We start from the raw sequence: 55254 nt of genomic DNA on the forward strand, positions 1-55254 counted from the left end.
GCGTGTCGAGGTCGTCCTTGTCCCACTCGATCATGTAGCGGTCGGGCATCGCCGTGTTCATGATCGGCACCACCTCGTCGAGCCGATCGCGGGTCATGACAAAGCCGCCGACATGCTGGGAGAGATGTCGCGGGAAGCTCATCAGTTCGGTGGCGTAGTCGAGCACCTTCACGGTCGTCGGGTCCTTCGTATCGAGACCGGCGGCCTGCGCTTCGCGCTCCGACAGATCGGCGACCGACCAGCCCCAGACCGCGCCGGCAAGCGCCGACTGCACGTCTTCCGAGAACCCGAAAGCCTTGGCGGTCTCGCGGCCGGCGGAACGCGCCCGGTAGCTGATGACGGCGGCCGTCAGCCCCGCATGTTCCTTGCCGTAAGTGCGGTAGATGTGCTGGATCACCTCTTCCCGCTTCTCGTGCTCGAAATCGACGTCGATATCCGGCGGCTCGTCCCGTTCGGTCGAGAGGAAGCGATCGAAAAGCAGGGTGGTCGAAAGCGGATCGACTTCGGTGATCCGCAGGCAATAGCAGACGGTGGAATTGGCCGCCGAGCCGCGACCCTGGCACAGGATATGAGCACTGCGCGCAAACTGCATGATATTGCGCACCGTCAGGAAGTAGGGCTCGTAACGCTTGCTGGCGATCAGTTCGAGCTCGTACTCGATCTGCGTCGACACCTTCTTGGGGATCTCACCGGGATACCGCTCGCGTGCGCCTTCCATGGTCAACCGCCGCAGGGTCTGCGTCGGCGTCTCGCCCGGAATGCTCTCATCCGGATATTGATATTCGAGATCCGACAGCGAGAACTTCAGGCGTCCAAAGAAATGCCCGGTATTGGCAATCGCTTCCGGATAGTCGCGAAAAATGCGCGCCATTTCGGCGGGCGTCTTCAAATGCCGCTCGGCATTAGCGTGCAGCCGATAGCCTGCCGAGGCGATCGTCACATGCTCGCGGATGGCGGTGACGACATCGGCAAGCGGCCGTCGATCGGCGGCATGGAACAGCGGACTGTTGGTGGCGACGAGCTTGACGGAGGCATGGCGGGCAATGGTCGCGAGCCCGGCAAAGGCAAGCTGGTCGAAGCCGTCATAACGCGGCACCAGCGCCAGATAGAGCCGGTCGTCGAAATGCGGTTTCAGCCGCTTGAGGAAATCGGCAAGCAGGGTTGCCTCCGGCGCACCGATGACAGGACCCGGCAGCACCGCAAACAGCAGATCCTCGCCCCATTCGATGAGATCGGCCTCGTAGAGCGTACAGGTGCCCTTCTTGGCCCGCAGGTTTCCGGCACTCAGCATCCGGCAGAGATTGCCCCAGCCGCGGCGGTTTAGGGGATAGGCGAGCACGTCGGGCAGGTCTTCGGCAAAGGAGAGCCGCGCACCGGGCTGAAAGGCTGATTTTTCCACCTTGGCCTGCGCATGGGCGCGCACCACGCCGGCGACCGTGTTGCGATCGGCAATGCCGAGGCCGCCAATACCGAGGCGGCTCGCCGCAACCACCATCTCGCCCGGATGGGAGGCACCTTCGAGGAAGGAGAAATTCGACCAGGCGCCGATCTCGAAATAGGGGGCAACGTCGCTCATGCGAAGACTCCATGCATGAACCAGCGCGGCGGAGCGCTCGCGCCATAATGACCCTCGCGAAACAGCCAGAACCGCCGGCCGCTATCGTCCTCCACTCGGAAGTAATCGCGCTCCAGCGCCGGCTCGCCGTCGAGCCACCATTCGCCGGCGATCCGCTCCGGCCCCTCGGCGCGCGCGATACGGTGCAGCGTGCGCCGCCAGCGAAAGCTTCTCGGCGGCCCCTCCGGCACCTCGGCAACCGCCTCCACCGGCTCGGGACTTGGAAAGAGCCGCTGCGGCCGGGCGGCGGCGGCAAGCAGGGGCGCCGGAATGTTGCCAGCCGATTCCTCAACCTTGCCGATCAGCGCCAGGTCCGTGAGCGGCCGGAAGCTTGCCGCCCGCTCCGGCACGTGGCTTTCCGAGAGCGCCGGCACCATGAGGCTTTCTGCGCCGAACCGCGCCATGACCCGATCGGCGAAGGCGGCAAGCGGACGCACGCGATCCGGCGTGCCGGAGAAATCCTCCTGCATCACCTCGTATTTTTCGCTCTTCGGCACCGAAAGCCGGAGGATTTCAAAGCCGAAGCCGGCATCGAGATCGTCGTGTACCGCCTGCAGGCGCTCGCGGAAAAGACCGGCGACGCGCCGCGGATCGTTGAGCGGCGAGGAGGTACCGGCGGCGATGCGGAAGACCGCACCGTCGACACGAAAGAGCAGAAGCTCGAACAGGCGTCCGCCCTCGCCGCGCTTCTCCAGCTCCGGTTTCAGCCGCAGTGCCAGTTCTTCCGTCAGGCCCAAAATATCGTCTTCACCCTGGACCGGCTCGCCGAGCCGCCGCTCTGCCGAAAGGGCAGCGACCGGCAACCGTGGCGACAGCGGCTCGTCCTCGCGCCCGAGCGCCTGGTCGAGACGCAGAAGCAGGGTTGCGCCGAACCGGCGAGCAAGCGGCGCACGCGGCGCCTCGATGAGGTCGCCGATCTGCTTGAGCCCGACCCGGCCCAGCGTTTCGATCGTTTCCCGCGGCAGCCGGAGTGCTGCCATCGGCAACGGCGCCAGCGCCCGCGCCGCCTCGTCCTCGGCAAGGATAGCGTCGGAGCCGAAACGCGCCACCGCCCAGGAGAGCCCGGCGGACGAGGAGATCGCCGCCCGGGCCTCGACGCCCAGATGGAAAAGGCGAGCGAGCAGATCGTCGAGCAGCGCCTTTTCCCCGCCGAGAAGATGGGCGCAGCCGGTGATGTCGAGAAAGAGGCCGCTGTCGCCATCGAGCGCGACGAGCGGGGTGTAGCGGCTGCACCAGTCCGCCAGCCCTGCAAGCAGAGCCCGGTCGGCGGCGGGATCGGCCGGCAGCACGTCGATCTCGGGACACATGGCCCGCGCTTCGGCGACACCCTGGCCGATATGAAACCCACGCCTTTCAGCAAAACCATCGAGCGCAACGAGACGCATTGCGCTCTTCACCTTGTCGGCGAAGACGACGGGCGGGTGTTCAGGACGCCCGCGGGAAAGCCACGAGTTCCCCCAGCGCTTGCGCGCGACCCGATCGGCCGGAAGATGCGGAAAGGCGAGCGACAGAATGCGCTGGTTGTGGATCTGCCGCAGCAGCGGCTGGTAGGGGCTCGACGGGGTAAAGGCGGCGGTCATGGGGGTTCCACTCCAGGAAGAAGCCGAGCGGCGCAGGAGCCCTGCTCTTCTCGGCAATGACGTGAAAGACGGGATGGCCGATGCTGCCGCGAAGCATCGATCCATCCGGTAGCGGTCGCTCGCGCGCCGGCGCCGGCTCGACGAGAAAGCGAAAGAATGCGCTGCTCGCCTCCTCGTGTCCGGACTGGCGCAGAAGCAGAAGGGGGACGTGGCCGGCGCGCGAGCGCACATGCAGGCGCCGGCTCTCGCTGAGTGCCAGGGCAGCCGAGTTGCCGCGAATTTCGAGAATGACGGCGCAGAAGCTCGGCACGGAAAGTGCGGCCTCGGCGATCCAGAGCGCATCCTTTATCGTGCGCGGCAGGCTGAAGACGAGGCCGCGGACATCGAGGCCAAAGGCCTTCAGACCCAGCCCATAAGGCATGCCCGCCTCGTTGGAAGCCATCGACTGGCTGATCCAGAGAACGGGAGCCGCCGGCTCTCCCTTCTCAAGCCGCGCCCGTTGGCAGAGCACGCCGAGTGCTGCGGCAAAACCGGCGGCCGCACCCGCATCGCGCGTCTCTGCATTGCGGATTTCCGTCATGCCTTCGAGCGGCAGGCCGCCTTCGAGAAGATCGTCCAGATCGGGAACGCCAAGCGCCAGCGCCTTGCGGCCAGGCTCGTCTTCTTCCCGTTGACGGAAGCCGCCGGGATCGGCCGCCTTGGCGGCTCGCACGACGCCCGGAAGCCGACGGTTTTCGATCCTGGCTATGGTTTCTCGGAGCGAAAGTACCGTCTCCCGCTGCACGGCTGTGTCGGCCATGACGGTCAACTCCCATCAGTATGTTCATGTTATGTTCTATTAGATTCCAGAGCTTCCTAAATGAGTCAACAGCCAATTCTAAGAATTTATTCCTGTCCCTGTGGTCAAGGAATTCAACACTCGAAAAACAAAGGCAAAATCGCTATATGGAGGGCAACAAGGAGTGCCTATGGCCCGCATTGACCAGACCGATGATTGGCGGGAACGCCACGCACCGACGCTTACCACTTTCGAGCAACTTGCGCTGGAGGCCTATGGCCACCTGCCGCAGGAATTCCGCCAGCTGACGACCGACCTTGTCATCGAGGTCGCCGACTTCCCGAGCGACGACGTTTTCGAGGACATGGCGCTGGAAACGCCTTTCGACCTGCTCGGCCTCTTCGAAGGCAGTGGCATCAGCGAACGCTTCACCATGGAAACCGGCCAGTTTCCGAACCGCATCACCCTCTATCGCCGCCCGATCATCGACTACTGGGCGGAGAACGAGGAGACGCTCGGCGACATCATCACCCACGTGCTGATCCACGAGATCGGCCACCATTTCGGCCTCTCCGACGACGACATGGAACGGATCGAGGCCAGCGTCGAGCACGTCGGCGGCTGACGCTTCATTTGCCGATCATCGCGCGGTGAGGGCTGCCCCATCCGCCTGCCGGCACCTTATCCCCGCAGGCGGGGCGACGGAAACGCGCGGCACCCGCTCGCCTGCATACCCAATTCCAGAAACGGGCTTCACGTGCCGACTATTCGCGATGACCAAGCGTCCGTCGCGTCCCCTCTCCCTGCCCGCGGGGAGAGGGTTACTCCTCGGGTGAAACCCGAGGAGAGGGCTAAACTGCCTACTGTTCCGACAGCTTGATATCCGGGGTGTAATCCTTGCCCTCGACCTCCTTGACCACCGCCTGACCGCACTGCATGTGCTGCGTATCGGCATTGAAGGCATACGTGGGCGAGCCGTGCAGGCTCCAGCCCTGGTTCAGCGCCGCCGTCACCTTGTGGCAGAAGGTGGCGTCGTCGGGACCGGTCAGGAAGCGGTAGAGTTTCAAGATCTTGTCTTTCGTTGTTCGATGAGGTCCGCCTTGGCGGCAAGCGTTACGGCCTGGTAGAGGTGCAGCCGCTCGACCATGCGTCCGTTGAGATTGATGACGCCCTTGCCGGCATTTTCCGAGAGCGCAAAGGCGGCGATGATCGCGCGGGCCTCGTCGACGGCGATCTGCTCGACGCCGAAGCGCTCGTTCGCCGGGTCGATCTGCGCCGGATGGATCAGCATCTTGCCGTCATAGCCCATGTCGCGGCCCTGCCGGCATTCTTCGTCAAAGGTGGCAGCGTCGCGAAAATCGTTGAACACGGCATCGATGACATCGAGCCCGCCACCACGCGCGGCAAGCAGGATCTGCATCAGCCAGGGGATGAGATAGGGCCGGCCCGGACGATCCGGAACGCCGGTCTCCTTGCGCAGGTCGTTGAGGCCGACGACGAAACAATCGAGCCTGCCGCTGAAGGTGCGGCCGGCCTCGGCGATAAGAGGCGCGTTGATCACTCCGCGCGGCGTCTCGATCATCGCCCAGAGGCGCAACGTCTCCGGCGCATCGTTCTCGTCGAGCCAGTCGGCCGCCGCCTGGATATCCGCTGGGCTTTCGACCTTCGGCAACAGGACGGCGTCGGGATTGGCCACAAGCGCAGCAGCAAGATCGCCCTGGCCATAGTCCGAGCCGATCGCATTGATGCGGATGACGATCTCGCAATCCGGCCGGCTTGTCGTCAGATACTGCACCAGCGCCGCACGCGCTTCCACCTTGCGCTCGGGCGCTACCGCATCCTCGAGATCGAAGATCGCAGCATCCGTCGCAAGTTCCGCGACCTTGGCAAGCGCGCGGGCATTGTCGGCCGGCACGCAAAGCACCGAGCGGCGCAGGCGTACCGGGTGATGTTCGCTCGATTTGTTCATGCTTCAGTTGTGCCCGCCTTTGCCGCGTTCCGCAAGACGAGGCGAACCGCCGCACCCCTTTCGAGGGCCTGCCTCTTGCAAGTCCGAAGGCGAACCCCCACATCGCCATCAGAAAGGTGACGATTATGCAAAGCATTCGCTCTGTTCTCTTTACGGCCGCAGCCCTGACCATCACGTTCGCGGCCTTTGTGCTTACCGCCTCGCTGGCGCTGGCCCTTGCCGGCATCGCCGCCGTCGTCGTGGTCGGCAGCGCCATTGCCACCCGGCTGAACTTCAGGCCAGCCCGCGCCACCGTGCGCCCGGCTGCCGCAGGCCCCGCCCAGGGCCAGCGCGAGATGCGCATCTGGAACGACGGTCGCGGCACGATCATCGACCTCTAATTCCCGGCGGTCGGAAGCGATCCCCAGCGATCTTGGTACCCTGCAATCGGGCCGATCAACGATCGGCTCGAGTCCTGTCGGCGTCCCTTGAAAACTGTCATCCAGCCGGCTGCGATTTTTTTTCGACCCCATGTCGGATCGACCATTCCATGTCCGTCCTTGAAGCAGGCCAGCACGGTCCTGGCTCTTTAAACAGGATGGAGAACGATATGGATACCCAGACGCAGCAGCCGGCACCGGTCCTCAACGGCCTTCTGCCCTATCTTCAGGTCGATGGCGCCGCCAAGGCCTCCGAATTCTACCAGCGCGCCTTTGGCGGCAAGGAAGTGGGCCGGCATCCGCTCGACGAGCAGGGCCGGACGATGCACATCCACCTCTATGTCAACGGTAGCTCGCTGATGCTCGCCGACGCCTATCCGGAATACGGCCATCCCTTGGAAAAGCCGCAAGCCTTCACCCTGACGCTCACCGTCGACGACATCGATGCCTGGTGGGACCGTGCGGTTGCCGCCGGTGCCGAAGTGGTGATGCCGATCGAGGTGATGTTCTGGGGCGACCGCTACGGCCAGCTCCGCGATCCCTTCGGCGTTCTCTGGGCCATGAACAGCCCGGTCAAGGCAGGCTAAGTCCCTGCAGACAATCGAAATCCGGACGAAGCTCTCGCCGGGCGGGCATTTTCACCCACCCGGCGAAGCCTATTTGAACAGATTTTCCTTCATTTCGGCGCAAAACTCATCTAAACGCTAGCGCAACATTCTTCTGAAATCGAAGGCCTGAAGTTATGGAAAAATTCGTCAAGCTCACCGGTGTCGCCGCCCCCCTCCCCGTCGTCAACATCGACACGGACATGATCATTCCGAAGGATTACCTGAAGACGATCAAGCGCACCGGCCTTGGCAAGGGCCTCTTCGCCGAAGCCCGCTACAACGAAGACGGCTCGGTCAACCCGGATTTCGTGCTCAACAAGCCGGCCTACCAGAACGCCAGCATCCTGGTTGCCGGCGACAATTTCGGCTGCGGCTCCTCTCGCGAGCATGCTCCGTGGGCGCTGCTCGACTTCGGCATCCGCTGCGTGATCTCCACGTCCTTTGCCGACATCTTCTACAACAACTGTTTCAAGAACGGCATTCTGCCGATCGTCGTCAGCCAGGCTGACCTCGACAAGCTGATGGACGACGCCTCGCGCGGCTCCAACGCCATCCTCTCGATCGACCTGGAATCCCAGGAAATCACCGGCCCGGACGGCGGCTCGGTCAAGTTCGAGGTCGATGCCTTCAAGCGTCACTGCCTGCTGAACGGCCTCGACGACATCGGCCTGACGCTGGAAAAGGCAACCGCCATCGACAGCTTCGAAAAGACGGTGGGCGCTTCGCGTCCCTGGGCTTAAAGCGAGAAGCATGGCGCGCAAGCTCATCTCCTCGGGTTCGCCCTTCGAAAAGACGGCAGGCTATTCGCGTGCCGTCGCGATGGGCGACTGGTGCTTCGTCTCCGGCACGACCGGCTATGACTACGCCACCATGACCATGCCCGAGACGGTGGAGGAGCAGGCGCGCAATTGCCTGAAGACGATCGAGGGCGCGCTGAAGGAAGCGGGCTTCTCGATGAAGGATGTGGTGCGCAACCACTACTACGTCACCGATGCCAGCTTCGCCGACCGGGTGTTCCCGATCTTCGGCGAAGTCTTCGGCGAGATCCGCCCGACCGCAACGATGATCGTCTGCGACCTGATCCGCCCGGAAATGCTGATCGAGATCGAGGCCACCGCCCTTCGCGGCTGACCCCTTGATCACGCCTGCCCTCAAAACGATTCCGATTTAAGCCATTATGCGATAGTCCATAGGGCATGACTTCGCCTGACTTACGCTGAACCGGAAGACGCCCATGCAATTTCAAGGCACCGCCGACTATATCGCCGACAAGGACCTGATGATCGCCGTCAACGCCGCGATCCGGCTGGAACGGCCCCTGCTGGTCAAAGGCGAGCCCGGCACCGGCAAGACCGAGCTTGCCCGCCAGATCGCCGCCGCCCTTGGCCTCGAACTGATCGAATGGAGCGTCAAGTCAACGACCAAGGCGCAGCAGGGCCTTTACGAATATGACGCCGTGTCGCGGCTTCGCGACAGCCAGCTCGGCGACGAGCGCGTCAACGAGGTCCGGAACTATATCCGCAAGGGCAAGCTCTGGCAGGCCTTCGAGGCGGATCGCCGCGTGGTGCTTCTGATCGACGAGATCGACAAGGCCGACATCGAGTTTCCGAACGACCTCTTGCAGGAGCTCGACCGCATGGAGTTCCATGTCTACGAGACCGGCGAGATGATCGCCGCCCGCCAGCGGCCGATCGTCATCATCACGTCCAACAACGAGAAGGAACTGCCGGACGCGTTTCTGCGCCGCTGCTTCTTCCACTATATCCGCTTCCCCGACGCAGACACGCTCGCCCGCATCGTCGAGGTGCACTATCCCGGCATCCGCAAGACGCTGCTGTCGGCGGCGCTTGCCGCCTTCTACGACATCCGCCAGGTGCCGGGGCTGAAGAAGAAGCCGTCGACATCGGAAGCGCTCGACTGGATCCGCCTGCTCGTCGCCGACGAGGTCGATCCGGCCGATCTCAGGGCCGACGCCAAGACCATGCTGCCGAAGCTGCATGGTGCACTGCTGAAGAACGAGCAGGACGTGCACCTCTTCGAGCGCCTCGCCTTCATGGCCCGCCGCGACGTATGAACCCGGATGCGCACAAGGTCCTGATCTACGCCACCTGGCAGGACCGCCTGCTGGTCTTCGACGAGCCGGATTTCCCCGACATCGCGCTGCAGGTACCCGGCGGCACGATGGAGCCGGGCGAAAGCCCGCAGACATCGGCCTTGCGAGAGTTCGTCGAGGAAACCGGGCTGACGCCGACGGAGGCGCTCACCCATCTCGTCACGCAGGACTACCACTACCCGAAGGACGACAGGACAATATATCATCGGCGACACTATTTTCACGTCGCGCTTACCGGAGAGCAACGGCAGAGCTGGATACATCAGGAAATGACGCCTTTTGGCGGCGGCGAGCCGATCCGCTTCCGCTTCTTCTGGCTCGGCCTCGATGAGGCTGAGCGCCGGCTCGGTTATGGCATGCGGGATGCTCTAAGCCTGCTGCGAACTGTTGGGTGGTAAACGCCAACTGGGAGCAGCAAGGCGCCTCCTCCCGGTCAAAACGGCGAGAAGGTCGCGGCAGCGGGACGAGGGGCCACGACACCCCGAATCGTTTTTCTTGACCCCCGCGGCCCACTCGCGCTATCAAATTCCCCGTGGTGATTTGGCCGGCCGGCTTGCAGCCACGTTAAACAAGTCGCTAAAGGGCCGAGGAAAGTTGGATTTCCGAGGACCGGTCGCGATCAATCGCCGCCGGTTTTTTTGTATTGATCGAGTGGAAGCCCATGCCCATCAAGATTCCCGATACGCTGCCCGCCTTCGAAACCCTCGTGCATGAGGGCGTGCGGGTGATGACCGAGACCGTGGCGATCCGTCAGGATATCCGCCCGCTCCAGATCGGGCTCCTGAACCTCATGCCGAACAAGATCAAGACGGAGATCCAGATGGCGCGCCTGATCGGCGCCTCGCCGCTGCAGGTGGAATTGTCACTGGTGCGCATCGGCGCTCACCGGGCCAAGAACACCTCGGAAGATCACCTGCTCTCCTTCTACGAGACCTGGGAAGAGGTGCAGGGCCGCAAGTTCGACGGCTTCATCATCACCGGCGCGCCGGTCGAGACGCTGGAATACGAGGACGTCACCTATTGGGACGAACTGAAGCGCATCCTCGACTGGACCGAGACCAACGTGCATTCGACGCTCAACGTCTGCTGGGGCGCGATGGCGGCGATCTATCACTTCCACGACGTGCCGAAGTATGCGCTGAAGGAAAAGGCCTTCGGCGTCTACCGCCACCAGAACCTCAATCGCTCCTCCGTCTACCTCAACGGCTTCTCCGACGATTTCGCCGTCCCGGTCTCGCGCTGGACCGAGGTTCGCCGCGCCGACATCGACAAGGTGCCGAGCCTCGAAATCCTGATGGAATCGAAGGAGATGGGCGTCTGCCTGGTGCACGAGAAGAAGGGCAACCGGCTCTACATGTTCAACCACGTGGAGTATGATTCGACCTCGCTGTCGGACGAATACTTCCGCGACGTGGATGCGGGCGTGCCGATCAAGATGCCGCACGACTACTTCCCGCACAACGATTCGACCCTGCCGCCGCAGAACCGCTGGCGCAGTCATGCGCATCTCTTCTTCGGCAACTGGATCAACGAGATGTACCAGACGACGCCGTATGATGTCGCGGAGATCGGCGCCGGGAAAAGCTGAGGTCAGATGTTCATTCCCTTCTTCCTCGAACTCAAGGCGGCGAAGGTCCCGGTCACGCTCCGGGAATTCCTGTCCTTGATCGAGGGGATGGAGGCGGGCATCGCCACCTTCGACGTCGAGGCCTTCTACTATCTGGCGCGCACGGCACTGGTGAAGGACGAGCGCCATATCGACCGCTTCGACCGGGTGTTCCAGCATTGCTTTTCCGGTCTTGAAGCCGTCAACCCGATGGAGGCGGGCGAAGAGGCCGTCATCCCCGAGGACTGGCTGCGCAAGCTCGCAGAGAAGCATCTGAGCGAGGAAGAAAAACGCCTGATCGAGGCGCTTGGCGGCTTCGACAAGCTGATGGAGACCTTGCGCCAGCGGCTGCAGGAACAAAAGGGCCGGCACCAGGGCGGCTCGAAATGGATCGGCACCGCCGGCACCTCGCCCTTCGGCGCCTATGGCTACAATCCCGAGGGGGTGAGGATCGGCCAGGACCAGTCGCGCCACCGCCGCGCCGTCAAGGTCTGGGACCGGCGCGAGTTCAAGGACTACGACGATACGGTCGAACTCGGCACGCGCAACATCAAGGTGGCGCTGAAGCGCCTGAGGCGCTGGGTGCGCCAGGGTGCTGCCGACGAGCTTGATCTCGGTGGCACGATCCGCGCCACCGCCGAACACGGCTATCTCGACGTGGTGACAAGGCCCGAGCGTCGCAATGCCGTGAAGCTCCTGATGTTCTTCGACATCGGCGGCTCGATGGACGATCATATCCGCATCGTCGAAGAGCTGTTTTCAGCGGCCCGCAGCGAGTTCCGCCACATGGAGCATTTCTACTTCCACAACTGCGTCTACGAGGGCCTGTGGAAGGACAATCGCCGCCGGCGCGTCGATATCACCCGGACGACCGAAGTGCTACGCACCTATGGCGGCGACTACTGCGCGATCTTCGTCGGCGACGCCTCGATGAGCCCGTATGAGATCAGCCACCCTGGCGGCTCGGTCGAGCACTGGAACGACGAGGCAGGCGCCCTCTGGCTCTCGCGTCTGACGGCGCATTTTCCGCGCTCGATCTGGATCAACCCCGTGCCCGAACAGCACTGGAGTTACACCCAATCGATCGGCATGGTGAAGAGCCTGTTCGAGGGGCGGATGTTTCCATTGACGCTCGCCGGCCTGCAGGATGCGACCAAGCAGCTGTCGCGTTGAACGCGCCACGAAAATCTTGAGCGCCGTGTGCCTTTGAACAGCCGCCACGGTCGCCGTAGCGCTTTGAATGGCTTGCATGTTTTCGTACCCGCACCAGAGACGATTTAACGGCACATGCAGTGAGAATTCCAGTTGCCGCGCTCTTTGAAATGACGCAGGTTGCTGCGATCGCGAAGAGGGGAGTAAGCGGTGAACATGCATCAGAACACGGAAATCTTCGGCCACCTGCCATCCGGCGAGCTGGTCCATCGTGTGGTGCTTTCCGGTGGCGGCCTCACCGCGCATGTGCTCACCTGGGGTTCGGTGATCCAGGACCTGCGCTTGGAAGGCCACGAGCCGCCGCTGGTGCTCGGCTTCACCGATCTCGAAAGCTATCTCGCCCATTCGCCCTATCTCGGCGCCACGCCCGGCCGTTGCGCCAATCGCATCGGCAACGGCCGCTTCACGCTCGATGGCGAGGCCTACCAGCTCGAATTGAACGAGAAGGGCGTCACGCATCTGCACGGTGGCAGTGACAATATCGGCAAGCGCAACTGGACGATCGTTCGGCACACGCCCGACAGCGTCACGCTCGCCATTACCGACCCGGATGGTCGCGCCGGCTATCCCGGCAATTGCAAGGTTACCTGCACCTACCAGCTAAAGCCCGGCGGGATCTTAAGCGTCGTCTACGAAAGCGAAACCGACCGAGCGACGCTCGCGAATGTCTGCCAGCACAGCTATTTCAATCTCGACGGCAGCGCCGACGCCCTCGGCCACGACATCATGATCGCCGCCGACCACTATCTGCCAACCACCGAACGCCAGGTGCCGACGGGTGAGATCCTTGCCGTCGAAGGCACCGCCTTCGATCTCAGGGAGATGACGCGGCTCAGCCGCCAGACCGAAGGCGAGCGCGTCGCCTACGATCATAATTTCTGCCTTTCGAACGAACGCATGGCGAAACATTCGGTGGCGCTTGCCCGCAGCATCGATTCGGGCGTCACGATGGAAGTGCTGACGACCGAGCCCGGCGTGCAGCTCTATACCGGCGCCAAGCTGAACATTCCCGTCCCCGGTCTCGAGGGACGCCGCTATGGCCCGTTTGCCGGCTTCTGCCTGGAAACCCAGGTCTGGCCGGACGCGATCAACCATCCCGGCTTCCCGAACGCGGTGCTGCGTCCCGGCGAGACCCGCCGGCAGGAAACGGACTACGTGTTCATGAAGAGCTGAGCGCGAAAGCGCCAGCCGGCTTCACCAACAAAGGCAAAACGCAAAGGAGCCGTCTCGGCGGTCCGAACCACATGGTACGGACTCGCACTAACGGCGCATGCAATGCCTGATGGCAAATGCCGTTTCATTCCAGAAATGGCTGTGAAATGAAGTGGTTGGGAGAAATTGGAGCGGGTGAGGCGATTCGAACGCCCGACCCCAACCTTGGCAAGGTTGTGCTCTACCCCTGAGCTACACCCGCTCATCATCCAAGGTCCGGGGGTAGTCGGTGGACCGTGGCGTCGGCGCTGTCTTGCGGCGACGGGCGGTATATGGCCTAAGCGATTTTGGAATGCAACAGGGAAATGACGAGAAATCGAATATTTTTTGGGAGACCCCTCGCAAAGCCCGGAAATGCCGCGTTTTCGGCTGGCCTCGCCGCCTGTGAGATTGCGTCCTGACGGGCTTCTCCCCTAAAGCTGAGACGAAACGAGTGCCCAAGGGATGAGAATCATGCGTGAATCACAGCCGAAAACCGCCGAAGACCTCTTCAATTTTCTCGATGGACTTGGAATCGAGCATAAGACGAAGACCCACGCACCGGTTTTCACCGTGGCTGAATCGGTGGCGCTTCGCGACGAGATGCCCGGCGGTCACACGAAGAACCTCTTCGTGAAGGACAAAAAGGACAATTATTTCCTGCTGACCGTCGAGGAGCACGCGACGGTGGACCTGAAGACGGTGCACCAGGTGATCGGCGCGGCCAGCAAGGTGTCCTTCGGCAAGCCGGAGAAGCTGATGGAATATCTCGGCGTCATTCCGGGTGCGGTGACCGCCTTCGGCGCGATCAACGACACCGGGGGCAACGTCAAGGTCATCCTCGACGAAGCGCTGATGACGTTCGATATCGTCAACTGCCATCCGCTTTCCAACGACGCCACGACCGCGATCGCTTCAAAGGATCTTCTGCGCTTCATGGAAGCGACCGGACACGAACCGCTTGTCTTGAAAGTCACGGCCTGACATACGATCTTTGGCGCGAATGCAGTAAGCTGGCGGACGAGCCGGCGAGGAGAGAAGAATGACGGGCAGCGACAATCCCTATGCAGGGTCTTTCGGCACTCAGATGACGGCCTCGGCCTCCTTCGGCCAGCCGGCGCCGGCGGCCGCGTCGGGCGGCGACCTGATCAAGGAAACCACCACTGCCAACTTCACCAAGGACGTGCTCGAAGCCTCCAGGCAGCAGCCGGTTCTCGTCGATTTCTGGGCGCCCTGGTGCGGTCCCTGCAAGCAGCTGACCCCCGTCATCGAAAAGGTGGTCACGGAAGCCGCAGGCCGCGTCAAGCTCGTCAAGATGAACATCGACGATCATCCCTCGATCGCCGGCCAGCTCGGCATCCAGTCGATCCCCGCCGTCATCGCCTTCGTCGGCGGCCGCCCGGTCGACGGCTTCATGGGTGCGGTACCGGAAAGCCAGATCAAGCAGTTCATTGAAAAGATCGCCGGCCCCGCCGTCGACGACAGCAAGGCCGAGATCGAAGCGGTTCTCGCCGACGCAAAGGCGCTGATCGATGCTGGCGACGCCGAGAACGCCGCCGGCCTCTATGGCGCCGTGCTGCAGGCCGATCCCGAAAACGTCATTGCGATTGCCGGCATGGTCGATTGCATGATCGCGCTCGGCCAGCTCGCCGAAGCCCGCGAGGCGCTGTCCAGCCTGCCGGAAGATCTTGCCAAGGACGCCGGCATTGCCGCCCTCGGCAAGAAGCTCGACCAGATCGAGGAAGCCCGCAAGCTCGGCGATCCGAACGAATTCGAACGGCGCCTCGCCGCAAACCCCGATGATCACGAGGCGCGCGTGCTGCTCGCCAAGATCCGCAACGTCGAGGGCGACCGGATGGCTGCGGCCGACCATCTGCTCACGATCATGAAGCGCGACCGGGCTTACGACGACGACGGCGCGCGGCGCGAGCTGCTTTCCTTCTTCGAGGTCTGGGGCCCGAAGGATCCGGCAACCATCGCTGCCCGGCGCAAGCTCTCGTCGATCCTGTTCTCCTGAACCGGCAGACATGTTTTTTGAAAGGGGCGCGTCGGCGCCCCTTTTCGTAAGCGGATTCGATCACGATCCATCTTCACCTGTGAAGATCGACAGGCTCGTCCCTTGAGATTTTCAAGCAGCGCACCATCTTTTGATCTGGTTGACCGCGCTTCCTTGGCGGGGCAAAGCGAATACCGGCAGGGTCTATCGGAAATGCACGTCGGAAATGCACGCTATCTCGGTCCGAAGGACTTGCCGGAGATCATTCCGGTGTTTCCGTTGACCGGTGCCTTGCTGCTTCCCGGCGCCCAGCTTCCCCTCAACATATTCGAGCCGCGCTACCTCGCCATGCTCGACGACGCGCTTTCCGGCAACCGGCTGATCGGCATCGTGCAACCGTCCTTCTGCGAAGGTCGCAACGACACCGCCACAGGCCCGATGCAGGCGCTCTGCGAGGTCGGCTGCATCGGCCGCATCACCTCCTTTGCCGAGACCGGCGACGGCCGCTACATCACCTCGCTGACGGGCGTGTGCCGCTACCGGCTGTTTTCGGAAGTCGGCGCCACCCGCGGCTACCGCCGCTTCCGCATCGGCCCCTTTGCCGCCGACCTCGAAAATCGCGACGACGAGACCCTCGTCGACCGGGCAGCACTGCTGGCCGCCTTCAAGGCCTATCTCGAAGCCAACAAGCTGAAGGCCGATTGGGAAAGCGTCGAGCGCGCGAGCAACCGCACGCTGGTCAATTCCATGGCGATGATGTCGCCCTATGGTCCGGCGGAGAAACAGGCGCTGCTCGAAGCGCCCGATCTCAAGACCCGTGCCGAAACCCTGATCGCCATCACCGAGATCGTGCTCGCGCGCGACTTCGGCGATATGGACAGCATTTTGCAGTGAGCGACGGACAATGGATATCAACGCCAGCAAGGTCGATCCGAAACTGCTCGAACTGCTCGTCTGCCCGCTGACCAAGGGGCGCCTCAGCTATCACGCCGAAGCGGGCGAGCTGATCTCGGAAAAGGCCCGCCTCGCCTATCCGATCCGCGACGGCGTGCCGATCATGCTGATCTCGGAAGCCCGCAAGATCGAGGATTGAGGGCCGAGTCGGCCCCTCGAACGTCGCGTTTCAGCTGCCCCTCATCCGGCCGGCCACTCCCCCCTTGCAGGGAGAGGGCCAGTACTCAGGTTAAACCCGAGGAGAGGGTCAAACTCCAAACCACACAAGCCTAGATCGGCTGGCCAGACAGCAGCCGCGGATCCGCGTCTCCGGCAATACCGGCCGCCTGGCGGATAAAGAAGCTTTTCAGCGAAGGCATGCGATCGACGAGGCCGAGGCCGAAATCGCGGGCGATCCTGACCGGGGTGATGTCGTTGGAAAACAGCCGGTTGAGCACGTCGGTCGTCACACCCATGCGGAACGTGTCGAAACGCCGCCAGCTCTGGTAGCGCTCAAGCACCGCGAGTGAGCCGATGTCGAGCCCGAGACGGTCCGCCTCGACGATGGTCTCGGCCAACGCTGCCACGTCCTTGAAGCCGAGATTGAGCCCCTGCCCCGAGATCGGGTGGATGCCATGGGCCGCGTCGCCGGCAAGCGCGAAGCGCGGCTTGACGAAATCACGGGCAAGCGTCAGCCCGAGCGGAAATGCCCGCCTGCCGCCGACCACCTTCAGGTGCCCGAGCTTGTGGCCGAAGCGCCGCTCCAGTTCTTCCTCGAACAGGAAATCGTCGCCCTTGACCAGGCGTTCGGCGTCCTCGGTGCGCTCGGTCCAGACCAGCGACGAACGGTTGTTCTTGAGCGGCAGGGTGGCAAACGGCCCGGCCGGCAGGAAGTGCTCCTCCGCCGTGCCCTCGTGCGGCCGCTCGTGCTCGACGGTCGTGACGATGCCGGACTGGCCATAGTCGAACTCGACGGTCTTGATGCCTGCGGCATCGCGCAGCTTCGAGCGCACGCCGTCGCAGGCGACCAGAAGACGGGCCTGCAGCTCTTCACCACCGGCAAGCGTCACGGCCACCGCATGGTCGCCGCTCTTGAAGCTCTCGACCATGGTCGACTGGCGATTGACGACGACGAGCGCCTCGCAGGCGCGGCGCAGTGCACCGACCATCGCCGTGTTCGGCACCATATGGGCGAAGGGACGTCCCTCGCCGCCGTCGCCGTCGAAGGTCAGGAACACGGGGCGCACCGGATCGGCCGCCTTCGAATCGGTGATCACCATGCGGCGGATCGGCTCGGCCTCCGGCGCGATCTCATCCCAGACGCCGAGCACGTCGAGCATGCGCTCGGCCGCGGACGCAACGGCGGAAGCGCGCTGGTCCTTTTTCCAGGCATCTTCCGGCGCGCCGTCGATCACCATCACGTCGAGATGCGGCGCCGCCTTCTTCAAGGACACCGCGAGCGAAAGGCCGACATAGCCGCCACCGGCAATCAAGACATCGAGCATCGGCTTTCTCCGTCGCACTTGAGCATCGTTTTATGTCTATATAGATCAATGCCATCGACGTTCCTACCATCGGAGAAAGCCGAAATGTCGCGCCCCACCGAGACCGCCACCCCCATGGATGCGCTGCTGGCCATTCTCGATCTCGAAAAACTCGAGGAAAATCTGTTTCGGGGATTGAGCCCGCAGGTCGGCTGGCAGCGGGTCTTCGGCGGCCAGGTGATCGGCCAGGCACTGGTCGCCGCCCAGCGCACCGTGGATGCGGACCGCTTCGTCCACTCGCTGCACGCCTATTTCATGCGGCCAGGCGACCCGTCGGTGCCGATCATCTATGAAGTCGACCGCATCCGCGACGGTACGAGCTTCGCCACCCGCCGGGTCGTCGCCATCCAGCATGGCAAGGCGATCTTCTCGATGTCCGCCTCTTTCCAGTACGACGAGGACGGTTTCGACCACCAGATCGACATGCCTGATCTCGCCATGCCCGAGACGCTGCCGGGCGAGCAGGAACTGAAGGAAAAGTTCCTCGTTCATGCGCCCGAAGCGATCCGGCGTTACTGGGAACGGCCGCGGCCGATCGAGATCCGCCCGGCTTCGTTTCACCACTATTTCACCCGCGACGACGGCAAACCGATCCAGGATGTCTGGGTCAAGGCGGTGGGCACCGTTCCGGACGAGCGCCATATCCAGGCGGCGATCCTTGCCTATCTCTCCGACATGACGTTGCTCGACACCTCGCTTTATGCCCACGGCACTTCGGTCTTCGACCGCAACCTGCAGGTCGCAAGCCTCGACCATGCCATGTGGTTCCACCGCCCCTGCAAGATGGACGACTGGCTGCTCTATACCCAGGACAGTCCGAGTGCACATGGTGCCCGCGGGATGACCAGAGGCAGCCTTTTTACGCGTTCCGGCGTACTGATCGCCTCCGTCGCCCAGGAAGGGCTGATCCGGAAAAAGGCATCTGAATAGGAAATAAGCAGAAGTTTCATTCTGCCTATTTTTTAATCTTCTAAAGTGCCGATTTTTTGATGCGCCGCAGCATTCGTGCTGCGGCTTTCTTTTTTTCTATTTCTTTTCATCCACTTAAGACAGCCATCCGAATCTGGCACGCCCCTTGAATGTCATGGTTCGGTTGCACGGCGCTTGGGGCGCTCCGCAGCAAGGAGAGACGGCCTCCGCCGGAGGCGAACAAGGATGAAACCAGATGAAAATTGTGATGGCCATTATCAAGCCGTTCAAGCTCGATGAGGTTCGCGAAGCCCTCACTGCTGTCGGCATCCAGGGCCTGACCGTGACCGAAGTCAAAGGCTACGGCCGCCAGAAGGGACATACCGAAATCTACCGCGGCACCGAATATGCCGTGAGCTTCCTGCCGAAACTGAAGGTCGAGATCGCCGTCCCTTCGGAGCTCGTCGACAAGGCCGTTGAAGCGATCGCCGCAGCCGCCAAGACCGGCCAGATCGGCGACGGCAAGATCTTCGTCTACGCCATTGACCATGCCGTGCGCATCCGCACCGGCGAAACCGATTCAGAAGCGTTGTAAATCACGCCGTTCAGGGAGCACTTCTCGATGTCATCCAGCAAACTTACCACCTCTCTTGGACGCCTCGGCGCACTCGGCGCCGCCTTGCTTGCGCCGGCCATCGCCTTCGCACAGGAAGCAGCTCCGGCTGCAGCCGCCGCAGCGCCGGTCCCGGACAAGGCCGATACCGCCTTCATGTTCTTCTCGACGCTTCTCGTCTTCTTCATGCTGATCCCCGGCCTCGCACTCTTCTACGGCGGCCTCGTGCGCGCCAAGAACATGCTGTCGGTGCTGATGCAGTGCACCGTGATCGGCGCGGCGATGATGATCGTCTGGGTCGTCTACGGCTACTCCTTCGCCTTCGGCGGCTCGACCAGCCCCTATTTCGGCGGTTTCGCCAAGATGTTCCTTGCCGGCGTCACCGGTGAGAGCACGGCGGCAACCTTCTCCGAAGGCGTCGTCATTCCGGAATACATCTTCATGCTGTTCCAGATGACCTTCGCGGCGCTGACGCCGGCGCTCATCGTCGGCGCGTTTGCCGAACGCATCAAGTTCTCGGCCGCAGTGCTCTTCTCCATCCTCTGGGCCACCTTCGTCTACTTCCCGATCGCCCACATGGTCTGGGACAGCAACGGCCTGCTCTTCGGCATGGGTGCCCTCGACTTTGCCGGCGGCACCGTCGTTCACATCAATGCCGGCGTTGCGGGCCTGATCGGCGCGATCATGGTCGGCAAGCGCACCGGCTACGGCCGTGACATGATGGCACCGCACTCGATGACGCTGACGCTGGTCGGTGCTGCCATGCTCTGGTTCGGCTGGTTCGGCTTCAACGCCGGCTCCAACCTCGAAGCCTCGGGCGGCGCGGTTCTCGCAACCGTCAACACCTTCCTTGCAACCGCAGCCGCAGTCCTCTCCTGGTCGGTTGTCGAAACCATCACCCGCGGCAAGGCCTCGATGCTGGGTGCAGCCTCGGGCATGATCGCCGGCCTCGTCGCCATCACGCCGGCCGCCGGCATTGCCGGCCCGATGGGCGCGATCGTCATGGGCGTGCTCGTCTCGCCGCTTTGCTACTTCTTCGTCTCGGTCGTGAAGAACAAGTTCCACTATGACGACACCGCAGACGTCTTCGGCGTCCACGGCGTCGGCGGCTTCTTCGGTGCGCTTGCGACCGGCATCTTCGCCTCCTCGTCGCTCGGCGGCATCGGTTATGCCGACGGCGTCACCATGGGCGGCCAGTTCATGACCCAGCTGACCGCGGTTGCCATCACCATCGTCTGGTGCGGCGTCGTCTCGGTCATCCTCTACAAGCTGGTGGACTCGATCGTCGGCCTGCGCGTCTCCGTCGAAGCCGAACGCGAGGGCCTCGACCTCTCGTCGCACGGCGAAGCCGCCTACCACAGCTAAGCGGATCGCGGCGCCGGCAGTCCGGCGCCGTCTACAGTCCCGTCGCGATCCGCCCCACGCGGATCGCTCTTGGCCCGGATCGGAAGCTCCGGGCCTTTTTCGTGCCGATCGGTCCGGCTGCGACTGCTATTTTAGCGCCAACTACGCATGGTTAATGTCGCATTAACCGTACACCGCTTAGGTTGATTCCATGGCGCGCAATGCGCCGTGAAGATCGAGACGGGCAGCAGGCAACATGAGCAGAAGCAATCCGGCAGCGCTTGACAGCCGTTCCAACCGGTTCGTGCTAACCACCTTCGTTTGGCGACAGATCGCGTCGCTGGCGGGCTTTGCGCTGTTCGGCGCATTGGCGCTGGCCGTCGCAGCGCTCTCAACGTGGAATGTCGCCGATCCAAGCTTCTCCTACGCCACGTCACAAGCGCCGACCAACGTGCTTGGTTACACCGGCGCTGCCTTTGCCGACATCTTCATGCAGTTCTTCGGGCTGGCCAGCGTCGTCGCCCTCCTGCCGGCCGTCGCCTGGGCTCTGGTGCTGATCGGCGGCAAACGTTTCGACAAAGTCTTCAAGCGCATCGGTCTCTGGTTCGTCGGTTCCGTTCTTGCCGGTGCAGCACTCAGCTGCGTTCCCGCCCCCATCACCTGGCCGCTGCCCAACGGCCTCGGCGGCGTCTTCGGCGACATGATCCTGCGTTTCCCGGCGCTCTTTACCGGCGCCTTCCCGACCGGCACGCTTGCGACCATTCTTGCCTGTATCTTCGCCGTTCCCGCCGCCTGGTGCCTGGTCTATAGCGCCGGCCTGATCGGCGTCAGCGACGAGGAGGAGGAAGAGGAAATCGCCGAGCCGACGCCGAGCAAGGCGCGCACCGTGCGCGACGAGCTGGACGAGGACGACAGCGAAGGCCCCTTCACCCTGCTGATGGGCTCCTTTGCCCATATGCGCTACACCATGCACGCGCGCATGCGCCGCATCTTCGGCATGAGCGGCACCCGCGCCACGCCCAAGCGCCAGTACGACGAGCCCTATGATTTCAACAACGACGAGTTCGGCACGCTGAACGAGCCCGCCCGGCCGAAGCCGATGGCCGCCGGCGACCGCATCGAGCCCTCGCTCGACCGCTCCGAGCGCCGCATCCTCACCCCGCCGCCGATCATGGCCGACGACGAGGATGACGACATGCCCTTCGACATCGACGAGCGCCGCCCCGCCGGCATTCTGCCCGACGACGAAGACTACGATCCGGCTGCCGACTGGGCACCGAAGGCGGCACCGCCGAAGCAGGGCCTGCCCAAGGGCGGCTCGCGCGTCGTCACGCCTGGTCCCCGCCCGAAGACCGGCCAGCGGATCGAACGCGAAGCCCAGCGCTCCTTCGTCGAAGACAACGACGGCGACTTCACGCTGCCGCCGATGCATTTCCTAGCCGAGCCGAAGAATGTCAGCCGCGACGCCTCGCTCTCGCCCGATGCGCTCGAGCAGAACGCCCGCATGCTCGAAGGCGTGCTTGAAGACTTCGGCGTCAAGGGCGAGATCATCCACGTTCGCCCCGGCCCGGTCGTTACACTCTACGAACTGGAACCAGCGCCCGGCATCAAGTCCTCCCGCGTCATCGGCCTTGCCGACGACATCGCCCGCTCGATGAGCGCGATCGCGGCCCGCGTCGCCGTCGTTCCCGGCCGCAATGCCATCGGCATCGAACTGCCGAACCAGCGGCGCGAAACCGTCTATCTGCGCGAACTCATCGGCTCGCGCGACTTCGAGACCTCCAAGGCCCGTCTTGCCATGGCGCTCGGCAAGACGATCGGCGGCGAGCCCGTCGTTGCCGATCTCGCCAAGATGCCGCATCTGCTCGTCGCCGGTACCACCGGCTCCGGCAAATCGGTCGCGATCAACACCATGATCCTGTCGCTGCTCTATCGGCTGAGCCCCGATCAGTGCCGCCTGATCATGATCGACCCGAAGATGCTCGAACTCTCCGTCTATGACGGTATCCCGCACCTGCTTTCGCCGGTCGTGACCGACCCCAAGAAGGCGGTCGTCGCACTGAAGTGGACGGTGCGCGAGATGGAAGAGCGCTACAAGAAGATGTCGAAGATCGGCGTGCGCAACATCGACGGCTTCAACAGCCGCGTCGAACAGGCGCTTGCCAAGGGCGAACAGATCACCCGCACGGTGCAGACAGGCTTCGACCGCCAGACCGGCGAAGCCATGTATGAGACGGAAGAATTCGATCTGGCGCCGATGCCCTACATCGTCGTCATCATCGACGAAATGGCCGACCTGATGATGGTCGCCGGCAAGGACATCGAAGGCGCCGTGCAGCGGCTCGCGCAGATGGCCCGCGCCGCCGGCATCCACGTCATCATGGCGACGCAGCGCCCCTCGGTCGACGTCATCACCGGGACGATCAAGGCGAACTTCCCGACGCGCATCTCGTTCCAGGTGACCTCGAAGATCGACAGCCGCACCATCCTTGGCGAGCAGGGCGCCGAACAGCTGCTCGGCATGGGCGACATGCTCTACATGGCCGGTGGCGGCCGCATCCAGCGCGTCCACGGCCCCTTCGTCTCCGACACCGAGGTCGAAGAGGTTGTCGCTTATCTGAAGACGCAAGGCGTGCCGCAATATCTCGATGCCATCACCGAGGATGACGACGAGGATGGCGAGGGCGGCGGCCCGGCCGGCACCTCCAATCTCGCCGATTCCGACGATCCCTACGACCAGGCGGTCGCCGTCGTTCTGCGCGACGGCAAGGCCTCCACGTCCTACGTGCAGCGTCGCCTCGGCATCGGTTACAATCGTGCCGCATCGCTGATCGAGCGCATGGAGCAGGAAGGCATCATCGGCCCGGCGAACCACGCCGGCAAGCGCGAGATCCTCGTTCCGACCGAAGAGTAAGCCAGCGGCCGGCAAGGCGATTCCAGCAGATTCGCGTCAAGCGAAGGCATTGAAAGAAAAGACGCCCGGCGGATGCGGGCAGAGGCCCCGCATAAAGGGCCAAACCGGTAACAGTCATGTGAGAGCGCGAGCGAAAAAGCTCGAAAATGGCGCCTTGAAGGCGCCGCACTTGCGCTCCAGATGATTCGTAAATGAAGGAGACCGAGATGACAGAGACTAAGATTGGCGAGCGCAACCACCCGGTGATGTCGCGCCGCCTCTTCGTGTGCGGGCTTGCAGCACTTGGCGGCATCGGCGGCACCGGTCTCAACCTCGGCCAGGCCTTCGCGCAGGCCCCGAGCGCAGCCCAGAAGATCGCCGACCATTTCTCGTCGGTGAAGACCATGGCTGGCGAATTCGTGCAGTTCGGCCCGCGCGGCGAGCAAACCGGCGGCAAGTTCTATATCCGCCGTCCCGGCCGCATCCGCTTCAACTATGAGGCTCCCTCGCCGATGCGCGTCATCGCCGACGGCAAGTCCGTCGTCATCGGCAACATGAAGCTCAAGACCTGGGACATCTATCCGCTGTCGAAGACACCGCTCAATCTGCTGCTGAGCGAGCGGATCGACCTGACGGGCAAGATGGTGCGTGGCGTCAAGGAAGAGTCCGACCTCATCACCATCGTGCTCGGCGACCGCTCGATCTTCGGCGATTCGACCATCACCATGATGTTCGACCCGAAGACCTACGACCTGCGCCAGTGGACAATCACCGACGCCCAGAAGAAGGACACCTCGGTGATGATCTTCAACGTCCAGACCGGCATGGCGTTGGACGACAAGGTCTTCCAGATCCCCTATGACGAGGTCCGCAACAAGAAGGGCGGCTGAGCAAGCTCAATCGCTGGATTTGTCGAGATGAGGCCGCCCTCCAGTGGTGCGGCCTTTTTTCATGCCTTGCCTCCCCTCCATTCCTTGTCCCGGCGCGCCGGACCTGCTTAAAGCTCGGGTCAAACATCCATCCCGAGCCGGCCTTCCCTTCGCAAGCGTCCGGCCCCAGCCGATCAGGGAATGACGCATGGCCCTTTCCGTCGCCACTTGGAACATCAACTCCGTTCGCCTGCGCATGCCGCTGGTCGAGCATCTCTTGAAGACCTGGCAGCCCGATATCCTCTGCCTGCAGGAAACCAAGTGCCCGAACGACCAGTTTCCCTCCAAGCCCTTGAAGGCGCTCGGCTACAATCATATCGAGATGCATGGCCAGAAGGGCTATCACGGCGTGGCGACGATCTCGCGCCTGCCGCTGCATGAGCTTAGCGACCGGCGCGACTATTGCGGCGTCGGCGACGCCCGCCACCTCTCGGTCGTCTTCGAGGCCGGCGGCAAGAAGATCCGGCTGCATAATTTCTACGTGCCGGCCGGCGGCGACGAGCCGGATCGCAGCATCAACCCGAAATTCGGTCACAAGCTCGATTTCGTCGAGGAGATGAAGTTGCTGCACGCGGAAGCCGAAGCCGGCATTTCCTCGATCCTCGTCGGTGACCTCAATATCGCGCCGCTGGAACACGACGTCTGGTCGCACAAGCAGCTCCTGAAGATCGTCAGCCATACGCCGATCGAGACCGAAGGTCTGACCACGGTCATGAACGGCGGCGGCTGGGTCGACCTGATGCGCCAGCACGCGCCATCCCCAACCAAGCTCTACACCTGGTGGAGCTACCGGGCGAAGGACTGGGAGGCCGCCGACCGTGGCCGCCGGCTCGACCATATCTGGTCGTCTGCCGACCTCGCGCCGGTGCTCAAGAACGTCGACATCCTGCGGGAAGCGCGCGGCTGGGAGCGCCCCTCCGACCACGTGCCGGTCATCGCGCACTTCGACATCTAGGACATCATTTTCCGGGCGGCGGCACGCGCCTCCGGCGCCCACCGCTTCATCAAGAAAAACATGACTAAAAGAATCATATTTTTCTTGATGCGCATTTCCAAACGGACTATCCCTCTTGTCGGGCAGCGGGGACACCGCCTCCGGCAGCCACTTGGCTGCCATTTTCACGAGATCACGATGATTGCGGGTCGGTTCGGCCCACAATCATGGCCGTGATCGATTCTCAAAAGTGAGAGCGGGATGTCGTCCCGCTCGGATAGTCGGGTGCTTTGCTCTGGCTTTTGCCGGAAGGTTTTCGTGCGCCCGCAAGAGGGCCAGACATGTCGAAGACCTTGCAGATCACCTTCCTGCGCGCCTCGCGCCGCACGCTCTCCGCAACCACAGTTCTGGCCGCAGGCGTCGTCGCCGTGATCCTTTCGCCGACAGCGACCCATGCGCAATCGGCCGAAAGCCAGAAGACCACCCGCCTGGAAAAGATCGAAGCGACGGCCGGCAAGGCGGCCGTGACGATCGCCGAGGACAATGACACGATCGTGCCGACACGCAACGTCTCGGCGCTGAAGACCGACACGCCGCTGATCGAAACGCCCCGCTCGGTCTCGGTCGTCACGCGCAAGGAACTCGAAGAGCGCGGCGTGCAGGACATGATCCAGGCAACGCGCTATGCCGCCGGCGTCACCACCGGCGCCTTCGGCTTCGATCCGCGCTTCGACCAGATCTATATCCGTGGTTTCGAGACGACGACGACCGGCGATTTCCGTGACGGCCTGCGCCAGCCCTACATGAACTACGGCACCTTCCCGACGGAGGTTTATGGCCTCGAGCGGATCGAGATCCTGAAAGGTCCGGTCTCGGTCATGTATGGTGCTGCCGGCGTCAGCGGTATCGTCAACCGCATCTCGAAGATGCCCGAAGAGGAGACCCACCGCGAGGTCGAGCTGCAATACGGCACGATCGGCCGCGCCCAGGCCGCCTTCGATGTCGGTGGGCCGGTAACGGCCGAGGGCGACGTCCTCTACCGCATCGTCGGGCTTCTGCGAAACGGCGAGACCAATTACGACGTTGCCGACGACCGTTACTTGCTGCAGCCCTCCTTCACCTGGAAGCCGGACGAAGGCACGTCGCTGACCGTCTACGGCCTCGGGCAGAAGGGCGAAAGCGACGCCAGCCCGCGCGTGCTCGAGCATGACGGCCGGTTGCTGCGCTATAGCGACCCGGACTACGACTACCAGAAGGTCGGCCAGGTCCAGGCGGGTTACAAGTTCGAGCACGAATTCGACAACGGCCTGACCTTTCGCCAGCACGGCCGCGTCAGCGATCTGGATTTGAAGGCCCGTTACCTGCAGTTCGGGACAGAGGTGGCGCCCGGCGTCTTCGAGCGCTCGCCCGTCGCCATCAAGGACGACCAGCGCGCCTACCAGATCGACAACCAGCTCGAAGCCGCCTTCGACACCGGTGCGGTCTCGCACACACTGCTGACCGGCCTCGACTACACCTGGATCACCTCCGACTTCGGCCTCGGCTTCGGCGCCGTCGATCCGGCCTATCGCTTCGATCTCAACAACCCGACCTTCGGCGTCGGCGGGCCGACGCCAGCCCTGACCAGCTTCAGCGGGCGGGATCTGCGTCAGACCGGCATCTATGTCCAGGATAAGCTGGAATTCGGCAACTGGCGCGCCGTCGGCGGCCTTCGCTACGACTGGGTCGAGCAGACCAGCACCGACAAGAACACCGGCGTCGTCGATCGCAAGGACGATGGCGAACTCACCGGACAGACGGGCCTGCTCTACCTCTTCGACAACGGCATTGCGCCCTATGCCAGCTACAGCACCTCCTTCGTGCCGCGTACCGAGCTTTCAGCCGATGGCCGCGTGCTCGATCCGACGACGGGTGAGCAGGTCGAACTGGGCGTGAAGTACCAGCCGGAAGGCGAAGCCTATTCGCTGAGCGCGGCCTATTACCGGATCGTCGAAAGCGGCGCGCCGCAATATGTGTCCGACCCGTCCCTTCCCGTCGGCTACTACTACAAGTCGGCCGGCGAGGTGACGACCAACGGTTTCGAGGTGGAAGGACGCCGGGAGTTCGACAACGGCCTGAGCTTCATCGCCGCCTATAACTACAACGACGCCGAAATCACCGGAAACGTCGATCCGTCGCTGATCGGCAACGTGCCGTCGACGAAGCCGCGCCATGTCGCATCGTCACAGCTTGCGGGCCTGAGCCTCGGCGGCGGCGTACGGCTGGCGTCAAGCTCCTACACGTCCGATGCCAACACCGCCAAGAACGGTGGCGCCGTCTATTTCGACGCCTCGGTCGCCTATGACTTCGGCGTCAAGAACCCCGAACTCGACGGATTGTCGCTCGCCGTCAGCGCCACCAATCTCGGCGACCGTCGCGAAGAGGTCTGCACCGATGGCTATTGCTATTTCGGCCAGGGCCGCACGGTGCTCGGTTCGCTGAAGTATCGGTGGTAACGGGAAACCGGAGCGCGGTTCAGGCAAAACGGCCGGCGAGCGCGCCGGCCCGGCGGATCATCGCCTGCAGGTTTTCGCGGATGCGCGCTTCGACGAGCTCGGCCACTTCAGGATATTCCTCGAGCATGCGGCGGAAGAGCGGCCGATTGATGCGAATGACTTCGCTGTCTTCCTCGGCCGTCGCCGTGAACTTGCGCTCGACCATCGAGATCAGCGCCAGTTCCGACAGAAGCGCCCCCCGGCTGACCGTCGAGACCGCCGTCTCGGCTCCATCGACACTGACCTTCGACAGGGACAGGCTGCCGCTGGCGATTGCATAGGCGCAATCGGCCGGCGCGCCCTCGCGAAACAGCTCCTGTCCCTTGAAGATGCGGCGTCGTTCCGCGCCGAAGGCGATCAGCCTCAGCTTGTCCTCGCTGATATCGGCGAACAGCGGCACGTTGGACAGAAGCACGATATCGTCGTTGAGCGCCAAGCGGCTAACCTCCCACGGTCACGTTGGTCCCGGCCTAGACCGGATCGCGCACGCAACCCATGCAAACAGCAGTCTACGGAGAACGCGCGAGAAGCGGTTTTCCACCCTGCGCACCCCGGCTACGGAACGATCTTGTAGCCGCCGTTCTCTGTCACCAAAATCTCGGCATTGGAAGGGTCCCGCTCGATTTTCTGGCGCAGACGATAGACGTGGGTTTCGAGCGTGTGAGTGGTCACGCCGGAATTGTAGCCCCAGACCTCTTCGAGCAGCACGTCCCGCGTCACCACCTTCTGGTCGGCGCGGTAGAGATAGCGGATGATCGCCGCTTCCTTCTCTGTCAGCCGGATCTTCTGGCCGTTTTCGAGCGTCAGCAGCTTCTGGCTGGGCTTGAACGTATAGGGCCCGACGCTGAAGGTCGCGTCCTCGCTCTGCTCGTGCTGGCGCAGCTGCGCGCGGATGCGGGCAAGCAGCACGGCGAAACGGAATGGCTTCGTCACATAATCGTTGGCACCGGCCTCAAGTCCGAGGATCGTATCGGAATCGGTATCGTGGCCGGTCAGCATGATGATCGGCGCCTTGAAGCCGCCCTTGCGCAGCAGCTTCACCGCTTCGCGGCCATCCATGTCCGGCAGGCCGACATCCATGATCAACAGGTCCACCTGCTGGGCACGCGCCGTCTGGATGCCCTTGCCGGCAGTCGCTTCCTGGATGAGGTCGAATTCCTCGTAGAGCGAGAGCTGCTCGACCAGGGTCTCGCGCAGGTCATTGTCGTCATCGACAAGAAGAATGGTACGGGTCGCCATGGGACAATTCCTGTTTGCTTCCGTTTTCAAACTAGCTCAAATGCCTGTGTTGGCAAGCGAACCAGCGTTGCTACGTCTTTATATCCGTAACCGTGCTTATGGTGCCCCCCAAATCACGGGCAAAGCAAAAATCCGTGAGAATGATGCGCAAGAAAACGTCGGGAAGAAGACCAGCCAAATCTGTCATCACCGTGCGCGCCGCACCGCGCGATCGCAAGCGGGCGCTCGTCTCGTTCGACGGCCGCGTCGAGCACGCCGCCATCGGGCGAAGCGGCATTACCAGCCTGAAGCGTGAGGGCGACGGCGCTACGCCACGCGCCGCGATGAAGCTGATCGGCGGCTATATCAGGCGCGACCGGCTCCTCCTGCCGCCGACGCCACTGCCGACCCGGGCGACGCGCACGGGCATGCTGTGGTGCGACGCGGCCCGCCACGCGCTCTACAATCGCCCGGTCAAGGCGCCCTTCACGCCGAGCCATGAGGAACTGATGCGCACGGACGGGCTCTACGACATCTGCCTGGTGATGGACTGGAACCTTCTCGCGCGCCGGCGAAATGCCGGTTCGGCGATCTTCTTTCACCTGATCCGGCCGGGCTACGAGCCGACGCAGGGCTGCGTCGCCGTCAGCCTGCCGGCGATGCGTCGGCTGATCCCGCATATGCGCCGCGGCACCGTCGTGAAGGTAGTCTGATCTCGACTCCGATCGGCTCGGCTCAATCGAGCGAACGCGGCGCCACGAAGCGCGCCAGCCTGGCGCCGCCGGACAAAAGTTCGCGCCAACCCGCCGCTTCGAATTCAAGGACGGCAAGGGCGGCCGTTGGAAACTTGTCCGCCATGCGCATGCGCAGATCCGCATCGCCGGAGCCGACGAGCTCGTGCGCCAGGTCCTCCATGCCGGGATTGTGGCCGACGATGAGCAGCGTCCTGATGGCCGGGTCGGTTGCGCGCAGGACACTGAGGATCTGGGCGGCGTCCACCTCGTAGATCGCCCGGGTGTTTTCGACCGCGATGCCGGGCGGGAGGACGGCAGATACCAGCTTCCAGGTCTCCTGCGCCCGTTTCGCCGTCGAGACGAGGGCGAGATCCGGCACGAGCGCATGCCGCGCCATGTAGCCTCCCATCAGTGGCGCCGACTTGCGGCCGCGCTCGCCGAGCGGCCGGTTGATGTCGGCGACGCCATCCGGCCAAGCGGACTTGGCATGGCGCAACAGCAGCAGACGGTAGCGTTGAACAGGCAGATCGTCGCTCATCCCATCCTTCTCCCAAGATGCCTCCGCCAGGTAGCTTAGCGCATTTCCGGCGCACGGGTGGGAAGAGCGCCAAATAAAAAAGGCCGCCCCGAAGGGCGGCCATCAACGCCGGACAAGCTCAAGTCCGGCTTATTTCCATTCGCGGATATCGACGAAGTGACCGGCGACCGCAGCCGCTGCCGCCATGGCCGGCGAGACCAGATGCGTGCGACCCTTGAAGCCCTGACGGCCCTCGAAGTTGCGGTTCGAGGTGGAGGCGCAGCGCTCGCCCGGCTTCAGCCGGTCGTCGTTCATCGCCAGGCACATGGAGCAGCCCGGCTCACGCCAGTCGAAACCGGCTTCCTTGAAGATCTTGTCGAGACCTTCGGCCTCGGCCTGTTCCTTCACGAGGCCGGAGCCCGGAACGATCATCGCCGAAACGGTCGAGGCGACCTTGCGGCCTTCGACGACCTCGGCCACGGCCCGGAGATCCTCGATGCGGCCGTTGGTGCACGAGCCGATGAAGACGCGATCGACGGCAATGTCGGTGATCTTCGTGCCCGGCTTCAGGCCCATATAGTCGAGCGCACGCCACTTGGAGGCCCGCTTGTTCTCTTCCTGGATCTCGTCCGGATTGGGAACGATGCCCTGAACCGAGATGACGTCTTCCGGCGACGAGCCCCAGGAGACGATCGGCGGCAGGTTGGCGGCATCGAGCACGACGACGCGATCGTAGTGCGCGCCCTCGTCCGTGTGCAGCGTCTTCCAGTAGTCGAGCGCCATGTCCCAGGCCTTGCCCTTCGGAGCGCGCGGCTTGTCCTTGATGTAGTCGAACGTCGTTTCGTCAGGCGCGATCAGGCCGGCGCGGGCGCCGCCTTCGATCGTCATGTTGCAGATGGTCATGCGGCCTTCCATCGACAGCGAGCGGATCGCTTCGCCGGCAAATTCGATGACGTGGCCGGTGCCGCCGGCAGTGCCGATCTCGCCGATGATGGCGAGAATGATGTCCTTGGCGGTAACGCCCGGCGGCAGCTGGCCGTCGACGCGCACCAGCATGTTCTTCGCCTTCTTCTGGATCAGCGTCTGGGTGGCGAGCACGTGCTCGACTTCCGACGTGCCGATGCCATGGGCCAGCGAACCGAAGGCGCCGTGCGTCGAGGTGTGGCTGTCGCCGCAGACGATGGTCATGCCCGGCAGGGTGAAGCCCTGCTCCGGGCCGACGATGTGCACAATGCCCTGACGCTTGTCGTTTTCCGAGTAGTATTCAACGCCGAAGTCGGCGGCGTTCCTGGCGAGCGCCTCGACCTGGATGCGGCTTTCCTCATTCTTGATGCCGAGGTGGCGGTCGGCCGAGGTCGGAACGTTATGGTCGACGACAGCGAGCGTCTTTTCCGGCGCGCGGACCTGGCGGCCGGCCATTCGCAGACCTTCGAAGGCCTGCGGGCTCGTCACTTCGTGAACGAGGTGACGGTCGATGTAGAGAAGACAGGTGCCGTCGTCCTGTTCGTTGACCAGGTGATCGTCCCAGATCTTGTCATAGAGGGTACGCGGTGCGCTCATGGCAATAGTTCCATCGAGTTTTCAAAAAAGGTAGGAAAGCCGGCGGCAAGGCGGCCGGAAGCACTGATCAGGAGATCAGGATAGGCGGCTTGTAAGCGCCCCGTGGACGCGCGCAAAGAAGCGTGCCGGCAGACGCTTGTGATCCTGCAGCACGACGATTTTCTGCTCGCTACATCCGAATTTGGATTCCATGGCCGTGTTCATATCAATTTTCTGACAGGTCGGCAATTGCTGGAAACGGACTCAGCGTTGCTCCGCGCGCCTCAGCCGCCGCTCCAGCCCCCGCAATCCCAGCGACAGACCGATCGTTAGCACGAGATAGACATAGGCTACGATCGAATAGGTCTCGAAGAAGCGAAAGGAGCCGGAGGCATAGACCTTGCCCATCTGCGTGATGTCGGCAACGCCGAGCACCGAGACGAGCGATGAGTCCTTGACCATGGCGATAAAGTCGTTGCCGAGCGGCGGCAGGATCACGCGGATCGCCTGCGGAAAGACGACGAGGCGAAAGCGCTGGTAGCGCGAAAGCCCGAGCGCCTTGGCGGCTTCGATCTGCCCCTTGTCGACCGAGAGGATGCCGGCACGGAACACTTCGGCGATGAAGGCCGAATAGCCGATCATCAGCGCCAGGATCGCCCGCCACATCAAGGAGATGTCGCGCACGACCACCGGCTCCATCCAGCCAGCACCAATCAGCGGCGCGCAGATGAAGTTGGCCGCGACGACGAGCGCCGGCGCGCCGACGAAGGCGATATAGAACAGCAGCACCAGGATCGGCACGCCGCGGATCACTTCCGTATAGAAGCGGGCGATCTGCCGAAGCGACGAATGTTCGGAGAGCGCCATCAGCGCGATGCCGAGGCCGAGCGTCGTCGCCAGCACGAAGCCCATGAGGGTCACGAAGACGGTGACGCCAAGCCCTTTGAAGACAACGGTGAAGACTTCCGAGAAGATGTCATTGCTGATGATCACGGCGGCGAGCGCCACTGCGATCACAACAAGGGCGACCAACCACCAGGGATAGTCGCCCTTGCCGGACATGACTGAAGATTGTGGAGCGGCCATAGCCTGCTATCAGCCGCCCATCTTGTATTCGAGGAACCACTTCTTATCGAGGGCGTCGAAGGTACCGTCTTCCTTCAACGCCTTGATCGCGGCGTTGACCGGGGCAACCAGATCCGAGCCCTTCGGGAAGATGAAGCCGAAATCCTCGGTGCCGAGCGGGCCGCCGACGACCTTGAGCTTGCCTTCGGAGGAATCGACATAGCCCTTGGCAGCGACGCTGTCGGTCAGGACCACGTCGACGTCGCCGGCCTTCAAAGCCTGCACGGTCGCGCCGAAAGTCTCGAACAGCTTGATGCGCGGGTTTTGCTCGTTGCCGTCAAGCATTTCGTAGACGGCCGTGTAGAACGGCGAGGTGCCAGGCTGCGCGCCGACGAGACCGTCGGCAAAGGCGCCGAAGCTCTTGCCGTCGTTGAAGCGAACCTCGTCACTACGCACCAGCATGAACTGCTGCGAGCGCATGTAGGGGTCCGAAAAGTCGACCTTTTCCTTGCGATCGTCCTTGATGGTGATGCCGGTCATGCCGATCTGGTACTGGCCGTCATGCACCGCCTGGATCATCGCGTCCCAGCTGGTATTCTGGTATTCGACCTTGAAATTCAACCGCTTGGCGATCTCGTTCATCGCGTCGTATTCCCAGCCCTTGGCTTCGCCGGACTTCGGATCGACGAACTGCAGCGGCGGGTAGGCGTTTTCCGTGACGACGACAACCGTCTTGCCGCCGAGGTCCGGCAGGTCGCTGGCAACGGCCGGTGCAGAGAATGCGAAAGGAACGGCAAGTGCAACTGCGATGCCCGCAAGCACGTGGCGACGGATTGTCATTGGAGGGCTCCCGAAAATTGTGGCAGCGGAAAATGTCACAAATTCAGACGGAAAGACAAGCGGATAGTACCAAAAAAGAAAGGCGGCCGAGGCCGCCTTTCCAACAATCCGAAAGGATTGAAAACTTATTCTGCTGCGGCTTCCGCTGCTGCCTTTGCTTCGGCAGCTTCGGCTGCTGCCTTCTCGGCGGCGAGCGCCTGAGCTGCTGCAACCTTTTCAGCCTCGATGCGTGCCTTTTCCTCGGCAATCGCTTGACGCTCGGCTTCGTTCAGCTTGCGGGCGCGCGTGCCGGTGTTCTCGACGATACGAGCCGACTTGCCGCGACGGTCGCGCAGGTAGTAGAGCTTGGCGCGACGGACCTTACCACGGCGAACCACTTCAACGCTCTCGACGAGCGGCGAGTAAACCGGGAATACGCGCTCGACGCCTTCGCCGTAGGAGATCTTGCGAACGGTGAAGCTCTCGTTGATGCCGCCGCCCGAACGAGCGATGCAAACGCCTTCATAGGCCTGAACGCGGGTACGGTTGCCTTCGACAACGCGGACGTTGACGCGCAGCGTGTCGCCTGCGGAGAATTCCGGGAGGGTGCGCTTGGCGGCAATCTTGGCGGCCTGTTCGGCTTCCAGCTGCTGGATGATGTTCATCGGTCTAACCTTTCAAGTTCTTCTGAAACAGCCAGAGCGCTCTCGATGAACCTGTCGGGCCAGCCTTCAGGTCTTGCCGGATACGGCAGGAGCGGATTCGCCATTCTTTGTTTTGGTCGACGGGCATGAAACCCGAACCGGGGCGGCACTTACACCAATCACACTGCCTTGTCATCCCTGAAGGCCATAATTTCTAAGGCATCCGCGCCAGGAAAGCCGAATTTATCAGAAAATGCGCAAACACACCCGGTGCGATTGTCCGATGCAACGGACTTGCGGCCGGCACAACCACCGGCTATCCCGAGCATGAGGGGTCGGGGGAGACCATGAACATCTTCGAAATACTCATGCTGTTTGCGGCCGGCTTCTTGTCCGGCGTCGTCAATGCCATCGCCGGCGGTGGAACGTTCCTGACCTTCGGGGCGATGACGCTTGGCGGGCTCTCGCCGATCGTCGCCAACGCGACCTCGTCGATCATCCAGTTCCCCGGCTACATCACCTCGGCACTTGCCTATGCCAAGGAGATCCGGGCCGACAAACGCTATGCGATCCTGCTCGGGGTGATCTCGGCAATCGGCGGTCTTGCCGGTGCGCTGTTGCTCATCTCGCTCTCCAACGCCTCCTTCCGCGCGCTTGTGCCCTGGCTGCTGCTGGCAGCAACGGCGATCTTCGCTGCCGGGCCGCTCCTGAAGCCTAAAGCCCGCGTCGACGAGCATGCGATCAATCCGGTCGGCATCGGCGCCCAATTCGTCACCTCCATCTATGGCGGCTTCTTCGGCGCCGGCATGGGCATCATGATGCTGGCGGTGCTGGGGCTGGCGACCGGCGGTGGCTATCACCGGCTGAATGCGCTGAAGAACTTCATCTCGATCGTGATTGCCGCGATTGCCATCGTCGTCTTTGCCGCCGGTGGGGTCGTCTCCTGGCTGCATGCGGCGATCATGGTGCCGGGAGCCGCCCTTGGCGGCTACGGCGGTGTCTGGGCGGCAAGACGCGTACCGCAGGCGGTCATTCGCGCGCTGGTGGTCGCCGTCGGCCTGCTGCTTGCCGCCTATTACTTCTTCACGGGCTGATCAAGAAGATCGGGCCGGCGCTCGGCGGTCAGCCGACGCGCCTCCGCTTCACGCCATTTGGCAATGGCGCCGTGATTGCCCGAGGTCAGCACCGCCGGGATTTCGCGGCCTTCGAAGACCTGCGGGCGGGTATAGTGCGGGTGCTCCAGCAGCCCGCCTTCGAAGCTTTCGTGCACGCCGGAAAGCTCGTTGCCCATCACACCCGGCAGGATGCGCACAACGGCATCGAGCAGCGTGAGCGCCGCCGGTTCGCCGCCCGAAAGAATATAGTCGCCTATGGAAACTTCCTCGAGGCCGCGGGCATCGATCACCCGCTGGTCGACGCCTTCGAAGCGGCCGCAGACGATGACAACGCCGGGGCCGGCGGCGAGTTCGCGCACCCGCGCCTGTGTCAGCGGTCGGCCGCGCGGGCTCATCAGCAATCGCGGCCGGTCGTCGTTCTCCGAGACACGATCGATCGCGCGCGCGAGCACATCGGCTTTGAGCACCATGCCGGCGCCACCGCCGGCCGGCGTGTCGTCGACGGTGCGGTGTTTGTCCTCGGCGAAATCGCGGATCTGCACCGGCTCGATCGACCATTGGCCGCGCTCCAGCGCCTTGCCGGAAAGCGAGGCACCGAGATGGCCCGGAAACATTTCAGGATAGAGCGTCAGGATGGTGGCGCGAAACGTCATTGCCGCAATGCTCACTTGCGCTTTGCGGAAAACGGGCTGCCCTGATCCTTGTCGTCCGAAAGTCCGGCGGCCACCGGATCGACCAGCAGGCGCCCGGCTTCCAGGTCGATCTCCAGCACCGACCATTCGGTAAAGGGGATCAGCACCGGACGTCGGCCCGGCCCCTTCAGCTCGAGCAGGTCGCCGGCGCCGAAATCGAAGACGCCGCTGACCTTGCCATAGCTCGTGCCATTGCCGTCGATCGCTTCCAGACCTTCGAGATCGGCATAGAAGAACTCGTCCTCGTCGAGATCGTCATCGTGCAGGTTGTCGCGCTCGATGAACAGGTCGAGGCCGTTGAGCGCCTCGGCAGCGTTGCGATCGTTAACGCCGCGAAAGCGCACGATAACGACGTTCTTCGCCTCGCGGATTTCCAACACCTCGAACACACGGCCGTCGGCGCTGTGCAGATTGCCATACTCTCCGAGCGCGGTCGGATCATCGGTAAAGGACTTGACCCTGACCTCGCCGCGCAGGCCCTGCGCCGCGCCGATCGTCGCCATCAGAACCGGGTTTTCGAGTTTGCTCATCGTCCGCGTCCGTTTCGGTATATCTCGGTGCACATAACGGAAAACGGGCGGCATGGAAATGCCACCCGTTTCCTTAAGTCACGGCCAGCCGGAAAGGTGCGTCGGCAGATGTCCGCCGATCACTCTCCGGACCGTTCGCCGGCTCTTATTCAGCAGCAGCAGCAGCGGCGTCTTCAGCCTTCTGCTTGGCTTCAGCAGCGCGCTCCTGGGCCTTCTTGCCCGGGACGCCCTTGGTCGGGTTGCTGCGAGCCGGACGCTTTGCGAGGCCAGCCTGGTCGAGGAAGCGCAGAACGCGGTCGGTCGGCTGGGCGCCCTGGGCGATCCAGTGGTTGACGCGCTCGGCGTCGAGCTCGACGCGCTTTTCGTCGTCCTTGCCGAGCATCGGGTTCCACGAGCCGATCTTCTCGAGGAAGCGGCCGTCACGCGGGCTGCGGGCGTCGGCAACAACGATCTGGTAGTAAGGACGCTTCTTGGAACCGCCACGGGCGAGACGAATTTTCAGTGCCATTTGAGTAACTCCTTGCAGGCTTTCTTGACCGCTTCGTTCAAGCGGAATGGTTTGTGCCGGCGGTGCCCGCGGAATGCGAGCGATCGGCGGCGATGGCTTCATGATGCCGGATGACTTCCTTGATGATGAAGTTCAGGAACTTCTCGGCGAAATCCGGATCCAGATTGGCATCCTTGGCCAGGCGGCGCAGGCGTTCGATCTGGTATTCTTCGCGCGCCGGGTCCGCCGGCGGCAGTTCGTGCTTGGCTTTCAGAACGCCGACTGCCTGGGTGCAGCGGAAGCGTTCAGCCAGCATGTGGACGAGCGCGGCATCGATGTTGTCGATCGACTGCCGGTAACCCGCCAATTCCTTTTTGATTTCGGGATCAATCATGTCTTAGCGATCCTCACTTCTTCTTCGGCAGGCCGGGAAGGCCGGGGAAGCCGCCACCGAGACCCGGAAGCTTGGCGCCGCCGAGGCCAGGCAGGCCACCGCCGCCAAGGCCAGGCATGCCGCCCGGCTTCAGGCCGGCCGCTTCCGCCTGCTTCTGCAGGGCTTCGAGCTGCTTCGGGTCGAGCTTCGACAGATCGGGCATGCCGCCGCCACCGAGGCCGCCAAGGCCCATCTTGTTGGCAAGGCCGCCCATCATCTGCTTCATCATGCCGCCTTTGCCCTTGCCGCCCATCATCTTCATCATGTCCGCCATCTGGCGGTGCATCTTCAGAAGCTTGTTGATGTCGGCGGCATCGGTGCCGGAACCGGCGGCGATGCGCTTCTTGCGCGAATGCTTGAGTAGGTCCGGGTTGGCGCGCTCGGCCTTGGTCATCGACGAGATGATGGCGAGCTGGCGCTTGAACAGGCTGTCGTCGAGGCCGGCGGCGGCCATCTTGTCCTTCATGCCGGCCATGCCGGGCATCAGGCCCATGATACCGCCCATACCACCCATCTTCTGCATCTGGCCGAGCTGGTCGGCGAGGTCGTTCAGGTCGAACTTGCCCTTGGCCATCTTGGCGGCCATGGCGGCCGCCTTCTCGGCGTCGATGTTCTCGGCCGCCTTCTCGACGAGCGAAACGATGTCGCCCATGCCGAGAATACGGTCGGCGACGCGGCGGGGATGGAACTCTTCGAGTTCGCCCATCTTTTCGCCGACACCGATGAGCTTGATCGGCTTGCCGGTGACCGCGCGCATCGACAGCGCCGCACCGCCACGGCCATCGCCGTCCATACGGGTAAGCACCAGGCCGGTGATGCCGACGCGTTCGTCGAAGTTGCGGGCGAGGTTTACGGCGTCCTGACCGGTCAGCGCATCGGCGACGAGCAGGATCTCATGCGGATTGGACTTCCGCTTGATCTCCGCCATCTCGATCATCAGCGGCTCGTCGATATGGGTACGGCCGGCGGTGTCGAGGATGACGACGTCGTGACCGCCGAGCTTGGCAGCCTGGACGGCGCGCGCGGCGATATCGGTCGGCGACTGGCCGGCGATAACAGGCAGCGTGTCGACGCCGGTCTGTACGCCGAGCTGGCGAAGCTGTTCCTGGGCTGCCGGACGACGCGTGTCGAGCGACGCCATCAGGACCTTCTTCTTGTCCCGCGTCTTCATCCGGCTGGCGATCTTGCCGGTGGTCGTCGTCTTACCCGAGCCCTGCAGACCGACCATCATGATGACGACGGGCGCCGGCGCATTGAGGTCGATGGTGACACCCTCGGAGCCGAGCATCTCGACGAGCTGGTCATGGACGATCTTGACGACCATCTGGCCGGGCTTGATCGACTTCAGGATCTCGGCGCCGACGGCCTTTTCACGAACCTTTTCGGTGAAGGAGCGCACGACGTCGAGCGCGACGTCGGCTTCGAGCAGCGCACGGCGAACCTCGCGGAGCGCAGCGGAAACATCGGCTTCCGACAATGCGCCGCGGCCGGTCAGTCCATTCAATATGGAACCAAGGCGGTCCTGGAGGCTCTCGAACATTCTCACTTCCTTCTGGTTTCCGGTGGCGATCAACTCGCCGGAAACGTGGGTTCCTTCGCGCGGAAAACAAGGCGCAAAGCCAAAAACCACCCGAGGGCGCCACGCGCTGTCGGGTGTTGACCTCCGGGTTCTCTTTATACCTTTACGGGACCCGGTCGGTGGCTTCGAAGACTTGAGCTTGCGAAGGAATTGGCGCGGATAAACAGGAAAGCGCGGCAAAAGTCAAGGACGGCAGGCAAATGAGGCACTTTCGGCTCAGAGCGCCTCGTCCTCGTCGGCCTCGTCCAGTTCGCCGGCCAGCTGCTCGAAGGCGGTCGACACCCGCGTCATCACCCGAAGCGCGGCCACCACTTCGGTCTGGTTGATATCGCCGAGCAGGGCATGCAGCAACTCCACCTCGCGGCGATGGATCTCCTCGAACAGGTCGCGCCCGGCAGCGGTCGGCGCGCAAAGATAGGCGCGGCGATGCTCCGGATTCGGCCTTCTTTCCAGCAACGCCTTGTCCGTCAGCCCATTGACGACCCGCAGGACGAACTGCCGTTTCATCGACAGGCGACGCGCCGCCTCCGGCACCGTCAGCGGCGTTTCATAAAAAAGTTCGAGAACCGCCCGCTCCGCCACTGATATGCCGGCACCATCGAGCATATGTTCTGCCGAGCGCTGCATATTGAGATGGATGGAGCGGACCAGCTTCAGGGTCTTGTAGAGACGTTCTTGCGGGTCGAATCGAACGAGCATGGAAACACGATAGCAATCCAGTTGCTGTCTTCAAGAATTTATTAAACCTTGACCTTTCAACCAAGGCGAACCGCCCGGATGAAGACACGCAATCCATACTACCAAGGTCCCGTCTCGGATCATTTCGACGGCACCCACTTCTTCAACCCCGGCGGCAAGCCGCCCAAGGGGGCCGCCGACCTGCTGCGCTGGCAGTTCGGCGGCGGCAAGGTCCGCTGGCCGGCACACAATCCGAGCCCGTTTGCGCAGGTGAAACCCGAGGCAAGCGTCGAGGGAGAGCGAATGCGCGTGACGATGGTCGGCCATGCGACGCTGCTCATCCAGGTGCATGGGTTCAACATTCTCACCGACCCCGTCTGGTCGCGCCGCGCCAGCCCCCTCACCTTCGCCGGCCCACAGCGCCACAATGCGCCTGGCATCGACCTCGACGACCTGCCGCCGATCGACATCGTGCTCGTCACGCACAATCACTACGATCACCTCGACGTCGAGACGCTGGCAGCCCTTCACGAAGAACATGCGCCCCGCATCATCACCCCGCTCGGCAACGACACGATCATCCGCCGCGTCGTTCCCGAGGCAGAAATCGACGTCGTCGACTGGGGCAACCAACTGGACTGCGGCGATGACATCATCATCCATGCCGAGCCCTGCCATCACTGGTCGGCCCGCGGCTCGCGCGACCGGCGCATGGCGCTGTGGGCCGCCTTCGTGCTGGAGACGCCGGCAGGCAAGATCTACCATGTCGGCGACACCGGCTTTCACGACGGCATCAACTATCGCGCCGCCCGCGAGAAACACGGCGCCTTCCGTCTCGCCAACCTGCCTTTCGGCGCCTACGAGCCGCGCTGGTTCATGCAGGACCAACACCAGAACCCGGAGGAAGCGGTGCGTGGCATGGTCGATTGTGCCGCCGCCCATGTCGCCGGCCACCATTGGGGTACATTTCGCCTGACCGACGAGGGCGTCGAGGAGCCGCGACAGGCGCTGGAACGGGCGCTCGACGCGGCCGGCATTGCCCGCAGCCGCTTCCGGCCGCTTCGCCCGGGCGAAATCTTCGATGTACCGGCCGGTAGCGAGGGAGCCAAATAAAGGCGGCACTGGTATTTTCCGGGCTTTTCAGCCATATACAGGCCGAATGAAGGATGGCCCGCCCGGAGTGGGCCCGTTTGGACAATCGCGACATGACCGACAACGTGCAATTTGCCAGGATGAACGGGCTTGGAAACAAGATCCTCGTCGTTGACATGCGCGGTCGGAAGGATCGGGTGACGCCGGCGGCTGCGACCGCGCTCAATGCCGATCCGGCAACAGCCTTCGACCAGATCATGGCGATCCACGACCCCAAGGCCCAAGGCACGGACGCCTGGATCGACATCCTCAATTGCGACGGCTCCATGGCCCAGGCCTGCGGCAACGGCACGCGCTGCGTCGTCCAGGCGCTGGCCGCCGAGACCGGCAAGAAGGCCTTCACCTTCCAGACGATCGCCGGCATTCTCAACGCCACGGAGCACGAGGACGGCACCATCTCGGTCGACATGGGCAAGCCGGTCTTTGCCTGGGACAGGATCCCGCTTGCCGAAGAGTTTGCCGACACGAGCCGCATCGAACTGCAGATCGGACCGATCGACAATCCCGTCCTGCATTCGCCCTCGGCGATGTCGATGGGCAATCCGCACGCGATCTTCTGGGTCGACAAGGACCCGATGTCCTTCGACCTCGATCGTTTTGGCCCGCTTCTTGAAAACCATCCGATGTTTCCCGAGCGCGCCAACATCACGCTGGCACAGGTGCTTTCGCCCTCGTCACTGCGCACCCGCACCTGGGAACGCGGCGCCGGGTTGACGCTTGCCTGCGGCTCGGCGGCTTGCGCGGCCGCCGTCAGCGCCGCGCGCACCGGTCGCACCGGCCGCAAGGTGGCGATCGATGTCGCCTCCGCGCCTGCCCCGGCAAAGCTGACCATCGAATGGCGCGAGCACGACGACCATGTCGTCATGACGGGACCGGCCGAGTGGGAATGGTCCGGCATGCTGAACCCGACGACCGGCATCTGGCAGCGCGACGCGACTGAGGCCGGCGGAGCCCGGGCGCTTTGAGCGGCGTCGAGGTCATAACCTTCGGCTGCCGTCTCAACACCTACGAATCCGAAGTGATGCGGGCGGAAGCCGAGAAGGCGGGGCTGAACAACGCCATCCTCGTCAACACCTGCGCCGTCACCGGCGAGGCGGTGCGGCAGGCGCGCCAGGCGATCCGCCGCGCCCGTCGCGACAATCCGCATGCCCGCATCATCGTCACCGGCTGCGCCGCGCAGACCGAGAAGCAGACCTTTGCCGAAATGGCCGAGGTCGATGCCGTGCTCGGCAATGAGGAGAAGCTGAAGAGCGCCTCCTATCGTTCGCTGCCGGATTTCGGCGTCTCGGCGGAAGAAAAGCTGCGCGTCAACGACATCATGAGCGTGCGCGCCACAGCACCACAGATGGTCAAGCATATCGACGGCCACGTGCGCGCCTTCATCCAGGTGCAGAACGGCTGCGACCACCGCTGCACCTTCTGCATCATCCCCTATGGCCGCGGCAATTCCCGCTCCGTGCCGATGGGTGCTGTCGTCGACCAGGCACGCAGACTGGTCGAAACGGGTTATTGCGAGATTGTGCTGACCGGCGTCGATGCGACGAGCTACGGCACTGATCTGCCGGGCGCACCGACGCTCGGGATGCTCGCCAAGACGCTCCTGAAGCAGGTGCCGGAAATTCGCCGACTGCGGCTTTCCTCGATCGACGGTATCGAGGCCGACAAGCACCTCTTCGACCTGATCGCCGACGAAGCACGCTTCATGCCGCACCTGCACCTGTCGCTGCAGCATGGCGACGATTTGATCCTGAAGCGCATGAAGCGTCGCCATTCGAGCGCCGACGCTCGCGATTTTGCCGATCAGGTCCGCCGCCTGCGCCCGGAGATCAGCCTCGGCGCCGACATGATCGCCGGCTTCCCCACCGAAACCGAAGACATGTTCGAAAATGCCGCGAGGCTGGCCGAGGACTGCGGCATCGCGCATCTGCACGTCTTCCCTTACAGCCCGCGTCCCGGCACGCCGGCGGCACGCATGCCGCAGCTCGACCGGGGCCTCGTCAAGGATCGTGCAGCTAGGCTTCGCGCCGTCGGCGCGATGCTCTATGCCCACCACCTCGACGGTATGGTCGGCAGCGAGCAGACGATCCTGGTCGAGAACAACGGGCTTGCCCACACACAAAATTTCACGCTCGTCGATGCGGCTGGCCTGACGCCCCGTGCGCTTGTCCCGGTCTCGATCACCGGCCACAATGGCAAGCATCTGACGATGCAGGTAAAACAGATGGCTGCGGCCTGATTTATGCGGAATTCCTGAATGGCAATGGGTTTCATCAAGAGGATCTTCACCTTCGGCAAGGGCGCGGTGGAGGAAACGAAGCCGCCGGAAGGTGTGCCGGAGGAGACCATCGTCTCAGCGCCCGAAGCGGAACAGCCGTCTCCGCCGTCCACGGAAAGTCCCGAAGCGGCCGCCCCCGTCGTTCAGGCAGAGGTCATCGAAGAAGCGGGTTTCGAGCCGCCCGTCGAGATCGAGACCTTGCCACTCTCCGACAGCGATCCTGTGCTGGAAGCCGAGATCGAGACCGCCGGCGGACCGGCTTCGGATGATGCCGAGGAACTGGCGCGTGACGATGCCGCCTCGATCGAGGCTGAGGTAACGCCGGCCGAGACCGACACCGCGATCCCCCCCTCTGTCCCTACGGAACATCTCCCCCACAAGGAAGGAGAGCCGACGGAGGCCGAGGCTGCGGCAGAAGAAGCGGTAGCAGCTACCGAGACTGCGGAACCAGTTGCCAGCGAAAGCCCGGCGACCGAGGAAGACACGCCCGCAGCCGCTCACGCGGAGACCATCGAAAAGACCGCGGAAACGTTGCCAGCCGACACCAACGATGTCGAAGTGGAAGCAACGACCGAAACGCGCGCTTCCGAGCTCGAGAGCGAGCTCACCGCAATCTCCCCCCCAGTGGAGGAGATGCCCCGCAGGGCAGAGGGGGATGAAGCCGCAGCCGCAGCGCTCCGCGAGAGCGTTGAGACCGACACGGCAGGAGCTGTCGAAACCCCATCGACCGAGACAACCGAGGCCGAGCCCACTGCCGCCCCCGCTCTCCCCAAAGGCTTCTCCGCAAGCGAGCGCAAGCCCAAGGAAGAACCCGTCGCCGCGCCGAAGGAAAAGCTCAGCTGGTACCAGCGCCTGCGCCGCGGCCTCGCGCGCACCTCGTCGCAACTGACCGGCCAGATCGCCAGCCTGTTCACCAAGCGCAAGCTCGACGAAGCGACGTTGCAGGACCTCGAAGACCTGCTGATACAGGCCGACCTCGGCGTCGAAACCGCGATGCGCATCACCGATACGCTCGCCTCGGAACGCTACGGCAAGGATGTCTCGGGCGAGGACGTTTCGCGCATCATGGCCGGCGAGATCACCAAGGTGCTTTCGCCCGTCGCCAAGCCGCTGGAACTCGATCTCAGCCACAAGCCGCACGTCATCCTTGTGGTCGGCGTCAACGGCACCGGCAAGACCACGACGATCGGCAAGCTCGCCGCCAAGCTTTCCGGCGCGGGCCTGAAGGTCATGCTCGCCGCCGGCGACACCTTCCGGGCAGCCGCGATCGAGCAGCTGAAGATCTGGGCCGAGCGCACCAACTCCGAAATCGTCTCCTCCAAACTCGGCGCCGATGCCGCTGGCCTCGCCTATGAAGCCTTCCAGCAGGCGCGCGAGAAGAAGTCCGACGTGCTGATCATCGATACGGCCGGCCGCCTGCAGAACAAGGCGGAACTGATGGCCGAACTCGAAAAGATCGTGCGCGTGCTCGGCAAGCTCGATCCGGATGCGCCACACACCGTGCTGCAGACGCTGGACGCCACCACCGGCCAGAACGCGCTGCAGCAGGTCGAGATCTTCCGCAACGTCGCGGGCGTCAGTGGACTGATCATGACCAAGCTGGACGGCACGGCGCGCGGCGGCATCCTCGTGGCGATCTCCGCCAAGCACAAGCTGCCGGTCTATTTCATCGGTGTCGGCGAAGGCATCGACGATCTCGAACCCTTCGAAGCCAAGGATTTTGCCGAGGCGATCGCCGGCGTTGCCGCCTGACGGGGCGCTCGGGCTCGCGCGTAGTTGCGCCGGCCCGTTGCCTTGATATGGTTTTGCCGCAAAGCTGGTGTTATGAGCAGCAGGTACATGCAGAAACAGGACCCCCAGATGTCGTCGATCGAGGCTTCCAAGCCGCAGAAGGAAGTCAGCCCCTTGCTCAAGATGGTGCTGGAGCTTGGGCCGCTGATGGTCTTCTTCTTTGCCAACTCGCGCGGCGAATGGCTGGCCGGGCATTTTCCGGCGCTCGCCGAGCTCGGCGGTCCGATCTTCATCGCCACAGGCCTGTTCATGGCCGCGACCGCGATCGCGCTTGCCGTCTCCTGGGTCCTGACCCGCACCCTGCCGATGATGCCGCTGATTTCGGGCATCGTCGTCTTCGTCTTTGGCGCGCTGACGCTTTGGCTGCAGAACGACACCTTCATCAAGATGAAGCCGACGATCGTCAACACGCTGTTCGGCGCGATCCTGCTCGGCGGCCTGCTCTTCGGCAAGTCGCTGCTCGGCTACGTCTTCCACTCCGCCTTCAAGCTCGACGAGGCCGGCTGGCGCAAGCTGACGCTGCGCTGGGGCGTGTTCTTCCTCTTCCTGGCGGTGCTCAACGAAGTGGTCTGGCGCTCGTTCTCGACCGATTTCTGGGTCGCCTTCAAGGTCTGGGGCACGATGCCGATCACCATTCTGTTCACGCTCGCCCAGATGCCGCTGATCATGAAGCACTCGCTTGACCAGGAGAACGCCGAGTGAGCTCGATGCTCGAGGAGAATGACAGCCGCAACCGGCACGCACTCCTCTGGCTCGCCGCCTGTCTTGCGGTTCTCGTCATCCAGATCGTCACCCAGCATCTGATGGGCCGTCTCTGGATCTGCGAATGCGGCTACGTCAAACTGTTCGAGCCGGTCGCCAAATCCAGCGGCAACTCGCAGCACATCGCCGACTGGTATACGCCGTCGCACATCATCCACGGCTTCCTGTTCTATGGCCTCGGCCATCTGCTCCTGCGCGGCAAGCCGCTGACGGCAAAACTCTTCCTCGGAACGGTGATCGAATCCGCCTGGGAGATCGCCGAAAATACGCCGATGGTGATCAACCGCTACCGCTCGGCGACGATCTCGCTCGACTATTTCGGCGACAGCATCCTCAATTCGACGATGGATACGCTGGCCATGGCCGCCGGCTTCCTGTTTGCCGCCCGCATGCCTGTCTGGCTGACCGTGACGGTCGCCATCGTCTTCGAGCTCTTCACCGGCTGGCTGATCCGCGACAACCTCACCCTCAACGTGCTGATGCTCGTCTGGCCGCTGGATGCGGTCCGGGATTGGCAGGCGGGGATCTAGCCGAGTTCGCCCGGCGGCGTTGCGGCCACATCCGCGCGGATGATTTGCCCCTCATTCCGCCGCCGCGACCTTCTCCCCGCAAGCGGGAAGGGACTTGGGCACTCGCCGCGTTCCGCGACGACCCGGCAGACAAAAAGCACTGTTGTGTTCCATCGATGCTAGGCGACAGCTTAGAGCAACCGGGTGCCGTGCGTTTCCTTCGCCCCGCCTACGGGGAAAGGTGGCCGGCAGGCCGGATGAGAGGCAAGTCCTCACCGTCTGAATCAAGAGCCAATGCCGGGAGCGGTTACGAGCCCGCAGTCGCCTTCTCGATCGCCGGCAGCAGACCGGTTTTCACGCTGTTTTCGTCGAACGGGCCGACGCGCTTGTAGAGGATCGTGCCGTCAGCGCCGACGAGATAGGACTCCGGAATACCGTAGACGCCCCAGTCGATCGCCGCCTTGCCGCGCGGATCGACGCCGATGGCTGAGAAGGGATTGCCGAGCTCACCGAGGAACCTGAGCGCGTTTTCGTTCTGGTCCTTGTAGTTGATGCCGACGACGGTCAGCCGCGGATCCTTCGACAGTTCCAGGATGAACGGATGCTCCTGCCGGCACGGCACGCACCAGGAGGCCCAGACGTTGACGAGCGTCAGCTTGCCCTTGATCGCAACATCGGTCAGCGCCGGCATCGGCTGGCCGTCGCGTGTGGCGCCTTCGAGCGCCGGCATGTCGAGCTTCGGCGCCTTGGTGCCGATCAGCGCCGAGGGGATTTCGCTCACATCCTTACCGGAATTGAGCTGGCTCCAGAAGATCGCCGCAAGCCCGGCGAAGATGACGAGCGGCAGCGCTGCCAGAATGTAGCGCATCGGCCCGGGCTTGCGCTCCTCACCGCGCGGAGCGGGGATGTTTCTCATGGCGTTTCTCCCGGGCCCTGACCGGCCGAGCGTCGGCGAATGCCGGAAGCCTCGAGTTCAGCCAGTTCGCGACGGCGGGCGCGACCGTCGAGGACGACCCAGGCGATCAGCCCGAGCACCGTCAGCGTCGCAATCCCGTAGCTCGTAAAGACGTAGGCGGCGTGGCTCATCATTTTGTGCGGGCTCCCCGGCCGGCGGCACGCGCGGCAAGCCGCCTCAGCGCGGTCACACGCCGACGCAGGATTTCGTTGCGCATGGCGGCAATGTGCAGCGTGAAGAACAGCAGCGTAAACGCGATCGCCATCACCACCAGCGGCCGCAGGAATTCGGGATCGATCGTCGGCCCGTCGAGGCGCATCACGCTTGCCGGCTGGTGCAACGTGTTCCACCATTCGACCGAGAACTTGATGATCGGGATGTTGACGAAGCCGACCAGGACCAGGATGGCCGAAACCTTGGAGGAGCGCGCCGGATCGTCGATCGCCCGGTTGAGCGCCATCAGCCCCAGATACATGAGAAACAGCACGAAGACCGAAGTGAGACGCGCGTCCCAGACCCACCAGGTGCCCCACATCGGCTTGCCCCAGAGCGAGCCGGTGACGAGCGCCAGGAAGGTGAAACAGGCGCCGATCGGCGCTGCCGCGCGCGACGACACGTCGGCGAGCGGATGCCGCCAGACGAGCGTACCGAGCGCCGCCAGCGCCATCACCGAATAACACATCATCGACAGCCAGGCGGCCGGCACGTGCACATACATGATGCGCACCGTCTCGCCCTGCTGGTAGTCGCCTTCCGTCGTGAAGGAAAGCCAGAGGCCGGCAACGAAGAACAGCGCCGTCAGCCCGGCGAGCCAGGGCAGCAGACGGTCGGCCAGCGCCAGGAACCGCGTCGGGTTGGCGAGATCGCTGAATTTGCGGATGGCCAGGCTGTTTTCGCTCATGTTGGCTCTTTAACGCTTAAGGCGCCCGGCTGCAATTGATCCGCGTCAATCGCCCGATCACGATCGAGTTGAAGCGCGGACCATAAATGTGTTCGATCTGAACAGTTTAGCGCCAAATCCATGGGAACGCCGCAAACACTTTCGCCCGTTCTGGCGCGATTGCGTCAATCGGACGCGTGCCGAAGGGCGGCAGCGGCGGCGACCGGGCCGATGACGGCGAAGAACAGGGTGATCGCCGCAAGGATCATCAAAGGCGGCAGGAACGGCGCCGGATCTTCGATCGCCGCATAGACGGCGCTGACGCCAAAGATCAGCACCGGGATCGCCAGCGGCAGCACCAGGATCGATACCAGCAGCCCCCCACGCGGCAGCGACACGGCAACCGCCGCACCCACAGCACCGATGAAGGTGATCGCCGGCGTGCCGATCAGAAGCGTCAGCATGGTGGCGCCGATGGCGATCTCGCTCATGTTCATGAAGAGCCCGAGCAGTGGCGAGGCAATTACCAGCGGCAGGCCGGTCGCCGCCCAATGGGCCGCGCATTTGACGAAGACGGTGGCAAGCAGCGGCGTTTCCTGCATCAGCATCAGGTCGAGCGAGCCATCGTCGCGCTCGGCCTGGAACAGCCGTTCGAGACCGAGCAGCGAGGCGAGCAGCGCCCCAATCCAGAGAATGGCGGGTCCGATGCGCGAAAGCAGGTTCAGGTCCGGACCGACGCCAAAGGGAATGACCGCCACCACCGTCATGAAAAAGAGCACGCCGATCATCGCCCCGCCGCCGGCGCGGATCGACAATTTGAGATCGCGGAAGAAGAGCGCGATCATAGCGGCCGTGTCCGGTTGGGCACGGGCGGATTTTCCGGCAATGGGCGTCCAGGCATCGCGTCCCTATGCATCATGCCAGTGGTCTCCCGCCAGATGCTCGAACCCCGTCATGTGCAGTTCCTTCGTGCGGTCGAGCCCGAGCGGCTGGTGGGTCGCCGCAATGACGACGCCGCCCTTGCCAAGATGCGCCTTCACCAGGTCGGCAAACAGCCGGTCGGCGCCGGCGTCAAGGGCTGCTGTCGGCTCGTCGAGGATCCAGATCGGCCGATAGGCAATGAGCAGCTTCGCCATCGCCATGCGCCGCTGCTGCCCGGCCGAGAGATAGCCGAAGGGCAGATGGGCGATATCCGGCAGGCCGACCGCTTCGACGGCCTCGGTGAGCGTCGCGCCCTTTCCCCCTGGTGAATCACCCATGAAGTCCCGCCAGAAGGAGAGATTTTCCGCGACGGTCAGTTCGCGCTTCATCGCATTGCGGTGTCCGAGATAGTGGCTGAGCTCGGATGGATGGGCTATTTCCGGGGGGCCATTCTCAAGTTTCAGATGCCCGCTTTCAGGCCTCAACAACCCCGCCAGAACCCTGAGCAAAGTCGACTTTCCCGACCCGTTCGGGCCTGTCACGACAAGGGCTTCAGAGGCGCCGAGAACAAAGGAAATATCGTTAAAAATCAGATCCTCACCGCGCTTCGCGCTCAACCCTTCAGCCATGAGGCGCATGAACTATCAGCTTCCCTTAACTCTCTTTGTCGCAGGGCAAAAAAAGTCCCCTTTCGACCTTCGTTGCTCTGGCACGTTTTGGAGAAATTATCTATAAGGCGGCCAACACGCCAGCGGTCGGCGTGAATTTCATCCAAGCGCCGAACATGGAAAGAATTTCCACGTACGGACAGCGGAAATGGCCGCACCCGCATCCCAATTCGCGCTTCACAGGCGCTCGGGCGTTCGTACGTCAGTTTTTGGCGATCAGACGGAACGGGGTATTATCCAGTGTCCAAGTCCCTAGATAGCTTCAATTGTCGCTCCACGCTCACCGTCAACGGTGTGGACTACGTCTATTACAGCCTGCCCAAGGCTGAGGCGAACGGTCTCGCCGGCGTATCCAAGCTTCCCTACTCGATGAAGGTTCTGCTCGAGAACCTGCTGCGCAACGAAGATGGCCGCTCCGTCACCAAGAAGGACATCGAGAACATTGCCGCCTGGCTCAACGACAAGGGCACGGCTGAAAACGAGATCGCCTACCGTCCGGCCCGCGTGCTGATGCAGGACTTCACCGGCGTTCCGGCCGTCGTTGACCTCGCAGCGATGCGCGACGCCATGGTCTCGCTCGGCGGCGACCCGGAGAAGATCAACCCGCTCGTTCCCGTCGACCTCGTCATCGACCACTCCGTCATCGTCGACGAATTCGGCACGCCGAACGCCTTTGCCCGCAACGTCGAACTCGAATACGAGCGCAACGGCGAGCGCTACCGCTTCCTGAAGTGGGGCCAGCAGGCATTCAAAAACTTCCGCGTCGTGCCTCCGGGCACAGGCATCTGTCATCAGGTCAATCTGGAGTATCTGGGCCAGACCGTCTGGACCCGTGAAGAAGATGGCGAAATCACCGCCTACCCGGATACCTGCGTCGGCACCGACAGCCACACCACCATGATCAACGGTCTCGGCGTTCTCGGCTGGGGCGTCGGCGGTATCGAGGCGGAAGCCGCGATGCTCGGCCAGCCGGTGTCCATGCTTCTGCCCGAGGTCATCGGCTTCAAGCTGACCGGCAAGCTCAAGGAAGGCGTTACCGCGACCGACCTCGTGCTCATGGTCGTCCAGATGCTGCGCAAGAAGGGCGTTGTCTCGAAGTTCGTCGAATTCTTCGGCCCGGGCCTCGACAACATGACGCTCGCCGACCGCGCCACCATCGGCAACATGGGCCCGGAATACGGCGCCACCTGCGGCTTCTTCCCGGTCGACAGCGAAACCATCAACTACCTCACCATGTCCGGCCGCGAAGAGAGCCGCATCGCTCTCGTCGAAGCCTATTCGAAGGCGCAAGGCATGTGGCGCGACGGTGACGGTTCCGAGCTCGTCTTCACCGACACGCTCGAACTCGACCTCGGTGACGTCGTTCCGGCCATGGCTGGTCCGAAGCGTCCGGAAGGCCGCATCCCGCTCGAAAACATCGCATCGGGCTTCGCAACCGCACTTGAAGGCGACTACAAGAAGCCGGGCCAGCTTTCGAACCGCTACGCCGTCGAAGGCACCGATTTCGATCTCGGCCATGGCGACGTTGCCATCGCCGCGATCACGTCGTGCACCAACACCTCCAACCCGTCGGTCCTGATCGCTGCCGGCCTTCTTGCCCGCAATGCGGTCGCCAAGGGCCTGAAGTCCAAGCCGTGGGTCAAGACCTCGCTCGCACCAGGATCGCAGGTCGTCGGCGAATACCTCGCCAAGTCGGGCCTGCAGAAGGACCTCGACGCGCTCGGCTTCAACCTCGTGGGCTTCGGCTGCACGACCTGCATCGGCAACTCCGGCCCGCTGCCGGCGCCGATCTCGAAGACGATCAACGACAAGGGCCTGATCGCCGCCGGCGTTCTCTCGGGCAACCGTAACTTCGAAGGCCGTATCTCACCGGACGTCCAGGCGAACTACCTCGCTTCGCCGCCGCTCGTCGTCGCCTACGCGCTTGCAGGTTCCGTCCAGAAGGACCTCACCAACGAGCCGCTCGGCGAGGACAAGGACGGCAAGCCGGTCTTCCTCAAGGACATCTGGCCGACCTCCAAGGAAATCCAGGAGTTCATCTTCAAGTACGTCACCCGCGAACTCTACGCGACCAAGTACGCCGACGTGTTCAAGGGCGACGAAAACTGGCAGGCCGTTCAGGTTCCTCCGGGCCAGACCTACGCCTGGGACGATGGTTCGACCTACGTGCAGAACCCGCCCTATTTCGTCGGCATGGGCAAGTCCGGTTCGGGCATTTCCGATATCAAGGGCGCCCGCGTGCTCGGTCTCTTCGGCGACAAGATCACCACCGACCACATCTCGCCGGCCGGTTCGATCAAGGCTGCCTCGCCGGCTGGTGCCTACCTCATCGGTCATGGCGTCGGCGTTGCCGACTTCAACCAGTACGGTACGCGTCGTGGCAACCATGAGGTGATGATGCGCGGCACGTTTGCCAACATCCGCATCCGCAACCACATGCTCGGCCCGAACGGCAAGGAAGGTGGCTACACCATCCACTATCCGTCGAAGGAAGAGATGTCGATCTACGACGCCGCCATGCAGTACAAGGAAGAGGGCGTTCCGCTCGTCATCTTCGCCGGCGTCGAATACGGCAACGGCTCGTCGCGCGACTGGGCTGCCAAGGGCACCAACCTGCTCGGCGTCAAGGCCGTCATTGCGCAGTCCTTCGAGCGTATCCACCGCTCGAACCTCGTCGGCATGGGCGTCATTCCCTTCGTCTTCGAAGAAGGCACGACCTGGGAATCGCTGGGCCTCAAGGGCGATGAGATCGTCACGATCGAAAACCTCGCCAACGTCCAGCCGCGCGAAAAGCGCATTGCCAAGGTCACCTATGGCGACGGCAGCGTGAAGGACGTGCCGCTGGTCTGCCGTATTGATACGCTGGATGAAGTGACCTACGTCAACAACGGCGGCATCCTGCAGACGGTTCTGCGCGACCTCGCCGCTTAATCGCGCGAGCGCAGACAAGGCTCTCGAGCCGGGACGCCGAAAGGCGCCCCGGCTCTTTCTTTGAGGTGCAACTGCCGCGATCCGGCTGCTGGATCGCACTCACTTGCCACCTCACTCCAACGTGACTTCCCGTTGATGCGGGGGCGTCGTATGTAGTGAACTCCCCCACAAGGAGTAGGCCGACGGCCGGTAACGAAGTGACGCCATGACATCCGCAGACCGTTCTTTCATTCGTCCTGTTGCACTGGCTCTCGGGCTGCTCGCAGCCGCCAGTACCCCCGTCGGGGCGCAGGAGAAACAGGCGGTCAAGGGCGTTGTCGAGCTGTTCACCAGCCAGGGCTGTTCGTCCTGTCCGCCGGCGGATGCGGCGCTGAAGTCGCTGGTCGACGAAGGCGATGTGGTGGCGCTCGCCTATCACGTCGACTACTGGAACTATCTCGGCTGGGCCGACACGCTGGCATCGAAGGAAAACACCGAGCGGCAATATGCCTATGCGCGCATGCTCGGTCGCAACGGCGTCTACACGCCGCAGGCGATCCTGAATGGCCGCGACCATTTGAACGGCGGCAACCTGCAGGCAATCAAGACGCGGCTGGAGACGATGAAGGCGGAAGGCAAGGGGCTTGCCGTTCCCGTCGACGCCAAGATCCTCGGTGAAGAAATCCAGATCACCGTCGGCAGCGGTATCGGCAAGGCCAATGTCGTCGTCGTCTATTTCGATCGCGCCAAGATCGTGAAGATGGAAAAGGGGGAAAACAGCGGCAAGGAAGTCCCCTATTGGCATGCGGTGCGTGACATTCAGACGATCGGCATGTGGGACGGCCAGCCTGCGACCTTCACGCTGCCGGCGACGGTGTTGACCGAGCGCCCCGGAAACAGCGGCTGCGCGATTCTGTTGCAATCGATGAAGGACAAGGAAACGCCGGGCGCCATCATCGGCGCTGCGGCCGTGCTCGCCGGCCCTCAGGGCAAATTGTAGGGACGGCGAAGCGCAAGGGGTTGGTTCGGCCCGGCAGCATCGAGGGGCTGGGGCTGAGGGTTCGAAGTTACCGGACCGAACCGGCCATAACTGCGTTCGGTGAACTCCCGCAGCATGACGATCTGACCGGACATACGGTGGCAACGACTCTGTCCGTCAGCGCCCGCGAGTTTTGCGATGAATTGGGGCGCCGGTTTGACTGAAATGGGGCAGAGGTAAGAAATGACCTCACCGTCCCATGGCTTCCGGCTTGCTTTTCGGCTCGTGTCAGGCACACTGTAATCGTTCTGTCACAACAGAAGGCCGGATTGCCGATGACCGATGAGCCGGATTTGCCGCAAGGCGAGGCGCGCCATCAGCGCGAGACCACTTCCGAAGTGGTCGTCGATCTTCACGAATACAAGAACGCCAAGAACGCTCCCCCCATCACTTTCCATCGCCGCGAACTAGACCAGATCCTATGGGTCTACGGTCGCATGGTCGGCGAAGGCGAGTGGCGGGACTACGCCATCGACCACTTGAGGGACCGCGCGGTCTTCTCGGTGTTCAAACGTTCGGGCGAAATGCCGCTCTACCGGATCGAGAAGAACCCGAAACTGGCCGCGAAGCAGGGCGCCTATAGCGTGCTGAACATTCACGGCACGATCCTGAAACGCGGTCACGAGCTTGCCCAGGTGCTCAAGGTATTCGACAAGGTGCTGAGGCTGGTGGAAACCTGACCACCCGGGAAAGGGTGCTATCAGGGCGCACGCCGACGTCACAGGCGGCAACGGCACGATTTGCCTATGCGCGCTGCGAGCGCGCTTCGCCGACCGAGATCCTTCAGCAAGCGACGATCACTGGTAGAGCGTGTCCGGATAGACGTCTTCCGGCGGGTCGGTCGCCTGCCCCTCGCCAAGCGCGAGCTGCATGATCGTCGTGTCGAGCCAGCGGCCGTGCTTGAAGCCGGTCGCTTTCATCGTGCCCTGGAGTTCGAAGCCGAGCGACCGGTGTACGGCGATCGAGGCCGGATGGGCACCGCCGATCACCGCGACCATCTGGCGGAAGCCGAGCTCCGTGCAACGCCGCACGAGTTCGACCAGCAGCGCCTTGCCGGCACCCTTGCCGCGCGCTTCCGGCGCCAGGTAGATGGAATCCTCGACCAGGAAGCGATAGGCCGTGCGCGTGCGGAAACCGGATGCGTAGGCATAGCCGATGATCGTCCCGCCCTCGTCTACCGCGACCATATAAGGGTAGCCGTTGCCGATGATCGTTTCGAACCGGGCCCGCATCTCCTTTTCGGATGGCGGGTTGATCTCGTAGGTCGCGACACCGTGCAACACGGATTCGCGATAGATCTCGGTGACGACGGGAAGATCGGCCAGGGTGGCGTCGCGCAGGGTCAGGGACATGGCTTTAAACTTGATCCCAAGGTTTCGTCGTCCTTTCACTCCCACGGAGCCCGGACGCTTTCAAGCTGCTTGAAGAAACAAAAAAGGCGGCCGAAGCCGCCTTTTCCGTCTGCTGTTCAGACTTAGTTGTTCCGGTTGCCCATGAACTGGAGCAGGAACATGAACAGGTTGATGAAGTCGAGGTAGAGCGTCAGCGCGCCCATGATCGCCTTGCGGCCGGCAACGGTGCTGTCATCGGCTTCAAAGTACATTTCCTTGATCTTCTGCGTG

58 protein-coding genes, 1 tRNA gene and 1 riboswitch (2 of these 60 cut by a window edge) are annotated in these 55254 nt (G+C 63.2%); of the genes, 32 read left to right on the forward strand and 27 right to left on the reverse strand.

The window, feature by feature from the left end:
- The 3 genes in view from ACIQUG_RS29735 to ACIQUG_RS29745 are tightly spaced (each overlapping or abutting the next) and all read right to left on the reverse strand, a layout consistent with a single transcriptional unit that may run on beyond the window.
- Positions 1-1576, reverse strand: partial view of an error-prone DNA polymerase gene (locus ACIQUG_RS29735; RefSeq protein ID WP_402325839.1) — the 5' end (the start) only. Its footprint begins 1793 nt before the window's first position; the window shows 1576 of its 3369 coding nt (coding positions 1-1576); its start codon is at positions 1574-1576; its stop codon lies off the left edge, out of view.
- Positions 1573-3156 carry a DNA polymerase Y family protein gene (locus ACIQUG_RS29740; RefSeq protein WP_402326060.1) on the reverse strand — a complete coding sequence of 528 codons (1584 nt, stop codon included), beginning with the start codon at positions 3154-3156 and terminating at the stop codon, positions 1573-1575. Before ACIQUG_RS29740 ends, ACIQUG_RS29735 begins: the two co-directional genes overlap by 4 nt.
- Positions 3041-3994 (reverse strand): ImuA family protein, encoded by a 954-nt coding sequence (locus ACIQUG_RS29745; RefSeq protein WP_402325840.1) that lies wholly within the window; start codon positions 3992-3994, stop codon positions 3041-3043. Before ACIQUG_RS29745 ends, ACIQUG_RS29740 begins: the two co-directional genes overlap by 116 nt.
- Before the next feature lie 169 nt (positions 3995-4163).
- On the opposite strand from ACIQUG_RS29745, the gene ACIQUG_RS29750 reads away from it, so the two are divergent.
- Positions 4164-4598: a metallopeptidase family protein gene (locus ACIQUG_RS29750; RefSeq protein WP_043620007.1), complete on the forward strand. Its 435-nt coding sequence runs from the start codon at positions 4164-4166 to the stop codon at positions 4596-4598.
- Positions 4599-4833: 235 nt separating this feature from the next.
- On the opposite strand, the gene ACIQUG_RS29755 is transcribed toward ACIQUG_RS29750, so the two are convergent.
- Both ACIQUG_RS29755 and ACIQUG_RS29760 read right to left on the reverse strand, forming a co-directional pair.
- The gene (locus ACIQUG_RS29755) at positions 4834-5040 is read right to left on the reverse strand and encodes a DUF1737 domain-containing protein (RefSeq protein WP_043620008.1); all 207 of its coding nucleotides are present in this window, start codon (positions 5038-5040) and stop codon (positions 4834-4836) included.
- A complete protein-coding gene (locus ACIQUG_RS29760) occupies positions 5037-5942 on the reverse strand; it encodes an HpcH/HpaI aldolase/citrate lyase family protein (protein WP_402325842.1) in 906 nt (301 codons plus the stop codon). The genes ACIQUG_RS29755 and ACIQUG_RS29760 overlap by 4 nt, the downstream gene beginning before the upstream one ends.
- Before the next feature lie 125 nt (positions 5943-6067).
- Here ACIQUG_RS29760 and ACIQUG_RS29765 point away from each other — a divergent pair, with 125 nt between their 5' ends.
- The 9 genes from ACIQUG_RS29765 (at position 6068) to ACIQUG_RS29805 (ending at position 13073) form a co-directional block, all read left to right on the forward strand.
- On the forward strand, positions 6068-6322 hold the full coding sequence (locus ACIQUG_RS29765; protein ID WP_043620010.1) for a hypothetical protein: 255 nt from the start codon (positions 6068-6070) through the stop codon (positions 6320-6322).
- A gap of 209 nt (positions 6323-6531) precedes the next feature.
- Positions 6532-6948, forward strand: coding sequence for a VOC family protein (locus ACIQUG_RS29770; protein ID WP_402325844.1), 417 nt, complete (start codon positions 6532-6534; stop codon positions 6946-6948).
- A gap of 155 nt (positions 6949-7103) precedes the next feature.
- The gene (gene leuD, locus ACIQUG_RS29775; protein WP_402325846.1) at positions 7104-7709 is read left to right on the forward strand and encodes a 3-isopropylmalate dehydratase small subunit; all 606 of its coding nucleotides are present in this window, start codon (positions 7104-7106) and stop codon (positions 7707-7709) included.
- A 10-nt stretch (positions 7710-7719) separates the two neighbouring features.
- On the forward strand, positions 7720-8100 hold the full coding sequence (locus tag ACIQUG_RS29780; protein WP_402325847.1) for a RidA family protein: 381 nt from the start codon (positions 7720-7722) through the stop codon (positions 8098-8100).
- A 103-nt stretch (positions 8101-8203) separates the two neighbouring features.
- Complete coding sequence (locus tag ACIQUG_RS29785) at positions 8204-9043, forward strand: AAA family ATPase (protein WP_402325849.1); 840 nt, start codon at positions 8204-8206, stop codon at positions 9041-9043.
- Positions 9040-9480: an NUDIX domain-containing protein gene (locus ACIQUG_RS29790; protein WP_402325851.1), complete on the forward strand. Its 441-nt coding sequence runs from the start codon at positions 9040-9042 to the stop codon at positions 9478-9480. The genes ACIQUG_RS29785 and ACIQUG_RS29790 overlap by 4 nt, the downstream gene beginning before the upstream one ends.
- Positions 9481-9604: 124 nt before the next feature.
- A riboswitch (SAM riboswitch) is annotated at positions 9605-9682 on the forward strand.
- A 61-nt stretch (positions 9683-9743) separates the two neighbouring features.
- Positions 9744-10670 carry a homoserine O-succinyltransferase gene (metA, locus tag ACIQUG_RS29795; protein WP_043626110.1) on the forward strand — a complete coding sequence of 309 codons (927 nt, stop codon included), beginning with the start codon at positions 9744-9746 and terminating at the stop codon, positions 10668-10670.
- A gap of 6 nt (positions 10671-10676) precedes the next feature.
- Positions 10677-11861 carry a VWA domain-containing protein gene (locus ACIQUG_RS29800; protein WP_402325852.1) on the forward strand — a complete coding sequence of 395 codons (1185 nt, stop codon included), beginning with the start codon at positions 10677-10679 and terminating at the stop codon, positions 11859-11861.
- Positions 11862-12056: 195 nt separating this feature from the next.
- Positions 12057-13073, forward strand: coding sequence for an aldose epimerase family protein (locus ACIQUG_RS29805; RefSeq protein ID WP_402326061.1), 1017 nt, complete (start codon positions 12057-12059; stop codon positions 13071-13073).
- 166 nt (positions 13074-13239) lie between these two features.
- On the opposite strand, the gene ACIQUG_RS29810 is transcribed toward ACIQUG_RS29805, so the two are convergent.
- Positions 13240-13314, reverse strand: a tRNA-Gly gene (locus ACIQUG_RS29810).
- Positions 13315-13565: 251 nt separating this feature from the next.
- Here ACIQUG_RS29810 and ACIQUG_RS29815 point away from each other — a divergent pair.
- From ACIQUG_RS29815 to ACIQUG_RS29830, 4 genes are all read left to right on the forward strand, one after another.
- Positions 13566-14075, forward strand: a complete 510-nt coding sequence (locus ACIQUG_RS29815; RefSeq protein WP_082006222.1) for a prolyl-tRNA synthetase associated domain-containing protein — start codon at positions 13566-13568, stop codon at positions 14073-14075.
- Positions 14076-14133: 58 nt separating this feature from the next.
- Positions 14134-15108 (forward strand): thioredoxin, encoded by a 975-nt coding sequence (gene trxA, locus ACIQUG_RS29820; RefSeq protein ID WP_402325853.1) that lies wholly within the window; start codon positions 14134-14136, stop codon positions 15106-15108.
- A 192-nt stretch (positions 15109-15300) separates the two neighbouring features.
- Positions 15301-15981: an LON peptidase substrate-binding domain-containing protein gene (locus ACIQUG_RS29825; RefSeq protein WP_043626121.1), complete on the forward strand. Its 681-nt coding sequence runs from the start codon at positions 15301-15303 to the stop codon at positions 15979-15981.
- 10 nt (positions 15982-15991) lie between these two features.
- Entirely contained in the window at positions 15992-16180 is a 189-nt protein-coding gene (locus ACIQUG_RS29830; RefSeq protein ID WP_192451013.1) for a Trm112 family protein, read from the forward strand.
- Positions 16181-16310: 130 nt separating this feature from the next.
- Here the strand turns inward: ACIQUG_RS29830 and ACIQUG_RS29835 are convergent, their stop codons facing one another.
- Positions 16311-17525 carry a ubiquinone biosynthesis hydroxylase gene (locus ACIQUG_RS29835; RefSeq protein ID WP_402325855.1) on the reverse strand — a complete coding sequence of 405 codons (1215 nt, stop codon included), beginning with the start codon at positions 17523-17525 and terminating at the stop codon, positions 16311-16313.
- Positions 17526-17609: 84 nt separating this feature from the next.
- Between ACIQUG_RS29835 and tesB the strand changes: the two genes are divergently transcribed.
- The 7 genes from tesB to ACIQUG_RS29870 all read left to right on the forward strand — a co-directional run bounded on the left by tesB (position 17610) and on the right by ACIQUG_RS29870 (position 27681).
- Entirely contained in the window at positions 17610-18494 is an 885-nt protein-coding gene (gene tesB / locus ACIQUG_RS29840) for an acyl-CoA thioesterase II (RefSeq protein ID WP_043624878.1), read from the forward strand.
- A gap of 235 nt (positions 18495-18729) precedes the next feature.
- Positions 18730-19068, forward strand: coding sequence for a P-II family nitrogen regulator (locus tag ACIQUG_RS29845; protein ID WP_034802765.1), 339 nt, complete (start codon positions 18730-18732; stop codon positions 19066-19068).
- 27 nt (positions 19069-19095) lie between these two features.
- Positions 19096-20451 carry an ammonium transporter gene (locus ACIQUG_RS29850; protein WP_043624874.1) on the forward strand — a complete coding sequence of 452 codons (1356 nt, stop codon included), beginning with the start codon at positions 19096-19098 and terminating at the stop codon, positions 20449-20451.
- Positions 20452-20686: 235 nt separating this feature from the next.
- The gene (locus ACIQUG_RS29855; RefSeq protein WP_402325857.1) at positions 20687-23344 is read left to right on the forward strand and encodes a DNA translocase FtsK 4TM domain-containing protein; all 2658 of its coding nucleotides are present in this window, start codon (positions 20687-20689) and stop codon (positions 23342-23344) included.
- A 206-nt stretch (positions 23345-23550) separates the two neighbouring features.
- Positions 23551-24213: an outer membrane lipoprotein carrier protein LolA gene (locus ACIQUG_RS29860; RefSeq protein ID WP_402325858.1), complete on the forward strand. Its 663-nt coding sequence runs from the start codon at positions 23551-23553 to the stop codon at positions 24211-24213.
- 187 nt (positions 24214-24400) lie between these two features.
- Positions 24401-25207 (forward strand): exodeoxyribonuclease III, encoded by an 807-nt coding sequence (locus ACIQUG_RS29865; protein ID WP_402325860.1) that lies wholly within the window; start codon positions 24401-24403, stop codon positions 25205-25207.
- A 320-nt stretch (positions 25208-25527) separates the two neighbouring features.
- Positions 25528-27681, forward strand: coding sequence for a TonB-dependent siderophore receptor (locus ACIQUG_RS29870; RefSeq protein ID WP_402325862.1), 2154 nt, complete (start codon positions 25528-25530; stop codon positions 27679-27681).
- Positions 27682-27700: 19 nt separating this feature from the next.
- On the opposite strand, the gene ACIQUG_RS29875 is transcribed toward ACIQUG_RS29870, so the two are convergent.
- Complete coding sequence (locus tag ACIQUG_RS29875) at positions 27701-28156, reverse strand: cyclic nucleotide-binding domain-containing protein (RefSeq protein ID WP_402325864.1); 456 nt, start codon at positions 28154-28156, stop codon at positions 27701-27703.
- A gap of 119 nt (positions 28157-28275) precedes the next feature.
- On the reverse strand, positions 28276-28959 hold the full coding sequence (locus ACIQUG_RS29880) for a response regulator transcription factor (protein ID WP_034802783.1): 684 nt from the start codon (positions 28957-28959) through the stop codon (positions 28276-28278).
- 143 nt (positions 28960-29102) lie between these two features.
- On the opposite strand from ACIQUG_RS29880, the gene ACIQUG_RS29885 reads away from it, so the two are divergent.
- Complete coding sequence (locus ACIQUG_RS29885) at positions 29103-29651, forward strand: L,D-transpeptidase (protein WP_402326062.1); 549 nt, start codon at positions 29103-29105, stop codon at positions 29649-29651.
- A gap of 22 nt (positions 29652-29673) precedes the next feature.
- On the opposite strand, the gene ACIQUG_RS29890 is transcribed toward ACIQUG_RS29885, so the two are convergent.
- From ACIQUG_RS29890 to rplS, 5 genes are all read right to left on the reverse strand, one after another.
- The gene (locus ACIQUG_RS29890) at positions 29674-30210 is read right to left on the reverse strand and encodes a SixA phosphatase family protein (protein WP_402325866.1); all 537 of its coding nucleotides are present in this window, start codon (positions 30208-30210) and stop codon (positions 29674-29676) included.
- A 129-nt stretch (positions 30211-30339) separates the two neighbouring features.
- The gene (gene leuC, locus ACIQUG_RS29895) at positions 30340-31749 is read right to left on the reverse strand and encodes a 3-isopropylmalate dehydratase large subunit (protein ID WP_043625634.1); all 1410 of its coding nucleotides are present in this window, start codon (positions 31747-31749) and stop codon (positions 30340-30342) included.
- Positions 31750-31992: 243 nt separating this feature from the next.
- A complete protein-coding gene (locus ACIQUG_RS29900) occupies positions 31993-32814 on the reverse strand; it encodes an amino acid ABC transporter permease (protein ID WP_402325867.1) in 822 nt (273 codons plus the stop codon).
- A gap of 9 nt (positions 32815-32823) precedes the next feature.
- A complete protein-coding gene (locus ACIQUG_RS29905) occupies positions 32824-33633 on the reverse strand; it encodes a transporter substrate-binding domain-containing protein (protein WP_402325869.1) in 810 nt (269 codons plus the stop codon).
- Positions 33634-33758: 125 nt separating this feature from the next.
- Positions 33759-34277 (reverse strand): 50S ribosomal protein L19, encoded by a 519-nt coding sequence (gene rplS / locus ACIQUG_RS29910; protein WP_043625625.1) that lies wholly within the window; start codon positions 34275-34277, stop codon positions 33759-33761.
- A 326-nt stretch (positions 34278-34603) separates the two neighbouring features.
- On the opposite strand from rplS, the gene ACIQUG_RS29915 reads away from it, so the two are divergent.
- On the forward strand, positions 34604-35350 hold the full coding sequence (locus ACIQUG_RS29915) for a sulfite exporter TauE/SafE family protein (protein ID WP_402325872.1): 747 nt from the start codon (positions 34604-34606) through the stop codon (positions 35348-35350).
- Here ACIQUG_RS29915 and trmD read toward each other — a convergent pair.
- The 6 genes from trmD to ACIQUG_RS29945 form a co-directional block, all read right to left on the reverse strand.
- Positions 35332-36024, reverse strand: coding sequence for a tRNA (guanosine(37)-N1)-methyltransferase TrmD (gene trmD, locus ACIQUG_RS29920; RefSeq protein WP_205237531.1), 693 nt, complete (start codon positions 36022-36024; stop codon positions 35332-35334). The genes ACIQUG_RS29915 and trmD overlap by 19 nt on opposite strands.
- A gap of 11 nt (positions 36025-36035) precedes the next feature.
- The gene (gene rimM / locus ACIQUG_RS29925; protein WP_402325873.1) at positions 36036-36593 is read right to left on the reverse strand and encodes a ribosome maturation factor RimM; all 558 of its coding nucleotides are present in this window, start codon (positions 36591-36593) and stop codon (positions 36036-36038) included.
- 145 nt (positions 36594-36738) lie between these two features.
- Positions 36739-37101, reverse strand: coding sequence for a 30S ribosomal protein S16 (gene rpsP, locus ACIQUG_RS29930; RefSeq protein WP_043625614.1), 363 nt, complete (start codon positions 37099-37101; stop codon positions 36739-36741).
- A gap of 37 nt (positions 37102-37138) precedes the next feature.
- The gene (locus ACIQUG_RS29935) at positions 37139-37474 is read right to left on the reverse strand and encodes a chorismate mutase (protein ID WP_192451027.1); all 336 of its coding nucleotides are present in this window, start codon (positions 37472-37474) and stop codon (positions 37139-37141) included.
- Between the two features lie 13 nt (positions 37475-37487).
- On the reverse strand, positions 37488-39053 hold the full coding sequence (ffh, locus tag ACIQUG_RS29940) for a signal recognition particle protein (protein ID WP_034803123.1): 1566 nt from the start codon (positions 39051-39053) through the stop codon (positions 37488-37490).
- Between the two features lie 255 nt (positions 39054-39308).
- Positions 39309-39791, reverse strand: a complete 483-nt coding sequence (locus ACIQUG_RS29945; protein ID WP_402325875.1) for a MarR family winged helix-turn-helix transcriptional regulator — start codon at positions 39789-39791, stop codon at positions 39309-39311.
- Between the two features lie 78 nt (positions 39792-39869).
- Between ACIQUG_RS29945 and ACIQUG_RS29950 the strand changes: the two genes are divergently transcribed.
- The 6 genes from ACIQUG_RS29950 to ACIQUG_RS29975 all read left to right on the forward strand — a co-directional run bounded on the left by ACIQUG_RS29950 (position 39870) and on the right by ACIQUG_RS29975 (position 46280).
- Positions 39870-40883 carry an MBL fold metallo-hydrolase gene (locus ACIQUG_RS29950; protein WP_402325876.1) on the forward strand — a complete coding sequence of 338 codons (1014 nt, stop codon included), beginning with the start codon at positions 39870-39872 and terminating at the stop codon, positions 40881-40883.
- A 92-nt stretch (positions 40884-40975) separates the two neighbouring features.
- Entirely contained in the window at positions 40976-41887 is a 912-nt protein-coding gene (gene dapF / locus ACIQUG_RS29955; protein WP_402325878.1) for a diaminopimelate epimerase, read from the forward strand.
- Positions 41884-43158 (forward strand): tRNA (N(6)-L-threonylcarbamoyladenosine(37)-C(2))-methylthiotransferase MtaB, encoded by a 1275-nt coding sequence (gene mtaB / locus ACIQUG_RS29960; RefSeq protein ID WP_402325880.1) that lies wholly within the window; start codon positions 41884-41886, stop codon positions 43156-43158. Before dapF ends, mtaB begins: the two co-directional genes overlap by 4 nt.
- Positions 43159-43176: 18 nt before the next feature.
- Positions 43177-44949 (forward strand): signal recognition particle-docking protein FtsY, encoded by a 1773-nt coding sequence (ftsY, locus tag ACIQUG_RS29965; protein ID WP_402325881.1) that lies wholly within the window; start codon positions 43177-43179, stop codon positions 44947-44949.
- Between the two features lie 108 nt (positions 44950-45057).
- Positions 45058-45690 (forward strand): septation protein A, encoded by a 633-nt coding sequence (locus tag ACIQUG_RS29970; RefSeq protein WP_156134322.1) that lies wholly within the window; start codon positions 45058-45060, stop codon positions 45688-45690.
- A 5-nt stretch (positions 45691-45695) separates the two neighbouring features.
- Positions 45696-46280, forward strand: a complete 585-nt coding sequence (locus ACIQUG_RS29975) for a DUF2585 domain-containing protein (RefSeq protein ID WP_402326064.1) — start codon at positions 45696-45698, stop codon at positions 46278-46280.
- A gap of 286 nt (positions 46281-46566) precedes the next feature.
- Here ACIQUG_RS29975 and ACIQUG_RS29980 read toward each other — a convergent pair whose 3' ends face one another.
- The 5 genes from ACIQUG_RS29980 to ccmA form a co-directional block, all read right to left on the reverse strand.
- Entirely contained in the window at positions 46567-47175 is a 609-nt protein-coding gene (locus tag ACIQUG_RS29980) for a DsbE family thiol:disulfide interchange protein (RefSeq protein ID WP_402325884.1), read from the reverse strand.
- On the reverse strand, positions 47172-47348 hold the full coding sequence (ccmD, locus tag ACIQUG_RS29985; RefSeq protein WP_192451035.1) for a heme exporter protein CcmD: 177 nt from the start codon (positions 47346-47348) through the stop codon (positions 47172-47174). Before ccmD ends, ACIQUG_RS29980 begins: the two co-directional genes overlap by 4 nt.
- The gene (locus ACIQUG_RS29990) at positions 47345-48115 is read right to left on the reverse strand and encodes a heme ABC transporter permease (protein ID WP_402325885.1); all 771 of its coding nucleotides are present in this window, start codon (positions 48113-48115) and stop codon (positions 47345-47347) included. Before ACIQUG_RS29990 ends, ccmD begins: the two co-directional genes overlap by 4 nt.
- 164 nt (positions 48116-48279) lie before the next feature.
- Complete coding sequence (gene ccmB, locus ACIQUG_RS29995; protein ID WP_402325887.1) at positions 48280-48939, reverse strand: heme exporter protein CcmB; 660 nt, start codon at positions 48937-48939, stop codon at positions 48280-48282.
- 63 nt (positions 48940-49002) lie between these two features.
- Entirely contained in the window at positions 49003-49653 is a 651-nt protein-coding gene (gene ccmA / locus ACIQUG_RS30000; RefSeq protein ID WP_402325888.1) for a heme ABC exporter ATP-binding protein CcmA, read from the reverse strand.
- Between the two features lie 270 nt (positions 49654-49923).
- On the opposite strand from ccmA, the gene acnA reads away from it, so the two are divergent.
- From acnA to ACIQUG_RS30015, 3 genes are all read left to right on the forward strand, one after another.
- Positions 49924-52614 (forward strand): aconitate hydratase AcnA, encoded by a 2691-nt coding sequence (acnA, locus tag ACIQUG_RS30005; RefSeq protein ID WP_402325890.1) that lies wholly within the window; start codon positions 49924-49926, stop codon positions 52612-52614.
- Positions 52615-52819: 205 nt separating this feature from the next.
- Positions 52820-53593, forward strand: coding sequence for a thioredoxin family protein (locus ACIQUG_RS30010; protein ID WP_043622306.1), 774 nt, complete (start codon positions 52820-52822; stop codon positions 53591-53593).
- 314 nt (positions 53594-53907) lie between these two features.
- A complete protein-coding gene (locus ACIQUG_RS30015; protein WP_034802844.1) occupies positions 53908-54312 on the forward strand; it encodes a DUF2794 domain-containing protein in 405 nt (134 codons plus the stop codon).
- Positions 54313-54429: 117 nt separating this feature from the next.
- Here ACIQUG_RS30015 and ACIQUG_RS30020 read toward each other — a convergent pair whose 3' ends face one another.
- Positions 54430-54984 carry a GNAT family N-acetyltransferase gene (locus ACIQUG_RS30020; RefSeq protein ID WP_402325891.1) on the reverse strand — a complete coding sequence of 185 codons (555 nt, stop codon included), beginning with the start codon at positions 54982-54984 and terminating at the stop codon, positions 54430-54432.
- 122 nt (positions 54985-55106) lie between these two features.
- Positions 55107-55254, reverse strand: partial view of a Bax inhibitor-1/YccA family protein gene (locus ACIQUG_RS30025; RefSeq protein ID WP_402325893.1) — the 3' end only. 599 nt of this gene lie beyond the right edge of the window; the window shows 148 of its 747 coding nt (coding positions 600-747); the start codon falls outside the window, past its right edge; its stop codon occupies positions 55107-55109.

The sequence above is a fragment of the Ensifer sp. NPDC090286 genome, from assembly GCF_044769565.1.
Lineage (GTDB): Bacteria > Pseudomonadota > Alphaproteobacteria > Rhizobiales > Rhizobiaceae > Ensifer.

Excerpts from the sequence above, each read along its gene's own strand:
- ACIQUG_RS29830 (WP_192451013.1), top strand. The coding sequence starts at position 15,992 with ATGGATATCAACGCCAGCAAGGTCGATCCGAAACTGCTCGAACTGCTC.
- ffh (WP_034803123.1), bottom strand. The coding sequence starts at position 39,053 with ATGTTCGAGAGCCTCCAGGACCGCCTTGGTTCCATATTGAATGGACTG.
- ACIQUG_RS29890 (WP_402325866.1), bottom strand. The coding sequence starts at position 30,210 with ATGAGCGACGATCTGCCTGTTCAACGCTACCGTCTGCTGCTGTTGCGC.
- ACIQUG_RS29945 (WP_402325875.1), bottom strand. The coding sequence starts at position 39,791 with ATGCTCGTTCGATTCGACCCGCAAGAACGTCTCTACAAGACCCTGAAG.
- ACIQUG_RS29990 (WP_402325885.1), bottom strand. The coding sequence starts at position 48,115 with ATGAGCGAAAACAGCCTGGCCATCCGCAAATTCAGCGATCTCGCCAAC.
- ACIQUG_RS29975 (WP_402326064.1), top strand. The coding sequence starts at position 45,696 with ATGCTCGAGGAGAATGACAGCCGCAACCGGCACGCACTCCTCTGGCTC.
- ACIQUG_RS29780 (WP_402325847.1), top strand. The coding sequence starts at position 7,720 with ATGGCGCGCAAGCTCATCTCCTCGGGTTCGCCCTTCGAAAAGACGGCA.
- rplS (WP_043625625.1), bottom strand. The coding sequence starts at position 34,277 with ATGAACATCATCCAGCAGCTGGAAGCCGAACAGGCCGCCAAGATTGCC.
- ACIQUG_RS29835 (WP_402325855.1), bottom strand. The coding sequence starts at position 17,525 with ATGCTCGATGTCTTGATTGCCGGTGGCGGCTATGTCGGCCTTTCGCTC.
- ACIQUG_RS29825 (WP_043626121.1), top strand. The coding sequence starts at position 15,301 with ATGCACGTCGGAAATGCACGCTATCTCGGTCCGAAGGACTTGCCGGAG.
- ACIQUG_RS30010 (WP_043622306.1), top strand. The coding sequence starts at position 52,820 with ATGACATCCGCAGACCGTTCTTTCATTCGTCCTGTTGCACTGGCTCTC.
- ACIQUG_RS29815 (WP_082006222.1), top strand. The coding sequence starts at position 13,566 with ATGCGTGAATCACAGCCGAAAACCGCCGAAGACCTCTTCAATTTTCTC.
- ACIQUG_RS29845 (WP_034802765.1), top strand. The coding sequence starts at position 18,730 with ATGAAAATTGTGATGGCCATTATCAAGCCGTTCAAGCTCGATGAGGTT.
- tesB (WP_043624878.1), top strand. The coding sequence starts at position 17,610 with ATGTCGCGCCCCACCGAGACCGCCACCCCCATGGATGCGCTGCTGGCC.
- ACIQUG_RS29850 (WP_043624874.1), top strand. The coding sequence starts at position 19,096 with ATGTCATCCAGCAAACTTACCACCTCTCTTGGACGCCTCGGCGCACTC.
- leuD (WP_402325846.1), top strand. The coding sequence starts at position 7,104 with ATGGAAAAATTCGTCAAGCTCACCGGTGTCGCCGCCCCCCTCCCCGTC.
- ACIQUG_RS29855 (WP_402325857.1), top strand. The coding sequence starts at position 20,687 with ATGAGCAGAAGCAATCCGGCAGCGCTTGACAGCCGTTCCAACCGGTTC.
- ACIQUG_RS29745 (WP_402325840.1), bottom strand. The coding sequence starts at position 3,994 with ATGGCCGACACAGCCGTGCAGCGGGAGACGGTACTTTCGCTCCGAGAA.
- ACIQUG_RS29750 (WP_043620007.1), top strand. The coding sequence starts at position 4,164 with ATGGCCCGCATTGACCAGACCGATGATTGGCGGGAACGCCACGCACCG.
- ACIQUG_RS29865 (WP_402325860.1), top strand. The coding sequence starts at position 24,401 with ATGGCCCTTTCCGTCGCCACTTGGAACATCAACTCCGTTCGCCTGCGC.
- ACIQUG_RS29900 (WP_402325867.1), bottom strand. The coding sequence starts at position 32,814 with ATGGCCGCTCCACAATCTTCAGTCATGTCCGGCAAGGGCGACTATCCC.
- ACIQUG_RS29805 (WP_402326061.1), top strand. The coding sequence starts at position 12,057 with ATGCATCAGAACACGGAAATCTTCGGCCACCTGCCATCCGGCGAGCTG.
- ACIQUG_RS29785 (WP_402325849.1), top strand. The coding sequence starts at position 8,204 with ATGCAATTTCAAGGCACCGCCGACTATATCGCCGACAAGGACCTGATG.
- leuC (WP_043625634.1), bottom strand. The coding sequence starts at position 31,749 with ATGAGCGCACCGCGTACCCTCTATGACAAGATCTGGGACGATCACCTG.
- ACIQUG_RS29950 (WP_402325876.1), top strand. The coding sequence starts at position 39,870 with ATGAAGACACGCAATCCATACTACCAAGGTCCCGTCTCGGATCATTTC.
- ACIQUG_RS29770 (WP_402325844.1), top strand. The coding sequence starts at position 6,532 with ATGGATACCCAGACGCAGCAGCCGGCACCGGTCCTCAACGGCCTTCTG.
- ACIQUG_RS30015 (WP_034802844.1), top strand. The coding sequence starts at position 53,908 with ATGACCGATGAGCCGGATTTGCCGCAAGGCGAGGCGCGCCATCAGCGC.
- metA (WP_043626110.1), top strand. The coding sequence starts at position 9,744 with ATGCCCATCAAGATTCCCGATACGCTGCCCGCCTTCGAAACCCTCGTG.
- ACIQUG_RS29860 (WP_402325858.1), top strand. The coding sequence starts at position 23,551 with ATGACAGAGACTAAGATTGGCGAGCGCAACCACCCGGTGATGTCGCGC.
- ccmD (WP_192451035.1), bottom strand. The coding sequence starts at position 47,348 with ATGATGAGCCACGCCGCCTACGTCTTTACGAGCTACGGGATTGCGACG.
- rimM (WP_402325873.1), bottom strand. The coding sequence starts at position 36,593 with ATGAGCAAACTCGAAAACCCGGTTCTGATGGCGACGATCGGCGCGGCG.
- ACIQUG_RS29800 (WP_402325852.1), top strand. The coding sequence starts at position 10,677 with ATGTTCATTCCCTTCTTCCTCGAACTCAAGGCGGCGAAGGTCCCGGTC.
- ACIQUG_RS29905 (WP_402325869.1), bottom strand. The coding sequence starts at position 33,633 with ATGACAATCCGTCGCCACGTGCTTGCGGGCATCGCAGTTGCACTTGCC.
- ftsY (WP_402325881.1), top strand. The coding sequence starts at position 43,177 with ATGGCAATGGGTTTCATCAAGAGGATCTTCACCTTCGGCAAGGGCGCG.
- ACIQUG_RS29915 (WP_402325872.1), top strand. The coding sequence starts at position 34,604 with ATGAACATCTTCGAAATACTCATGCTGTTTGCGGCCGGCTTCTTGTCC.
- ACIQUG_RS29970 (WP_156134322.1), top strand. The coding sequence starts at position 45,058 with ATGTCGTCGATCGAGGCTTCCAAGCCGCAGAAGGAAGTCAGCCCCTTG.
- trmD (WP_205237531.1), bottom strand. The coding sequence starts at position 36,024 with ATGACGTTTCGCGCCACCATCCTGACGCTCTATCCTGAAATGTTTCCG.
- ccmA (WP_402325888.1), bottom strand. The coding sequence starts at position 49,653 with ATGCGCCTCATGGCTGAAGGGTTGAGCGCGAAGCGCGGTGAGGATCTG.
- ACIQUG_RS29760 (WP_402325842.1), bottom strand. The coding sequence starts at position 5,942 with ATGAACAAATCGAGCGAACATCACCCGGTACGCCTGCGCCGCTCGGTG.
- ACIQUG_RS29880 (WP_034802783.1), bottom strand. The coding sequence starts at position 28,959 with ATGGCGACCCGTACCATTCTTCTTGTCGATGACGACAATGACCTGCGC.
- ACIQUG_RS29980 (WP_402325884.1), bottom strand. The coding sequence starts at position 47,175 with ATGAGAAACATCCCCGCTCCGCGCGGTGAGGAGCGCAAGCCCGGGCCG.
- trxA (WP_402325853.1), top strand. The coding sequence starts at position 14,134 with ATGACGGGCAGCGACAATCCCTATGCAGGGTCTTTCGGCACTCAGATG.
- rpsP (WP_043625614.1), bottom strand. The coding sequence starts at position 37,101 with ATGGCACTGAAAATTCGTCTCGCCCGTGGCGGTTCCAAGAAGCGTCCT.
- ccmB (WP_402325887.1), bottom strand. The coding sequence starts at position 48,939 with ATGATCGCGCTCTTCTTCCGCGATCTCAAATTGTCGATCCGCGCCGGC.
- ACIQUG_RS29870 (WP_402325862.1), top strand. The coding sequence starts at position 25,528 with ATGTCGAAGACCTTGCAGATCACCTTCCTGCGCGCCTCGCGCCGCACG.
- ACIQUG_RS29790 (WP_402325851.1), top strand. The coding sequence starts at position 9,040 with ATGAACCCGGATGCGCACAAGGTCCTGATCTACGCCACCTGGCAGGAC.
- ACIQUG_RS29885 (WP_402326062.1), top strand. The coding sequence starts at position 29,103 with ATGCGCAAGAAAACGTCGGGAAGAAGACCAGCCAAATCTGTCATCACC.
- dapF (WP_402325878.1), top strand. The coding sequence starts at position 40,976 with ATGACCGACAACGTGCAATTTGCCAGGATGAACGGGCTTGGAAACAAG.
- ACIQUG_RS29765 (WP_043620010.1), top strand. The coding sequence starts at position 6,068 with ATGCAAAGCATTCGCTCTGTTCTCTTTACGGCCGCAGCCCTGACCATC.
- ACIQUG_RS29935 (WP_192451027.1), bottom strand. The coding sequence starts at position 37,474 with ATGATTGATCCCGAAATCAAAAAGGAATTGGCGGGTTACCGGCAGTCG.
- ACIQUG_RS30020 (WP_402325891.1), bottom strand. The coding sequence starts at position 54,984 with ATGTCCCTGACCCTGCGCGACGCCACCCTGGCCGATCTTCCCGTCGTC.